Annotated in this window: 50 protein-coding genes, 2 tRNA genes and 1 rRNA gene (1 of these 53 running past the window's edge); 34 read left to right on the top strand and 19 right to left on the bottom strand. The window is 58.9% G+C overall.

What is annotated here, in order from left to right; genetic code table 11:
• The 3 genes in view from carB to F6S08_RS26985 are tightly spaced (at most 28 nt apart) and all read left to right on the top strand, a layout consistent with a single transcriptional unit that may run on beyond the window.
• Window positions 1-1,387 carry the 3' portion of a carbamoyl-phosphate synthase large subunit gene (gene carB / locus F6S08_RS26995; RefSeq protein WP_027605362.1) on the top strand. Its footprint begins 1,835 nt before the window's first position, so only the last 1,387 of its 3,222 coding nucleotides appear in the window; its start codon lies off the left edge, out of view; it ends in the stop codon at window positions 1,385-1,387.
• Window positions 1,384-1,860, top strand: a complete 477-nt coding sequence (gene greA, locus F6S08_RS26990; protein WP_053137809.1) for a transcription elongation factor GreA — start codon at window positions 1,384-1,386, stop codon at window positions 1,858-1,860. Before carB ends, greA begins: the two co-directional genes overlap by 4 nt.
• A gap of 28 nt (window positions 1,861-1,888) precedes the next feature.
• Window positions 1,889-2,293, top strand: a complete 405-nt coding sequence (locus F6S08_RS26985) for a hypothetical protein (protein ID WP_027605364.1) — start codon at window positions 1,889-1,891, stop codon at window positions 2,291-2,293.
• A 9-nt stretch (window positions 2,294-2,302) separates the two neighbouring features.
• On the opposite strand, the gene F6S08_RS26980 is transcribed toward F6S08_RS26985, so the two are convergent.
• Entirely contained in the window at window positions 2,303-2,611 is a 309-nt protein-coding gene (locus F6S08_RS26980) for a YhbY family RNA-binding protein (protein WP_017139256.1), read from the bottom strand.
• A gap of 105 nt (window positions 2,612-2,716) precedes the next feature.
• On the opposite strand from F6S08_RS26980, the gene rlmE reads away from it, so the two are divergent.
• The 16 genes from rlmE (at window position 2,717) to F6S08_RS26900 (ending at window position 18,938) form a co-directional block, all read left to right on the top strand.
• Window positions 2,717-3,367: a 23S rRNA (uridine(2552)-2'-O)-methyltransferase RlmE gene (gene rlmE / locus F6S08_RS26975; RefSeq protein ID WP_015885924.1), complete on the top strand. Its 651-nt coding sequence runs from the start codon at window positions 2,717-2,719 to the stop codon at window positions 3,365-3,367.
• Window positions 3,368-3,567: 200 nt separating this feature from the next.
• Window positions 3,568-5,478, top strand: a complete 1,911-nt coding sequence (gene ftsH / locus F6S08_RS26970; RefSeq protein WP_027605365.1) for an ATP-dependent zinc metalloprotease FtsH — start codon at window positions 3,568-3,570, stop codon at window positions 5,476-5,478.
• 8 nt (window positions 5,479-5,486) lie between these two features.
• Entirely contained in the window at window positions 5,487-6,338 is an 852-nt protein-coding gene (gene folP / locus F6S08_RS26965; RefSeq protein WP_074847627.1) for a dihydropteroate synthase, read from the top strand.
• A gap of 16 nt (window positions 6,339-6,354) precedes the next feature.
• Window positions 6,355-7,692: a phosphoglucosamine mutase gene (gene glmM / locus F6S08_RS26960; RefSeq protein ID WP_065925311.1), complete on the top strand. Its 1,338-nt coding sequence runs from the start codon at window positions 6,355-6,357 to the stop codon at window positions 7,690-7,692.
• Window positions 7,693-7,758: 66 nt separating this feature from the next.
• On the top strand, window positions 7,759-8,514 hold the full coding sequence (tpiA, locus tag F6S08_RS26955; RefSeq protein ID WP_015885920.1) for a triose-phosphate isomerase: 756 nt from the start codon (window positions 7,759-7,761) through the stop codon (window positions 8,512-8,514).
• A gap of 4 nt (window positions 8,515-8,518) precedes the next feature.
• The gene (gene secG / locus F6S08_RS26950) at window positions 8,519-8,902 is read left to right on the top strand and encodes a preprotein translocase subunit SecG (RefSeq protein ID WP_010206600.1); all 384 of its coding nucleotides are present in this window, start codon (window positions 8,519-8,521) and stop codon (window positions 8,900-8,902) included.
• 22 nt (window positions 8,903-8,924) lie between these two features.
• A tRNA-Leu gene (locus F6S08_RS26945) sits at window positions 8,925-9,010 on the top strand.
• Window positions 9,011-9,106: 96 nt separating this feature from the next.
• Window positions 9,107-9,183: transfer RNA gene (locus F6S08_RS26940), tRNA-Met, on the top strand.
• A gap of 140 nt (window positions 9,184-9,323) precedes the next feature.
• On the top strand, window positions 9,324-9,782 hold the full coding sequence (rimP, locus tag F6S08_RS26935) for a ribosome maturation factor RimP (RefSeq protein ID WP_003235029.1): 459 nt from the start codon (window positions 9,324-9,326) through the stop codon (window positions 9,780-9,782).
• Between the two features lie 47 nt (window positions 9,783-9,829).
• Window positions 9,830-11,311 (top strand): transcription termination factor NusA, encoded by a 1,482-nt coding sequence (gene nusA / locus F6S08_RS26930; RefSeq protein ID WP_003212187.1) that lies wholly within the window; start codon window positions 9,830-9,832, stop codon window positions 11,309-11,311.
• Between the two features lie 27 nt (window positions 11,312-11,338).
• Window positions 11,339-13,861, top strand: a complete 2,523-nt coding sequence (gene infB, locus F6S08_RS26925; RefSeq protein WP_065925310.1) for a translation initiation factor IF-2 — start codon at window positions 11,339-11,341, stop codon at window positions 13,859-13,861.
• Window positions 13,862-14,020: 159 nt separating this feature from the next.
• The gene (gene rbfA, locus F6S08_RS26920; RefSeq protein ID WP_029298974.1) at window positions 14,021-14,416 is read left to right on the top strand and encodes a 30S ribosome-binding factor RbfA; all 396 of its coding nucleotides are present in this window, start codon (window positions 14,021-14,023) and stop codon (window positions 14,414-14,416) included.
• A gap of 3 nt (window positions 14,417-14,419) precedes the next feature.
• Window positions 14,420-15,337 (top strand): tRNA pseudouridine(55) synthase TruB, encoded by a 918-nt coding sequence (gene truB, locus F6S08_RS26915; RefSeq protein WP_027605370.1) that lies wholly within the window; start codon window positions 14,420-14,422, stop codon window positions 15,335-15,337.
• 115 nt (window positions 15,338-15,452) lie between these two features.
• Window positions 15,453-15,722, top strand: coding sequence for a 30S ribosomal protein S15 (gene rpsO, locus F6S08_RS26910; protein ID WP_003176135.1), 270 nt, complete (start codon window positions 15,453-15,455; stop codon window positions 15,720-15,722).
• A gap of 195 nt (window positions 15,723-15,917) precedes the next feature.
• Entirely contained in the window at window positions 15,918-18,023 is a 2,106-nt protein-coding gene (gene pnp / locus F6S08_RS26905) for a polyribonucleotide nucleotidyltransferase (protein ID WP_027605371.1), read from the top strand.
• Window positions 18,024-18,317: 294 nt separating this feature from the next.
• A complete protein-coding gene (locus F6S08_RS26900) occupies window positions 18,318-18,938 on the top strand; it encodes a BON domain-containing protein (protein ID WP_027605372.1) in 621 nt (206 codons plus the stop codon).
• Window positions 18,939-19,107: 169 nt separating this feature from the next.
• On the opposite strand, the gene F6S08_RS26895 is transcribed toward F6S08_RS26900, so the two are convergent.
• The 14 genes from F6S08_RS26895 to dksA form a co-directional block, all read right to left on the bottom strand.
• Window positions 19,108-22,041 (bottom strand): DUF748 domain-containing protein, encoded by a 2,934-nt coding sequence (locus tag F6S08_RS26895; RefSeq protein WP_315872563.1) that lies wholly within the window; start codon window positions 22,039-22,041, stop codon window positions 19,108-19,110.
• A gap of 87 nt (window positions 22,042-22,128) precedes the next feature.
• Entirely contained in the window at window positions 22,129-23,145 is a 1,017-nt protein-coding gene (locus F6S08_RS26890; RefSeq protein WP_315872562.1) for a class I SAM-dependent rRNA methyltransferase, read from the bottom strand.
• A gap of 67 nt (window positions 23,146-23,212) precedes the next feature.
• Window positions 23,213-24,082 carry an oxygenase MpaB family protein gene (locus F6S08_RS26885; RefSeq protein WP_065925307.1) on the bottom strand — a complete coding sequence of 290 codons (870 nt, stop codon included), beginning with the start codon at window positions 24,080-24,082 and terminating at the stop codon, window positions 23,213-23,215.
• A 15-nt stretch (window positions 24,083-24,097) separates the two neighbouring features.
• Window positions 24,098-26,035: an acetate--CoA ligase gene (gene acs / locus F6S08_RS26880; protein WP_315872561.1), complete on the bottom strand. Its 1,938-nt coding sequence runs from the start codon at window positions 26,033-26,035 to the stop codon at window positions 24,098-24,100.
• A 105-nt stretch (window positions 26,036-26,140) separates the two neighbouring features.
• On the bottom strand, window positions 26,141-27,805 hold the full coding sequence (gene pgi, locus F6S08_RS26875) for a glucose-6-phosphate isomerase (RefSeq protein ID WP_027605377.1): 1,665 nt from the start codon (window positions 27,803-27,805) through the stop codon (window positions 26,141-26,143).
• A 223-nt stretch (window positions 27,806-28,028) separates the two neighbouring features.
• Window positions 28,029-28,880 carry a pantoate--beta-alanine ligase gene (gene panC, locus F6S08_RS26870; RefSeq protein WP_074847624.1) on the bottom strand — a complete coding sequence of 284 codons (852 nt, stop codon included), beginning with the start codon at window positions 28,878-28,880 and terminating at the stop codon, window positions 28,029-28,031.
• Window positions 28,877-29,677 carry a 3-methyl-2-oxobutanoate hydroxymethyltransferase gene (gene panB, locus F6S08_RS26865; protein ID WP_065925304.1) on the bottom strand — a complete coding sequence of 267 codons (801 nt, stop codon included), beginning with the start codon at window positions 29,675-29,677 and terminating at the stop codon, window positions 28,877-28,879. Before panB ends, panC begins: the two co-directional genes overlap by 4 nt.
• 214 nt (window positions 29,678-29,891) lie before the next feature.
• On the bottom strand, window positions 29,892-30,389 hold the full coding sequence (gene folK / locus F6S08_RS26860; protein WP_137212044.1) for a 2-amino-4-hydroxy-6-hydroxymethyldihydropteridine diphosphokinase: 498 nt from the start codon (window positions 30,387-30,389) through the stop codon (window positions 29,892-29,894).
• A 2-nt stretch (window positions 30,390-30,391) separates the two neighbouring features.
• Entirely contained in the window at window positions 30,392-31,795 is a 1,404-nt protein-coding gene (locus tag F6S08_RS26855) for a polynucleotide adenylyltransferase PcnB (RefSeq protein ID WP_027605381.1), read from the bottom strand.
• Window positions 31,796-32,491: 696 nt separating this feature from the next.
• Window positions 32,492-33,931 carry a sigma-54-dependent transcriptional regulator gene (locus F6S08_RS26850; protein WP_065925302.1) on the bottom strand — a complete coding sequence of 480 codons (1,440 nt, stop codon included), beginning with the start codon at window positions 33,929-33,931 and terminating at the stop codon, window positions 32,492-32,494.
• A gap of 22 nt (window positions 33,932-33,953) precedes the next feature.
• On the bottom strand, window positions 33,954-36,908 hold the full coding sequence (locus F6S08_RS26845; RefSeq protein WP_027605383.1) for a sensor histidine kinase: 2,955 nt from the start codon (window positions 36,906-36,908) through the stop codon (window positions 33,954-33,956).
• Window positions 36,892-37,068, bottom strand: coding sequence for a hypothetical protein (locus F6S08_RS26840; RefSeq protein WP_003176118.1), 177 nt, complete (start codon window positions 37,066-37,068; stop codon window positions 36,892-36,894). Before F6S08_RS26840 ends, F6S08_RS26845 begins: the two co-directional genes overlap by 17 nt.
• Window positions 37,069-37,244: 176 nt before the next feature.
• Window positions 37,245-38,132: a tRNA glutamyl-Q(34) synthetase GluQRS gene (gene gluQRS, locus F6S08_RS26835; protein ID WP_065947694.1), complete on the bottom strand. Its 888-nt coding sequence runs from the start codon at window positions 38,130-38,132 to the stop codon at window positions 37,245-37,247.
• Window positions 38,133-38,215: 83 nt separating this feature from the next.
• Window positions 38,216-38,650 (bottom strand): RNA polymerase-binding protein DksA, encoded by a 435-nt coding sequence (gene dksA / locus F6S08_RS26830; protein WP_005791430.1) that lies wholly within the window; start codon window positions 38,648-38,650, stop codon window positions 38,216-38,218.
• A gap of 320 nt (window positions 38,651-38,970) precedes the next feature.
• Here dksA and F6S08_RS26825 point away from each other — a divergent pair, with 320 nt between their 5' ends.
• Window positions 38,971-40,143 (top strand): pyridoxal phosphate-dependent aminotransferase, encoded by a 1,173-nt coding sequence (locus F6S08_RS26825; protein ID WP_065947695.1) that lies wholly within the window; start codon window positions 38,971-38,973, stop codon window positions 40,141-40,143.
• A complete protein-coding gene (sfsA, locus tag F6S08_RS26820) occupies window positions 40,143-40,853 on the top strand; it encodes a DNA/RNA nuclease SfsA (RefSeq protein ID WP_065925299.1) in 711 nt (236 codons plus the stop codon). Before F6S08_RS26825 ends, sfsA begins: the two co-directional genes overlap by 1 nt.
• On the opposite strand, the gene F6S08_RS26815 is transcribed toward sfsA, so the two are convergent.
• Window positions 40,850-41,167: a Rieske (2Fe-2S) protein gene (locus F6S08_RS26815; RefSeq protein WP_065947696.1), complete on the bottom strand. Its 318-nt coding sequence runs from the start codon at window positions 41,165-41,167 to the stop codon at window positions 40,850-40,852. The two genes, sfsA and F6S08_RS26815, sit on opposite strands and share 4 nt — an antisense overlap.
• Before the next feature lie 157 nt (window positions 41,168-41,324).
• Here F6S08_RS26815 and F6S08_RS26810 point away from each other — a divergent pair, with 157 nt between their 5' ends.
• Genes F6S08_RS26810 through F6S08_RS26800 form a run of 3 tightly spaced genes read left to right on the top strand, consistent with a single transcriptional unit; the run spans window position 41,325 to window position 44,004 of the window.
• Window positions 41,325-42,203 carry a hemin ABC transporter substrate-binding protein gene (locus F6S08_RS26810; protein ID WP_315872560.1) on the top strand — a complete coding sequence of 293 codons (879 nt, stop codon included), beginning with the start codon at window positions 41,325-41,327 and terminating at the stop codon, window positions 42,201-42,203.
• A 50-nt stretch (window positions 42,204-42,253) separates the two neighbouring features.
• Complete coding sequence (locus F6S08_RS26805) at window positions 42,254-43,237, top strand: FecCD family ABC transporter permease (RefSeq protein ID WP_162844277.1); 984 nt, start codon at window positions 42,254-42,256, stop codon at window positions 43,235-43,237.
• A complete protein-coding gene (locus tag F6S08_RS26800) occupies window positions 43,237-44,004 on the top strand; it encodes a heme ABC transporter ATP-binding protein (protein WP_065925295.1) in 768 nt (255 codons plus the stop codon). Before F6S08_RS26805 ends, F6S08_RS26800 begins: the two co-directional genes overlap by 1 nt.
• 244 nt (window positions 44,005-44,248) lie before the next feature.
• Here the strand turns inward: F6S08_RS26800 and F6S08_RS26795 are convergent, their stop codons facing one another.
• The 3 genes from F6S08_RS26795 to F6S08_RS26785 form a co-directional block, all read right to left on the bottom strand.
• Window positions 44,249-44,521 (bottom strand): TfoX/Sxy family protein, encoded by a 273-nt coding sequence (locus F6S08_RS26795; RefSeq protein WP_027605391.1) that lies wholly within the window; start codon window positions 44,519-44,521, stop codon window positions 44,249-44,251.
• Between the two features lie 202 nt (window positions 44,522-44,723).
• Window positions 44,724-45,068, bottom strand: a complete 345-nt coding sequence (locus F6S08_RS26790; protein WP_065925294.1) for a pentapeptide repeat-containing protein — start codon at window positions 45,066-45,068, stop codon at window positions 44,724-44,726.
• Between the two features lie 92 nt (window positions 45,069-45,160).
• Entirely contained in the window at window positions 45,161-46,717 is a 1,557-nt protein-coding gene (locus F6S08_RS26785; RefSeq protein WP_065947699.1) for an AAA family ATPase, read from the bottom strand.
• A gap of 118 nt (window positions 46,718-46,835) precedes the next feature.
• Between F6S08_RS26785 and mrcB the strand changes: the two genes are divergently transcribed.
• The 10 genes from mrcB to F6S08_RS26735 form a co-directional block, all read left to right on the top strand.
• Window positions 46,836-49,160, top strand: coding sequence for a penicillin-binding protein 1B (gene mrcB / locus F6S08_RS26780; protein WP_065938262.1), 2,325 nt, complete (start codon window positions 46,836-46,838; stop codon window positions 49,158-49,160).
• Between the two features lie 16 nt (window positions 49,161-49,176).
• Window positions 49,177-49,911, top strand: a complete 735-nt coding sequence (locus F6S08_RS26775) for a tetratricopeptide repeat protein (RefSeq protein WP_065925291.1) — start codon at window positions 49,177-49,179, stop codon at window positions 49,909-49,911.
• Window positions 49,911-50,240: a YqcC family protein gene (locus F6S08_RS26770; protein ID WP_065947701.1), complete on the top strand. Its 330-nt coding sequence runs from the start codon at window positions 49,911-49,913 to the stop codon at window positions 50,238-50,240. The genes F6S08_RS26775 and F6S08_RS26770 overlap by 1 nt, the downstream gene beginning before the upstream one ends.
• A gap of 431 nt (window positions 50,241-50,671) precedes the next feature.
• Window positions 50,672-52,396: an acetolactate synthase 3 large subunit gene (locus F6S08_RS26765; RefSeq protein ID WP_065925350.1), complete on the top strand. Its 1,725-nt coding sequence runs from the start codon at window positions 50,672-50,674 to the stop codon at window positions 52,394-52,396.
• 2 nt (window positions 52,397-52,398) lie between these two features.
• Window positions 52,399-52,890: an acetolactate synthase small subunit gene (ilvN, locus tag F6S08_RS26760; RefSeq protein ID WP_003176102.1), complete on the top strand. Its 492-nt coding sequence runs from the start codon at window positions 52,399-52,401 to the stop codon at window positions 52,888-52,890.
• A gap of 47 nt (window positions 52,891-52,937) precedes the next feature.
• Complete coding sequence (gene ilvC / locus F6S08_RS26755) at window positions 52,938-53,954, top strand: ketol-acid reductoisomerase (RefSeq protein WP_003176099.1); 1,017 nt, start codon at window positions 52,938-52,940, stop codon at window positions 53,952-53,954.
• 145 nt (window positions 53,955-54,099) lie between these two features.
• The gene (pssA, locus tag F6S08_RS26750) at window positions 54,100-54,957 is read left to right on the top strand and encodes a CDP-diacylglycerol--serine O-phosphatidyltransferase (RefSeq protein WP_027605398.1); all 858 of its coding nucleotides are present in this window, start codon (window positions 54,100-54,102) and stop codon (window positions 54,955-54,957) included.
• A 63-nt stretch (window positions 54,958-55,020) separates the two neighbouring features.
• The gene (msrP, locus tag F6S08_RS26745; protein ID WP_065925289.1) at window positions 55,021-56,034 is read left to right on the top strand and encodes a protein-methionine-sulfoxide reductase catalytic subunit MsrP; all 1,014 of its coding nucleotides are present in this window, start codon (window positions 55,021-55,023) and stop codon (window positions 56,032-56,034) included.
• Complete coding sequence (gene msrQ, locus F6S08_RS26740; protein WP_065925288.1) at window positions 56,034-56,654, top strand: protein-methionine-sulfoxide reductase heme-binding subunit MsrQ; 621 nt, start codon at window positions 56,034-56,036, stop codon at window positions 56,652-56,654. Before msrP ends, msrQ begins: the two co-directional genes overlap by 1 nt.
• A 544-nt stretch (window positions 56,655-57,198) precedes the next feature.
• Window positions 57,199-57,470 (top strand): 16S ribosomal RNA (locus tag F6S08_RS26735); the annotation flags it as partial.

Here is a 57,470-nt window from a genome sequence, read left to right as displayed (position 1 = left end):
AGACCGTCTGTACTTCGAGCCGGTAACGTTGGAAGACGTGTTGGAAATCTGTCGTGTCGAGAAACCAAAAGGTGTGATCGTCCAGTACGGCGGCCAAACCCCGCTGAAACTGGCGCGTGCCCTTGAGGCTGCCGGCGTGCCAATCATCGGCACCAGCCCAGACGCCATCGACCGTGCCGAAGACCGTGAGCGCTTCCAGCAAATGGTTGAGCGCCTGAACCTGCGCCAGCCGCCAAACGCTACCGTGCGCAGCGAAGACGAGGCCATCCGTGCAGCCAGCAAGATCGGCTACCCGCTGGTGGTGCGTCCGTCCTACGTACTGGGCGGCCGAGCCATGGAAATCGTCTACGAAGAAGAAGAGCTCAAGCGTTACCTGCGTGATGCGGTAAAAGTGTCCAACGACAGCCCGGTGCTTCTGGACCACTTCCTCAACTGCGCCATCGAAATGGACGTGGATGCAGTTTGCGACGGTACCGACGTGGTCATCGGCGCGATCATGCAGCACATCGAGCAGGCGGGCGTTCACTCCGGTGACTCCGCGTGCTCGCTGCCGCCGTACTCGTTGCCTGCACATATCCAGGATGAGATGCGCGAGCAGGTCAAGAAAATGGCCTTGGAATTGGGTGTTGTCGGCCTGATGAACGTACAGTTGGCGCTGCAGGGCGAAGACATCTACGTCATTGAAGTCAACCCGCGTGCTTCGCGTACCGTGCCGTTCGTTTCCAAGTGCATCGGCGTGTCCCTGGCCATGATCGCTGCGCGTGTGATGGCTGGTAAGACCCTGAAGGAAATTGGCTTCACCAAGGAAATCATTCCGAACTTCTACAGTGTGAAAGAGGCAGTGTTCCCATTTGCCAAATTCCCTGGTGTGGACCCGATCCTGGGCCCGGAGATGAAGTCCACCGGTGAAGTGATGGGCGTGGGCGACACCTTCGGTGAAGCGTTCGCCAAGGCCCAGATGGGCGCCAGCGAAGTGCTGCCGACCGGCGGTACTGCGTTTATCAGTGTGCGTGATGATGACAAGCCGCTGGTTGCAGGCGTGGCCCGTGATCTGATCAACTTGGGTTTTGAAATCGTGGCAACTGCCGGGACCGCCAAGCTGATCGAAGCGGCCGGCTTGAAAGTGCGCCGCGTGAACAAGGTGACGGAAGGCCGTCCGCATGTGGTCGACATGATCAAGAATGATGAAGTCACGCTGATCATCAATACCACCGAAGGTCGCCAGTCGATCGCGGATTCCTACTCCATTCGCCGTAATGCCTTGCAGCACAAGATCTACTGCACCACCACTATTGCTGCTGGCGAAGCTATCTGCGAAGCGCTCAAGTTCGGTCCGGAAAAGACCGTGCGTCGCTTGCAGGATCTACACGCAGGATTGAAGGCATGATCAAATACCCAATGACCGTCCAGGGCGCCAAGGCCCTGGAAGAGGAGCACGCCCATCTGACCAAGGTCGTACGTCCAAAGCTGAGCCAGGACATCGGTACGGCCCGCGAGCTGGGTGACTTGAAGGAAAACGCCGAATACCACGCTGCTCGTGAGCAGCAGGGTATGGTCGAGGCGCGGATCCGTGACATCGAAGGCCGTATGCAGAATGCGGTGATCATCGACGTCACGACTATTCCGCACACGGGCAAGGTGATTTTCGGCACCACCGTGGAGATCGCCAACGTCGAGACTGACGAGAGCGTGGTCTACCACATCGTGGGAGAGGACGAGGCTGACTTCAAGCTCGGCAAGATCTCCGTCGGCTCACCACTGGCCCGTGCCTTGATCGCCAAGGAAGAGGGGGATGTGGTGTCTGTCAAAACGCCAGGCGGTGTGATCGAGTACGAGATTGTTGAAGTTCGTCACATCTGAAAGGCGGCGCCCGCTTCGTGCGGGCGCCATGCTTTGGCAGCTTGCCCAGATGCTTTGGGTGGGCGGCCTATGGTTGTTACATCTTGGTGTATTGCCGGTGCTGGGCGTGATTGGCCTGGCTCCGTTGCTGATCGATGAAATCGATGGATTACTGAGTGCGCTGCTGGTGGGTTTCGCGGCGGCGTGCGTAGCGCTTCAGGCGTTGGTGCTGGTCAAGGCTGAAGGCTTGGAGAGTCTGTGGCGGGATATTCGCGGCCAACTGCTGTTGATGGCGCTGTATGCGTGTGCAATGTATTGCATTGTGCATGTCTGGCTGCCGGAAGCGTTGCGCTGGCAGCTATTCAGCTATCTTGTGCTAGGGTTCTCCGGCCTGGTGCTGGTTATACAGCCTGCTCCGGGATGGAGTGGCGGGGCGCGCGAAGCACGCCCGTGACCCTTTGTATTACTTGAAGCGGTGTACGTTCGACAGTTGCTTGTTGACGCTGAAGTTCTTGCGATACAGCAGCGCCATCTTGCCGATGACCTGAACCAGGTCCGCCTTGCCAACCTTGCACAGTTCTGCAATGGCGGCCAGGCGTGCTTCGCGGTCAAGGATGTTGACCTTGATCTTGATCAGTTCGTGATCGCCCAGTGCGCGTTCAAGTTCGGCTAACACACCTTCAGTCAAACCGTTGTCTGCCACAATCAGAACTGGTTTCAGATGGTGGCCAATGGATTTGTACTGTTTCTTCTGCTCTTGAGTGAGCGGCATAATCTGACCCCTGCGTCTGATCTTGTAAAAAGCGGCGGCCAGTTTACCCGAGCGAGTCCGGGACCGCCCAGTTAATCACGACCCGTTTTATTTTCGAGGTGGCCCGTGGCCCGTTCCAAAACTAGCCTTAAGTGGCTGCAAGAGCATTTCAACGATCCTTACGTCAAAAAGGCGCAAAAGGATGGCTATCGTTCCCGGGCCAGCTACAAGCTGTTGGAGATCCAGGACAAGGACAAGTTGATTCGTCCAGGCATGAGCGTCATCGATCTTGGCGCGGCCCCCGGTGGCTGGTCCCAGGTGACCAGTCGTCTGATTGGTGGTCAAGGTCGCCTGATTGCTTCCGACATCCTGGAAATGGACAGCATCCCGGACGTGACCTTTGTTCATGGAGACTTTACCCAGGACACAGTGCTCGCCCAGATCCTTGAGGCTGTGGGAAATTCGCAGGTAGACCTTGTGATTTCCGACATGGCCCCCAATATGAGTGGATTACCGGCCGTCGATATGCCACGAGCCATGTTCCTTTGCGAATTGGCGCTGGATTTGGCGGGTCGGGTGTTGCGTCCCGGTGGCGATTTCCTGGTGAAGGTGTTCCAGGGAGAGGGTTTCGACGAGTACCACAAGAACATCCGCAAGTTGTTCGACAAGGTGCAGACGCGTAAACCAGACTCTTCCCGGGACCGGTCCAGGGAGCAATACCTGCTGTGCCGCGGCTTCCGTGGCGTCGAAGGCGCGGCGAGTGAAGAGCGTTTTTGAGGAATTCGAGGAGGGCGATAGGTTTTTTTATATCGCTTTCGTCACGAAGCTTTACGAATATTGTGTAGTCAAAGTTTCACAAAGGGTTACAGACGGCGCCTGCCAGAGTTGTAGGTAATGTAGTAAGTTAGGCCGGTGAATATCATGCGAAGCGCGCGCCAGTAGCGGAGCTTGCTTCAGAGGGTAGTTAATTGAACGATATGGCAAAGAATCTGATCCTGTGGTTGATCATCGCGGCTGTCCTCGTGACGGTGATGAACAACTTCTCCAGCCCTAACGAGCCGCAGACCCTCAACTATTCCGACTTCATCCAGCAAGTTAAGGATGGCAAGGTCGAGCGCGTAGCGGTTGATGGCTACGTGATCACCGGCAAACGCAACGATGGCGATAGCTTCAAGACCATTCGTCCGGCAATTCAGGACAACGGTCTGATCGGCGACCTGGTGGATAACCACGTGGTTGTCGAAGGCAAGCAGCCTGAGCAGCAGAGCATCTGGACTCAACTCCTGGTGGCAAGCTTCCCGATCCTGGTGATCATTGCCGTGTTCATGTTCTTCATGCGCCAGATGCAAGGCGGTGCGGGAGGCAAGGGCGGGCCGATGAGCTTCGGCAAGAGCAAGGCGCGCCTGCTCTCTGAAGATCAGGTGAAGACCACCCTGGCTGACGTAGCGGGTTGCGACGAAGCCAAGGAAGAAGTCGGCGAGTTGGTTGAGTTCTTGCGCGATCCAGGCAAATTCCAGCGCCTGGGTGGCCGTATTCCTCGCGGCGTGCTGATGGTCGGCCCTCCAGGTACCGGTAAAACCTTGCTGGCCAAGGCCATTGCCGGCGAAGCCAAGGTACCGTTCTTCACCATTTCCGGTTCTGACTTTGTTGAAATGTTCGTCGGTGTCGGTGCGAGCCGCGTTCGCGACATGTTCGAACAGGCCAAGAAGCATGCGCCATGCATCATCTTCATCGATGAAATCGACGCCGTTGGTCGCCATCGTGGTGCTGGCATGGGCGGTGGTCATGATGAGCGTGAGCAAACCCTCAACCAGTTGCTGGTCGAGATGGATGGTTTCGAGATGAATGACGGCATCATCGTCATCGCGGCAACCAACCGTCCGGACGTGCTCGATCCTGCGCTGTTGCGTCCAGGCCGCTTTGACCGCCAGGTGGTGGTTGGCCTGCCGGACATCCGTGGGCGCGAACAAATCCTGAAAGTGCACATGCGCAAAGTGCCAATGGGCGACGACGTTGCACCGGCTGTGATTGCCCGTGGTACCCCGGGGTTCTCGGGTGCTGACCTGGCTAACCTGGTGAACGAGGCTTCGCTGTTTGCAGCCCGTACCGGCAAGCGCATCGTTGAAATGAAAGAGTTCGAGCTGGCGAAAGACAAGATCATGATGGGCGCTGAGCGTAAATCCATGGTCATGTCCGAAAAAGAGAAGCAGAACACTGCTTACCACGAAGCCGGCCACGCTATTGTGGGGCGTGTCGTGCCTGAGCATGACCCGGTCTACAAAGTGTCGATCATTCCTCGTGGTCGCGCCTTGGGTGTCACCATGTTCCTGCCGGAAGAGGATCGTTACAGCCTCTCCAAGCGTGCGCTGATCAGCCAGATCTGTTCGCTGTACGGCGGTCGAATTGCTGAAGAAATGACCTTGGGCTTCGACGGCGTGACCACTGGGGCTTCCAACGACATCATGCGCGCCAGCCAGATTGCGCGGAACATGGTGACCAAGTGGGGCTTGTCGGAAAAACTCGGTCCTTTGATGTACGCCGAGGAAGAAGGTGAAGTATTCCTGGGGCGTGGCGGCGGTGGTCAAAACGCCAGTTTCTCTGGTGAGACAGCCAAGCTGATCGATTCTGAGGTGCGCAGTATCATTGACCAGTGCTATGGCACGGCCAAGCAGATCCTTACCGATAATCGCGACAAGCTTGATGCAATGGCTGATGCATTGATGAAGTACGAGACCATCGATGCAGACCAGATCGACGACATTATGGCCGGTCGGGCGCCTCGTGAGCCTCGTGATTGGGAAGGTGGTTCGGGTACTTCGGGCACCCCGCCAGTGGTTCAGAACGAACGTCCTGAAACCCCAATCGGTGGCCCGGCAGCTGACCATTAAGGTTTGAAATGACTTTTGCTTCGTCCTCCCCCCGGTTGCCTTGCGGCAACCGGGTTCTTGATTTGGCCCATACGCATGTCATGGGCATTCTTAATGTAACCCCTGACTCCTTTTCCGATGGTGGCCGCTTCAGCCAGCTTGATGCTGCATTGCGCCACGCAGAAGCTATGGTGGCGGCTGGCGCGACCTTGATTGATGTGGGCGGTGAATCGACTCGGCCTGGTGCTCGCGCAGTTTCTCCTTTGGAGGAGTTGGAGCGCGTGGCGCCGATTGTCGAGCGCATCGCTCGAGAGTTGGATGTGATCATTTCGGTTGATACCTCCACCCCGGCCGTGATGCGTGAGACTGCGCGATTAGGTGCCGGCTTGATCAACGATGTGCGGTCCCTGCGGCGCGACGGTGCCCTGGATGCAGCCGCAGCTACCGGTTTGCCGGTGTGTTTGATGCATATGCTGGGTGAGCCCGGCAATATGCAGGACAGCCCGCACTATGATGACCTGGTTGGTGAAGTGAGTGGTTTTCTCTCCGAGCGCGTTGCCCAGTGCGTCGCGGTAGGTATTGCGCCGGAAAAGATCATCCTTGATCCGGGGTTTGGTTTCGCCAAGACCCTGCAACACAATTTGAGTTTGTTCAAGCACATGGAGTCCTTGCACGCCCTTGGTCGGCCCCTGTTGGTCGGTGTTTCGCGCAAGAGCATGATAGGGCTGGCATTGAGCCGTCCGGTGGGTGAGCGGTTGTACGGCGGTCTTGCACTGGCGGCGCTCGCGGTGACCAAGGGTGCGCGCATCTTGCGTGTGCATGACGTTGCTGAGACCGTGGATGTGGTACGCATGATTGCAGCTGTGGAATCAGCCGAATAAGAATGATGGAGCACTTATGACTAAAAAATACTTTGGCACCGACGGTATCCGTGGTCGGGTCGGCGAGTTTCCGATTACTCCTGATTTCATGCTCAAGCTTGGATGGGCGGCGGGTATGGCGTTCCGCAGCATGGGGGCGTGTCGCATCCTGGTGGGCAAGGACACCCGGATTTCGGGGTACATGTTTGAATCAGCGCTTGAGGCCGGCTTATCCGCCGCAGGCGCCGATGTGATGTTGCTGGGGCCAATGCCGACGCCCGCGATTGCATACCTGACGCGTACCTTTCACGCTGAGGCCGGTATTGTGATCAGTGCTTCGCACAATCCACACGACGACAACGGCATCAAGTTCTTCTCCGGCCAGGGCACCAAGTTGCCGGATGAGATTGAGCTGATGATCGAAGAATTGTTGGATACGCCGATGACCGTGGTCGAGTCCAGCAAGCTGGGCAAGGTGTCACGTATCAATGACGCGTCTGGTCGTTATATCGAGTTCTGCAAGAGCAGTGTGCCAACCAGCACCAATTTTGCCGGCCTGAAGATTGTTGTCGACTGCGCCCATGGTGCGACCTACAAAGTCGCGCCAAGCGTATTCAAGGAGTTGGGCGCAGACGTGACAGTGCTGTCGGCTCAGCCCAACGGATTGAACATCAACGAAAACTGCGGCTCCACCCATATGGAGCAGTTGCAAGCCGCTGTCCTGGCCGAGCATGCCGACCTCGGGATTGCCTTCGACGGTGACGGCGACCGTGTGCTGATGGTCGACCACACGGGTGCCGTGGTCGATGGCGATGATCTGTTGTTCATCATTGCCCGTGACCTGCATGAGCGTAACAAGCTGCAAGGCGGTGTCGTCGGTACGCTGATGAGCAACCTGGGGCTTGAGCTGGCGTTGGCAGACCTGGGTATTCCTTTTGTTCGCGCCAACGTCGGTGACCGGTATGTGATCGCCGAGCTGCTGGAGCGTAACTGGCAGGTAGGTGGTGAGAACTCCGGGCACGTGGTGTGCTTCCAGCACACCACCACCGGTGACGCGATTATTGCGGCGTTGCAGGTGCTATTGGCTTTGCGTCGCCGCGAAGAGAGCCTGGCCCAGGCGCGTCAGGCTTTGCGCAAATGCCCGCAAGTATTGCTGAACGTGCGTTTCGCAGGTGGGGAAAACCCGATCGAGCACCCTGCTGTCAAAGAGGCTTGCGAGCGCGCGACCCTGGCAATGGCTGGTCGTGGACGGGTATTGCTACGCAAGTCCGGCACAGAGCCTTTGGTGCGCGTCATGGTCGAAGGTGACGACGAAATACAGGTTCGCGGTCATGCCGAGGACCTGGCAAAACTGGTAACTGAAGTTTGCGCCTGAATTCGGCTTGCCAGTGATGATGTGGTTGGGTAACATCTGCGCCCACTTTGACCGACGAGGTACAGCATGCGTCGCACTATGGTAGCTGGTAACTGGAAGATGCACGGTACCCGCGCCAGTGTCGCTGAGCTGATCAATGGCCTTCGTCACTTGGCCTTGCCTAGCGGTGTTGATATCGCGGTGTTCCCGCCTTGCTTGCATATCACCCAAGTGGTGGATGGCTTGAAAGGTAAGTCGATTCAGGTCGGCGCGCAGAACTCCGCGGTGGAAGCCATGCAAGGTGCGTTGACCGGTGAGATTGCACCGAGTCAGCTGGTTGATGCGGGTTGTTCCTATGTGCTTGTCGGGCACTCCGAGCGCCGTCAGATGATGGGCGAGCGTGATGGGACACTCAATCGCAAGTTCGCAGCAGCGCAGGCTTGTGGCTTGATTCCGGTGTTGTGTATTGGGGAGACCCTTGAGCAGCGTGAATCGGGCAAGACTCTTGAGGTTGTCTCGCGTCAGCTTGGCAGCATCATCGAGGAGCTGGGTGTTGGTGCGTTCGCAAAGGCGGTAATTGCTTACGAGCCGGTCTGGGCCATTGGCACCGGGCTGACTGCTACACCGCAACAGGCGCAGGATGTGCACGCAGCCATCCGTGCTCAGTTAGCGGCAGAGAATTCTGAAGTCGCACAAGGTGTGCGGCTTCTATACGGCGGCAGCGTGAAGGCGGCCAATGCGGTCGAACTGTTCGGCATGCCGGATATCGATGGGGGGCTCATTGGTGGAGCTTCCCTGAATGCAGATGAGTTCGGTGCGATTTGTCGCGCCGCGGGAAACTGAAAAAATGCTGGAAACAGTCGTAGTCGTTTTTCATCTGTTGGCTGCCCTGGGCGTAGTTGCCCTGGTTTTGTTGCAACAGGGTAAAGGTGCGGATGCTGGTGCGTCTTTCGGTGCAGGTGCTTCAAATACTGTGTTCGGAAGCCAAGGTTCCTCTACCTTTCTTAGTAAGTTTACTGCTATACTTGCCGCCGGTTTCTTCATAACCAGCTTAGGGTTAGGTTACTTTGCTAAAGAGAAAGCTCATGTGCTGACTCAAGTAGGTTTGCCAAACCCAGCAGTGTTGGAGGTGCCAAAAGCAAAACCGGCTTCTGATGATGTCCCGGTGCTTCAAGAGCAAAAGTCGGCTACTCCAGCGACTGACGTACCTCCAGCTCAAGAGCAGAAGTAAGAAGGGTTGTAAGCGCTGTATTGCCGAGGTGGTGGAATTGGTAGACACGCAACCTTGAGGTGGTTGTGCCCATAGGGTGTAGGGGTTCGAGTCCCCTTCTCGGTACCAATTATCAGGAGAGCCCGCTGTTGCGGGCTTTCTTGTAGGTGGAAGGTTACATTGACCCTGTAAGGGATCGGTCGTATACTTCCGCCCCAGCTTTGTCGCGGGGTGGAGCAGTCTGGTAGCTCGTCGGGCTCATAACCCGAAGGTCGTCGGTTCAAATCCGGCCCCCGCAACCAGTTTTAGCGGAGCCCCTTTTAAGGGGCTTTTTGTTAGCTGGACACTTTCAACGCCGCTGTTCGACGGCGTTTCAAGGATGGGCGTTTCGCCCATTTTTTTATTTTGCACAGCATGCACATACATGCACGAGGGGGTTCAGGTGTCGAGCAAGCTAGAAGAGTTGCAGGCCTTGTTGGCCCCGGTGGTCGTGGCCCTAGGCTATGAATGCTGGGGTATTGAGTTTTCGGCTCAAGGTCGCCACTCAATGTTGCGCGTTTATATCGATAAAGAGGGCGGCGTGCTGGTGGACGATTGTGCCATTGTCAGCCGTCAGATCAGCGGTGTTCTGGATGTTGAAGATCCTATCTCCGTTGAATACACCCTCGAAGTTTCCTCGCCAGGCATGGAACGCCCACTGTTCACTATTGATCAGTTTGCAAAATTTGCCGGTGAACAAGTGAAGATCAAGCTGCGATCCCCGTTCGAAGGGCGTCGCAACTTTCAGGGCCTTCTGCGCGGTGTAGAAGAACAGGATGTCGTGGTGCAGGTAGAAGACCATGAGTTCCTGTTGCCGATCGATATGATCGACAAGGCCAACATTATTCCCAGTTTTGACTGAGACGCGGATCCCGCGGATCCAATGGCTTGCGAAAGGCGAGGCGTACGATGAGCAAAGAAGTACTGCTGGTTGTTGAGTCGGTATCCAATGAAAAGGGCGTACCGGCAAACGTGATTTTTGAAGCGCTGGAGCTGGCCCTGGCCACTGCTACCAAAAAGCGTTTTGAAGACGAAGTTGATCTGCGTGTGGAAATCAACCGCCACACCGGTGCCTATGAGACTTTCCGTCGCTGGACGGTCGTCGAAGAAGCCGATCTTGATGATCCGGCCATCGAAACCTGGCCAAGCAAGGTTGCTGAAACGCACCCAGGCGCCCAGGTCGGTGATGTCGTTGAAGAAAAGATCGAGTCCATCGAGTTCGGCCGCATTGCTGCACAGACCGCCAAGCAGGTCATTGTGCAGAAGGTTCGCGAAGCCGAGCGCGCTCAAGTCGTTGATGCCTATCGCGAGCGCCTGGGTGAAATCATCTCCGGCACCGTGAAAAAAGTTACCCGCGACAATGTGATCGTCGACCTGGGCAACAACGCTGAAGCGTTGCTGGCCCGCGAAGACATCATCTCCCGCGAAACCTTCCGTGTTGGCGTGCGTTTGCGTGCGCTGCTCAAGGAAATCCGCACCGAGAACCGTGGCCCTCAGTTGATCCTGTCGCGCACTGCGCCGGAAATGCTGATTGAGCTGTTCCGTATCGAGGTGCCGGAAATTGCCGAAGGCCTGATCGAAGTCATGGCTGCGTCCCGCGACCCGGGTTCGCGTGCCAAGATCGCGGTCCGCTCCAAGGACAAACGCATCGACCCGCAAGGCGCTTGCATTGGTATGCGCGGTTCGCGCGTCCAGGCAGTGTCGGGCGAATTGGGTGGTGAGCGTGTGGACATCGTCCTCTGGGACGACAACCCGGCGCAGTTCGTGATCAACGCCATGTCGCCGGCTGAAGTGGCGGCAATTATCGTTGACGAGGATGCCCATGCAATGGACATCGCCGTTGGCGCAGACAATCTGGCCCAGGCCATTGGTCGTGGTGGTCAGAACGTGCGTCTGGCCAGCCAGTTGACCGGCTGGACCCTGAACGTGATGACCGAATCGGACATCCAGGCTAAGCAGCAAGCTGAAACCGGTGACATCCTGCGCAACTTCATCGACGAGTTGGAAGTCGACGAAGACCTGGCGCAGGTGCTGGTAGATGAAGGCTTCACCAGCCTGGAAGAGATTGCCTACGTACCGTTGGAAGAAATGCTCAACATCGACGGCTTTGACGAAGACACCGTCAACGAGCTTCGCGCTCGGGCCAAGGATCGTTTGTTGACTAAAGCCATCGCTACTGAGGAAAAGCTGGCAGACGCCCATCCGGCCGAAGACCTGCTCTCGCTTGAGGGTATGGACAAGGATTTGGCGATGGAACTGGCGGTGCGCGGCGTAATTACCCGCGAAGACCTGGCCGAGCAGTCTATTGACGATCTGCTCGACATCGACGGCATTGACGATGATCGTGCCGGCAAGTTGATCATGGCCGCCCGAGCCCATTGGTTCGAGTAATTAGGCGCGGCCTGAGGAGAGAAGTGCATGACGCAAGTCACGGTGAAACAACTGGCCGATGAGGTCAAAACACCGGTAGAGCGCCTGTTGCAGCAGATGCGTGAGGCAGGTCTGCCGCACACCGCCGCCGAGGAACATGTGAGCGACAGTGAGAAGCAATCGTTGCTGACTCACTTGAAAAGCAGCCACAAGGCGAAAGTGGAAGAACCGCGCAAGATTACATTGCAGCGCAAAACAACCAGCACCCTGCGGGTGGCTGGTAGCAAGAGCATCAGCGTTGAAGTGCGTAAGAAGAAAGTCTTCGTACAGCGCAGCCCGGAAGAAATCGAAGCCGAGCGCAAACGCGAGATGGACGAACGTCGCGCAGTAGAAAATGCTGCACGCCAGAAGGCTGAAGAAGAAGCCAAGCGTCGCGCCGAAGAAGAAGCGCGTAGCCAGCCTGCTGCTGCGCAATCCGCTACTGACGCAGTCGCTGCACCTAGCGCGCCTGTTGAAACTGTGCGTGAGGCCGCTCCGGTTGCCGCTGCTCCAGCACCTGCTGCTGACGCTCGCAAGCGCGACGAACCTCGTCGTCCGGACAAACCACGTGCCGACGATAACAATCGTCGCAGTGGTGGTGGCGATGGCGAGCGTAAAAACGCTCCGCATCGTGCCTCGGTCAAAGAGAAAGCGCCTGCTCCGCGCGTTGCGCCACGCACTACCGACGAAGAAAGCGATGGCTTCCGTCGTGGTGGTCGCGGCAAGGCCAAGCTGAAGAAACGCAACGCCCACGGTTTCCAGAGCCCAACCGGCCCTGTCGTGCGTGATGTGCAGATCGGCGAGACCATCACGGTTGGCGATCTGGCCAATCAGATGTCGGTCAAGGCTGCTGAAATCATCAAGTTCATGTTCAAACTGGGTACTCCAGCGACCATCAACCAGGTGCTTGATCAGGAAACTGCTCAACTGGTAGCCGAAGAACTGGGCCACAAAGTGACCCTGGTCAGCGACACCGCCCTGGAAGACTCCCTGGCCGAGTCCCTGAAGTTTGAAGGCGAGACCTTCTCCCGTGCACCAGTCGTGACCGTAATGGGCCACGTTGACCACGGTAAGACCTCGCTGCTCGACTACATCCGTCGTGCCAAGGTAGCTGCCGGCGAAGCCGGTGGTATCACCCAGCACATCGGTGCATACCACGTTGAAACCGAGCGCGGTATGGTCACCTTCCTTGACACCCCAGGTCACGCCGCGTTTACCGCAATGCGTGCCCGTGGTGCCAAGGCGACCGACATCGTGATCCTGGTAGTTGCAGCGGACGACGGCGTAATGCCGCAGACCATTGAAGCTGTCCAGCACGCCAAGGCCGCTGGTGTTCCACTGGTTGTTGCCGTGAACAAAATCGACAAGCCGGGCGCCGATCTCGATCGCATCCGTAGCGAACTGTCGGTTCACGGTGTGACTTCCGAGGAGTGGGGCGGTGATACGCCGTTCGTTTCGGTTTCGGCGAAAGTCGGTACTGGCGTAGACGAACTGCTCGAAGCGGTCCTGCTGCAAGCCGAAGTCCTGGAACTCAAAGCAACGCCATCGGCCCCGGGTCGTGGTGTTGTGGTTGAATCGCGTCTCGACAAGGGTCGTGGCCCGGTTGCTACCGTTCTGGTTCAAGACGGTACCCTGCGCCAAGGCGACATGGTGCTGGTCGGTTCGAACTATGGCCGTGTACGTGCCATGCTCGACGAGAACGGCAAGCCAATCAAGGAAGCGGGTCCTTCCATCCCTGTCGAGATCCTCGGCCTGGACGGTACCCCGGACGCTGGCGACGAGATGAGCGTGCTGTCGGACGAGAAGAAAGCCCGTGAAGTGGCTCTGTTCCGTCAAGGTAAGTTCCGCGAAGTCAAGCTGGCCCGTGCTCACGCCGGCAAGCTGGAAAACATCTTCGAGAACATGGGCCAGGCAGAGAAGAAGACGCTTAATATCGTCCTCAAATCTGACGTCCGTGGTTCCCTCGAAGCGTTGAACGGCGCCTTGAACGGCCTGGGTAACGACGAAGTGCAAGTGCGTGTTGTGGGTGGCGGTGTCGGTGGTATTACCGAGTCCGACGCCAACCTGGCACTGGCTTCCAACGCTGTACTGTTCGGCTTCAACGTGCGTGCCGATGCTGGCGCTCGCAAGATCGTCGAGCAGGAAGGCCTGGACATGCGTTACTACAACGTCATCTACGACATCATCGAAGACGTCAAGAAGGCCCTCACCGGCATGCTTGGCAGTGACGTCCGGGAGAACATCCTGGGTGTCGCCGAGGTTCGTGACGTGTTCCGCTCGCCGAAATTCGGTGCGATCGCCGGTTGCATGGTTATCGAAGGTACCGTGTACCGTAACCGTCCAATTCGTGTACTGCGTGAAGACATCGTTATCTTCGAAGGCGAGCTGGAATCCCTGCGCCGCTTCAAGGATGACGCTTCCGAAGTGCGTGCCGGCATGGAATGCGGTATTGGCGTCAAGAGCTACAACGACGTCAAGGCTGGCGACAAGATCGAAGTCTACGAGAAGGTTCAGGTTGCTCGCAGCCTCTAACTCGCGCACTTCAGGAGCCACGCCGCGTGTGGGCATGCAAATGCCCCGCGCAGCGTGCGGACTCTAAACGCAACGCCCGGTCTGGCTTTTGTCAGGCCGGGCGTTTGCCGCTTTCAGACCCCACGGGTTTCACCGTGTGGCAGTAACAGGTAACAAGACATGGCAAAAGAATACAGCCGTACCCAACGTATCGGCGATCAGATGCAGCGTGAGCTGGCCCAACTGATCCGTCGCGAAGTCAAAGACCCGCGTGTTGGCCTGGTCACCATCACCGCTGTAGAAGTGAGCCGTGACGTCGGTCACGCGAAGATCTTCATCACCGTGATGGGCCAGGACAACAGCGAAGAGATCGCGCAAAGCATCAAGGTGCTCAACTCCGCCGCAGGTTTTTTGCGGATGCAGTTGGCCCGTGAGATGAAGCTGCGCAGCGTGCCCCAGTTGCACTTCCACTACGACGAAAGCGTCGTGCGTGGTGCGCACCTGTCGGCCCTGATCGAGCGCGCCGTGGCTGAAGACAATCAGCATCCGTCCACACCTGAAGACGCCAAGGAGTAAGCGGTGGCTCAGGTCAAACGTATCCGTCGTAACGTCAGCGGCATCATCCTGCTCGACAAACCCATTGGCTTTACCTCCAATGCCGCGTTGCAGAAGGTCCGCTGGCTGCTCAATGCCGAGAAGGCCGGGCACACGGGCAGCCTTGATCCCTTGGCTACTGGCGTACTGCCGTTGTGCTTTGGCGAGGCCACCAAGTTCTCGCAATACCTGCTCGATTCCGACAAGGGTTACGAAACCCTGATGCAACTGGGCAAGACCACCACCACGGCAGACGCCGAAGGTGATGTTTTGCAGGTTCGCGACGTGACCGTTGGTCGTGCTGATATCGAAGCTGCTTTACCTGCTTTTCGTGGGCAAATCAGTCAGATACCGCCGATGTACTCGGCTCTCAAGCGTGACGGGCAGCCTCTTTACAAGCTGGCACGTGCGGGCGAAGTAGTGGAGCGCGAACCGCGTTCTGTTACTATTGCGCGCTTGGAATTGCTCGCCTGTGAAGGTGACACCGCACGCTTGGCCGTAGACTGCAGCAAAGGCACTTATATCCGTACCCTGGTGGAAGATATTGGTGAACAGCTCGGTTGCGGCGCGTATGTAGCTGAACTGCGACGCACCCAGGCCGGACCTTTCAGCCTGGCCCAGACGGTCACGCTGGAAGAGTTGGAGGCGGTACACGCCGAAGGTGGCAACGAAGCAGTTGATCGCTTCCTGATGCCATCGGACAGCGGTTTACTGGATTGGCCATTGCTGCACTTTTCGGAACACAGCGCGTTCTACTGGCTTAACGGCCAGCCGGTACGCGCCCCGGATGCCCCGAAGTTCGGCATGGTGCGGGTACAGGATCATAACGGTCGCTTTATCGGTATCGGTGAAGTGAGCGAAGACGGGCGCATCGCGCCACGTCGACTGATTCGGTCAGAATGACCGAACGAGTGTGGCTGTTAACAGGCACGGTCAACACTCATTTTTAGATACAGGGATTTGTCCCTGGCCTGTTGAAACTGCCCTTTGGGTGGTTTCCTGAAAAAAGGATTGCCTCATGGCTCTCGACGTTCAAGAAAAAGCACAAATCGTAGCTGACTACCAGCAAGCTGTTGGTGACACTGGTTCGCCAGAAGTGCAAGTTGCACTGCTGACCCACAACATCAACAAGCTGCAAGGTCACTTCAAGGCCAACGGTAAAGATCACCACTCCCGTCGTGGTCTGATCCGCATGGTAAACCAGCGCCGTAAGCTGCTGGACTACCTGAAAGGCAAGGATCTGGGTCGTTATCAGGCTCTGATCGGTCGCCTGGGTCTGCGTCGCTAATCAGCGATTGCGCTAGAGGTTGGTTGTCTGCCGTGTGTCAGTGGGATTCCCGCTGGCCCATGGTAGGCTCCCAGCCTCAAGTTTTATCTGGATACACGTTTTACCCCTGGACAAGGGTTGGGCCGATTCCCGACATTGCCCAAGAATTTCGCAAGAAGACAAGTTCCCCAAGAGCCACAAAGAAGGTAGGACACCGTGAACCCGGTTATCAAAAAATTCCAGTTCGGTCAGTCGACCGTTACCCTCGAGACAGGCCGTATCGCCCGTCAAGCCTCCGGCGCAGTGCTGGTTACCGTTGATGACGACGTTACCGTATTGGTGACCGTTGTTGGCGCCAAGCACGCCGACCCAAGCAAAGGCTTCTTCCCTCTTTCCGTTCACTACCAGGAAAAGACTTACGCTGCCGGTAAGATCCCTGGCGGTTTCTTCAAGCGCGAAGGCCGTCCTTCCGAGAAAGAAACCCTGACTTCCCGACTGATCGACCGTCCGATCCGTCCGCTGTTCCCAGAAGGCTTCATGAACGAAGTGCAGGTTGTCTGCACCGTCGTTTCCACCAGCAAGAAAACCGATCCTGACGTCGCTGCGATGATCGGTACTTCGGCTGCCCTGGCCATCTCCGGTATTCCTTTCGATGGCCCGATCGGCGCAGCCCGCGTTGCTTTCCACGAAAGCACCGGTTACCTGCTGAACCCGACTTACGAGCAACTGAAAGCATCGAGCCTGGACATGGTCGTTGCCGGTACGTCGGAAGCCGTATTGATGGTTGAATCGGAAGCCAAAGAGCTGACCGAAGACCAGATGCTGGGTGCGGTACTGTTTGCTCACGACGAGTTCCAGGTTGTGATCAACGCTGTTAAAGAACTGGCTGCCGAAGCTGCCAAGCCGACCTGGGCCTGGGCTCCGCAAGCCGAAGCCACCGAACTGCTGGGCGCTATCCGCTCCGAGTTCGGCACTGCGATCTCCGACGCCTACACCATCACCGTCAAGGCCGACCGTTACGCTCGCCTGGGTGAGCTGAAGGACCAGGTTGTTGCCAAGCTGTCCGGCGAAGAAGGCCAGCCTTCTTCCAGCGAAGTCAAAGCAGCCTTCGGTGAAATCGAATACCGCACCGTTCGCGAAAACATCGTTAACGGCAAGCCGCGTATCGATGGCCGCGACACCCGCACCGTTCGTCCGCTGAACATCGAAGTCGGTGTTCTGCCGAAGACTCACGGTTCTGCACTGTTCACCCGTGGTGAAACCCAGGCACTGGTCGTTGCGACCCTGGGTACTGCCCGTGACGCACAGCTGCTGGACACCCTGGAAGGCGAGAAAAAAGACCCGTTCATGCTGCACTACAACTTCCCGCCGTTCTCGGTGGGCGAGTGTGGTCGCATGGGCGGTGCTGGTCGTCGCGAAATCGGTCACGGCCGTCTGGCCCGTCGTTCGGTCCAGGCCATGCTGCCTGCTGCTGACGTGTTCCCGTACACCATCCGTGTGGTGTCGGAAATCACCGAGTCCAACGGCTCCAGCTCCATGGCTTCGGTCTGCGGTGCTTCCCTGGCGCTGATGGACGCGGGTGTGCCGATGAAGGCGCCGGTTGCCGGTATCGCCATGGGCCTGGTTAAGGAAGGCGAGAAGTTCGCCATCCTGACCGACATCCTGGGCGACGAAGACCACTTGGGCGACATGGACTTCAAAGTGGCCGGTACCGCCAAAGGTGTTACCGCGCTGCAGATGGACATCAAGATCAAGGGCATCACCGAAGAGATCATGGAAATCGCCCTGGGCCAAGCCCTGGAAGCGCGCCTGAACATCCTCGGTCAGATGAACCAGATCATTGGTCAGTCCCGTACCGAACTGTCGGAAAATGCTCCGACCATGATCGCGATGAAAATCGACACCGACAAAATCCGTGATGTTATCGGTAAAGGCGGCGCGACCATTCGTGCGATCTGTGAAGAGACCAAGGCTTCGATCGACATCGAAGACGACGGCTCGATCAAGATCTTCGGCGAAACCAAGGAAGCTGCAGAAGCTGCGCGTCAACGCGTCCTGGGCATCACCGCTGAAGCCGAGATCGGCAAGATCTACGTCGGTAAGGTTGAGCGCATCGTCGACTTCGGCGCATTCGTCAACATCCTGCCAGGCAAAGACGGTCTGGTTCACATCTCCATGCTGAGCGACGCTCGCGTTGAGAAAGTCACCGACATTCTGAAAGAAGGCCAGGAAGTGGAAGTGCTGGTACTGGACGTGGACAACCGCGGCCGTATCAAACTGTCCATCAAGGACGTAGCAGCAGCCAAGGCTTCGGGCGTTTAATTACCCCAGGCTCACGCTGAAAAAAAGGACTCTTCGGAGTCCTTTTTTTACGCCTGAAGGAAAATGCCGAAAAATCAGACGCTTAGTAAATCGCAAAAGCCGCAACTTGCACGCAGGCACGATCAGGTTCATGCAAGTTGCACGATTCCGAAATTCGGCTATTTTTATAACTATATGATTTTTAAGGATTTAATCTGCGCTAGAGACTTGGCACACTGCCTGCAATAACCCTGTTAACGCTGCAGCATCAAGGTTCACACACTGCAGACTTTTAATAAAACAGGAGTTACTCGTATGAAGAAGTTCGCTCTCGCTACTGCTACCGCTCTGACCCTGGCCATGGGTGCTAACGTGGCCTTTGCCCAGACTTCCCAAGCTCCAATGACTCTGGCGGCCGGTGAAGCCACCAAGGCAAAAGAAAGCGTTTCGGATACTTGGATCACCACCAAAGTTAAATCCGATCTGCTGACCGAAAAAGGCATTCCTGGTTCGGACATCAAGGTTGAGACCAACAAAGGTGTGGTTTCCCTGTCTTCGACCGTAGCCATTTCGGACGCGCAGAAAGAAACTGCCGTAGCGATCACCAAGAAAATCAAAGGTGTTACCGCAGTTTCGGCTGACGGCCTGTTGGCTGGCGGCGCTACCAAGGCAGACAACATCGACAAAACCAAAGGTGCAGCGGCTGACGCCAAAGGCGCAACCTCCGATACCTGGATCACCACCAAAGTCAAAGCTGACCTGGTCACCGAGAAAGGCATTCCTGGCACCGACATTAAAGTCGAAACCAACAAGGGTGTAGTTTCCCTGTCCTCTTCGGTCGCTGTGACCGAGGCACAGAAAACGACCGCGGTGAACATCACCAAGAAAATCAAAGGCGTTAAAGCTGTATCGGCCGATGGCCTGAAAGCAGAGTAACGCTCAAGCACTCGTCTGAACTAGCGGCGGCGGCGCGTGAGTTAGATATCCACTCAATGCACCTCTAAGTTTCATGCGACCGACCACACGGATGTGGTCATTACAGGCCCCGGCACTTCTGTGTCGGGGCCTGTTCTATTGGGGCGGGAAAGTAATGCGCCAGCGGCGCCTACTCGGCGTCCAAGTGCATCGGCGTTATCACTCGACCGTCTTTCTCTGCCTGGCCCAGTTGCGCGTCAATGAAGTAGACCCGGTCGTCCTCCAGCTGGGCTTTATCCACCAGGTAGTCCTTGATCGTGCTTGCACGGTCCTGGCCCAACTGGCGCAGCAGCACGTCACTGCCACTCCAGAACTTGATCACGCCCTCTTTCAACTTGGCGGTGCGGTCACTGCTGCTCAGGTCCTTCCATTCTGCCGGAGGCTGCTGTTTCAAGCGGGTGCGGTAAATACCTTCGAGCAAGGGGGCTTTTTCGCTCTCAGGGACTTCCAGCAAGGACGCCTGGGCCGGGACTTTCTCGCCACGGCGCTGCAGCATTTTGTAGTAGTTGTATTGGTATTCCCGCTCCAGCCGCTGGGCCGCCAGGAATGGGCCGTCGCTGCTGGCTGCGGCCGTGCCTTCGATTTCCAGGCGTAGGGCAGGGCGTTCTTTCAAGGCTTTGGCCAAGGTGTTGAGAGCGCCTTCGGCGTCTTTGTTCAACTCGCTGGAGCCTGCCGCGAACGACACGCTACCCAAGTCCTCCGCTCCGCCTCCGGTGACCAATCCGCCAATAAACTTGAACGGCGCAGTGGCCGCTCGCACCACCAGATTGCGCAGGGTTTGCCACACAATGGGCATCACGCTGAATTGCGGGTTATTCAGGTCACCGGATACGGGCAGTTCGATGGAGATCTTGCCGTCGCTGTCCTTGAGCAAGGCGATTGCCAGACGAATCGGCAAGTCCACGGCATCGGCGCTGTCGACTTTTTCGCCCAGTTGCAATTGCTCGACCACCACTTTGTTCTCAGCCTTCAACTGGCCCTTGGTGATCACGTAATGCAGGTCAAGGTTGAGGCGGCCCTTGCGGATGCGGAAACCGGCGAACTTGCCCGAGTAAGGCGTCAGGGTGGTCAGCTCGACACGTTTGAAGCTGGTGGCGATGTCCAGCGCCGCCATCGGGTCAAACGGGTTCACGCTGCCTTTGATGGTCACCGGTGCATAACGGTCGACCTTGCCCTTGATGTCAACGCTCGCCGGCTTGGCCTGGCGACTGTCGATGGTGCCGATCTGCCCATTGAGCTGTTGGATCGCAGTGGCGAAATTGGGGGTGAGGCTGAAGTCGGCGAAGTTGGCCGAACCGTCGTTGATCGCAATCTGCCCGATATGGATACCCAGCGGCTTGTCTTTGCTCGCGGCAGGTTTGGCTGACGATTTGGCGCCACTGTCGGCCGGCTGCGGGATCAGCAAGTCGTCGACGTTGGTGGTGCGGTCATCGTTGATCATGAACCGCGCATAGGGCTGCAGCAGGTTGACCTTGTCGATCGACAGGCTGTCGCCGTGTTGGTAGTTCACGCCTTCGAGCACCAGGCGCTGCCACTTGAGGAAGTCGCGGGTCTTGAGGGTGTCGAGGGTATGCAACTGGTCAACCTGCGCTCGGCCGGTGATCTGCAGCGCCAGGGGATCGGTGCTTTTCAGGTTCACGTCGAGGTCGCTGCCAAGCATGCCACTGCGCAGTTCCAGGCGGATAAACGGGCTGATATAGGACTGGGCGACCCGCAGGTCGATGTCCTTGGTATTGACCTTCAACTTGGCGCTGACCGGGTTGAGGTTAACCGTGCCGGTTGCCTGGATCTTGCCCTGCTTGCCCAGGCCGGTGTCGACCTTCAGGGTAAAGGGGCTCTGGTTGAGGCTGTCGAAGTTCTGCACGTCGACGTTCAACGGGCCGAGCTCCAGTGCCACCGCAGGTTTGGCCTGACGGTCGGCCAAGTGCACTTGGTAGTTGCGCAGCTGTACATCCTTGAGCAGCACTTGCCAGGGCTTGCTTGGGGCGACGGGCGCAGGCTTTGGCGAGTCGGCCGTGGCGGGTGCAGTCGCAGGCTCCGGCGCCTTGGCCGGTTTGTTCGGCTGGCCGGCGAACAGTTTTTGCCAGTCCAGTTGCCCATCCGCTTCACGAGCCGCCCAGGTCTCGAGTTTATTGCTGCGAATCTTGCCCACCACCACCTGCTGTTTGGCCAGGTCCACCGTGGTCTCGCTGACGTCCAAACGCTCCAGGCGCACCAACGGCCGGCCATCCGGGGCCTTGATCGCGAACGGCGCGATGCTGGCGGCGGTGTTGGTCAGGTTCAGCTCGGTCTCTTTGGCCAGGCTGAACCTGTATTCGGTACTGAAGTTGAGCACGCCGTCTTCAAGTACCAGGGGTAAGGCGTCACGCACATAAGGCCACCAGGCTTTCATCTTGCCGCCGGTGACTTTGAGCGTACCTTCGGACGTGATCGGCACCAGGCTGAAGTTGCCTTTCCAGTCGATCTGCCCGCCTTCAGGGCCGGCGGCGACCAAGGTCATGTCCGCATTGTCTTCCGGCAGGGTGCTGAGATTCTTCAGTTCGAAGTCGAGGGTGTCGTAGAGGAATTCGATGGGTTCGCTGGGACGCAGGTCTTGGAAATGCAAATAACCGCCAGCCAGCTTGATGCTGTCGACACGCAGCGGGAACGGCTTGGCGTCAGGGTCTGCCGGGGTCGGCTCGCTCGGTGGCAGCTTGAACAACTGCGCCAGATTCAGCTGGCCTGACTTGTCGAACAACAACTCGGTCCTGGGCTTGTCCAGTTGCACATCCGCCAGGTGCAGGGCGCGGGTCCACAGGCTATCGGCCTGCAGATTGGCGTAAAGCCGTTCGAAACCTACCTGTTCCTTACCGGGCTCGCCGATCTTCAAGCCCCATACCGTTACTTCCAGGCTGAACGGGTTAAGTTCGATCCGTTCGATGCGTGCCGGCACTGTGGCGTAATTGGCCAACTGTTGGTTGGCAATGCGAAGGGCGATGCCAGGCAAAATCAGAAAGCCCAGCAAGCTGTACAACGCGAGGGCAGTCAACAAGGCGCCAGCGGCGCGAATCAATCCTTTGGGCATGGGGCGGCGCCATCTATGTCAAACAGGAGTGCCTTGGAGTATGGCACGGGTTTTCGGTTCCGAAGAACCGGGCCTTTAGGATGCTGCTTACAGTTGAAGTATCAGAGTCTTCAGCGGTGGCTGTTGATCTTGTGAGGGAAAGTCCCCGCCGGGCGTCATGATTTTCCAGTCCCGCACCGGACGCCCAGCCTTTTGCGCACAACGCAGCACCTGTTCACGCCAATCCTCCATGCTGACTTTTGCCAGGTTGTTACAGCAGATCAGCACGCCATTGTCGGCTGTAGCGAGCAGTGCCGGCTTGAGCAGGCTCTGGTAGTCACGCAACAGGTCAACGGTACCGAAGGCACTCTTGGCCCAGGCCGGCGGGTCGAGCAACACCAGGTCATATTGACGCTGCTCCAGGCGCGGATAGCTCGGCAGTTTTTGCCCGCGACGCTGGGTGATCGGCAGCCCGGCCAGTTGGCGAATCGCCGGGAAGTAGTCCGATTGTACGAACTCCATGGTAGGAAGCTGTGGATTGAGCTGGCCGTTTTCACGCCCCACCGCCAGGTTGCCCTCGGCGAAGTCCAGGTTGCATACCTCGCGCGCACCCCCGGCAGCGGCGCTCAGGCCCACCCCACAGGTGTAGGCAAACAGGTTCAGTACGCTTTTGCCGGCGCTGTGGCCCTTGACCCAGCCGCGGGTATTGCGCAGGTCGAGGAACAGCAGTGGGTCCTGGCCGGCGTGGCGCCCACGGACACGGTAATTGAGGCCCCATTCGTGGCCGACCAGGTCTTCCAGCGCGGCAGGTTCGGCGCGGTATACCGAATCTTCGCGATCGACCCGCGAGTTGCCGCGGGAGCGGTCGTTGTAGACCAGCAGCAACTCCAGGCCCATGTGCTGGTTGACCAGTTGGTGCAGCTCCAGCAGGTCGGCGGTTTCCAGCGACTGATGGAAGCTTTGCACCAGTAACTGCGGGCCGTAGCGGTCGATGGTCAGGCCGCCGGCGCCTTCCTGGCTGCCATGGAACAGCCGATAGCAATCGGTGCCCTGGGCGTGCAGTTCGCTGATCAGATCCTGGCGATGATCGAGGGCGGCGCGCAGCGCCTGATTCAAGGGAGACATGGAGCGCGCCTTGCTTAGGTAAATGGGGGTAATGAGGGCGCGGAGTTTAGCAGCTATGGCGCGTTGCCTACATCAACCCCATCCGCCGGTGTGCACGCTGCACCGAACCATTGCGCATCGCCCAGCGCAACAACGGCGCGCTGCGCTTGACCCCGGCGCGGATCATCCGGCGTTGCAGCGGGCCCTGGTGCTGATCGAGCAGGGTGCTGGCCCAGTCCGGCAGCAGGTCGATCCCGGCTTGCATCATCAAGGCACCAAAAGGCTTGGCCAACAGGCTGGGGGAGGGCGCGTTCAGCAACAGGCGCAGCACTTCGCGGCTGCGCTCGTCGCACAGCAATTGCGGGCGGATATTCTCAAGGTAATCGGAAATTTCCTGGCGTGAATGCGGCACATCCTGCGCGCCGAGCCGTTCTGCGACGACGGCGATCTCGCTGTAGTAACGGTCCTGATCACGGCCGCAGAGGTGCGGGTTGCGATAGCGCAAGTGGGCAGCAAGAAAGTTGCTCACCTCCGCCACATGCACCCAGGTCAGCAGCGCTGGATCGCTGGCCGCGTAAGGCCTCCCGTCCGGGGCATGACCCACCACCTGCAGGTGAATGGTGCGCACTTTTTCGATCAGCCAGTCGGCGTCTTTGCGCGCGCCGAACGTGGTACCGGAAATAAACTGCGAGGTACGGCGCAGGCGCCCAAGCATGTCCTGGCGAAAATTCGAATGGTCCCACACGCCGGCCAGGGCCAATGGGTGCAAGGCTTGCAGCATCAAGGCGCTGATGCCGCCGATGAGCATGCTGCTGAAGTCACCATGGACTTGCCAACTGACCGAGTCCGGCCCGAACAGGCCCGGATCGCCCTTGGGATTTTCCAGGTCCAGTTGGCCCAGTGACAAGCCGGTGAGGCTCATCAACTGGGTTTCGATACGGCTGCGGATAAATTCCATGGCGACTCGGGTTTCCTAGCGGTTCAGGCGTTTGTCGATCAGGCCGTCGACGACGCTGGGGTCGGCCAGGGTCGAGGTATCACCCAGGCTGTCCAGTTCGTTGCAGGCGATCTTGCGCAAAATCCGGCGCATGATCTTGCCGGATCGGGTTTTCGGCAAGGCCGGTGCCCATTGGATCAGTTCCGGCTTGGCAAAGCTGCCGATTTCCTTGCTGACCAGTTCCAGCAGGTGTTTTTTCAGCGCCTCGCTGGGTTCGACGCCATTCATGGGGGTGACAAAGGCGTAGATGCCCTGGCCCTTGACGTCGTGGGGGTAGCCCACCACGGCAGCCTCGGCCACCTGGTCATGCAGTACCAACGCACTTTCTACCTCGGCGGTGCCGATACGGTGGCCGGACACGTTGATCACATCGTCGATACGCCCGGTGATCCAGTAGTCGCCGTCCTCATCGCGGCGCGCGCCGTCACCGGTGAAATAGTAACCGGGGTAGGGTTTGAAATAGGTGTCGACCATGCGCTGCGGGTCGCCGTAGACGCTGCGAATCTGCCCCGGCCAACTGGCCTTGATCGCCAGTACGCCGCTGCCGGCACCGCTGATGACCTTGCCTTGTTCATCCAGCAGCACGGGCTGCACGCCAAACATCGGCTGGGTGGCGCAACCTGGTTTGATGCGCTGGGCGCTGACCAGCGGGCTGAGCATGATGCCGCCGGTCTCGGTCTGCCACCAGGTATCGACAATAGGGCAACGCTGTTCGCCCACCGCGTTGAAGTACCAGTCCCAGGCTTCCGGGTTGATCGGTTCGCCCACGCTGCCCAGCAGACGCAGGCTGGCGCGGGAGGTCGTCTCCAGCGGGGCGTGACCCTCGCGCATCAACGCGCGCAAGGCGGTGGGAGCGGTGTAGAAGATATTCACCTGGTGTTTATCGATGACCTGCCAGAAGCGCGAACTGTCCGGGTAGCTCGGCACACCTTCGAACATCAGCGAGGTCGCGCCATTAGCCAGCGGCCCGTACACGATGTAACTATGGCCGGTGACCCAACCCACGTCGGCGGTGCACCAGAACACCTCACCGTCGCGGTAATCGAGTACGTACTTGAAGGTCATTGCCGCCTGGAGCAGGTAGCCGCCCGTGGTGTGCAGCACACCCTTGGGCTTGCCGGTGCTGCCGGAGGTGTAGAGGATAAACAGCGGGGCTTCGGCGTCCATCGGTTCGGGAGGGCAATCGTCGCTCGCTGCATCGAGGGCCTGTTGATACTTGAGGTCGCGGCCTTCGCTCCAGCTCACCGGTGCGCCGGTGCGTTGTACCACCAGCACCGTGCTGACGTCGGGGCAGCTGGCCAGGCCCTTGTCGACGTTCTGTTTCAACGCCACCGGCTTACCACCGCGCACGCCTTCATCGGCTGTGATCACGGTGCGGCAGTCGGCGTCCAGAATGCGGTCGCGCAGGGCGTCCGGTGAGAACCCGCCAAATACCACCGAGTGCACCGCGCCAATCCGCGTGCAGGCCAGCATGGCGTAGGCCGCTTCCGGGATCATCGGCATGTAGATACACACCCGGTCGCCCTTTTTCACGCCACGGCTTTTCAGCACATTGGCCAGGCGGCAGACGTTTTGGTGCAGTTGGCGGTAGGTGATTTTGGAAGATTTTGCAGGATCGTCACCTTCCCAGATGAAGGCCGGCTGATCGGCGCGTTGCGCCAGGTGACGGTCGATGCAGTTGTAGCTGACGTTCAACTGGCCACCGGCAAACCATTGGGCGGCACCGGTCTGGATGTCTGACTGCTGGACGGTGTGCCACGGTGTTATCCAGTCGAGAAAGCCCTTGGCCTGCTCGGCCCAGAACGTGTCCGGCTGTTCGATGGATTGGCGATAGAGGCGCTGGTAGTCCTCTTGACTGAGTTGCGCAGCCCGGCGGACGGCATCGGCGGTGGGAAACGTGCTGATATCGAACATGAGCGATCCTTATTCTTGTTTTTGCGACAAGTCATAAAGATGCACCCTGTATGGAGAGGGTTCAAGGCCAACGTCCAAACGGACGTTGGCCTTGCGGTGCCTGCATCAGCCGCGGTGACGGCCGCGGAAGTAGTTGATCAGCCCCTGGGTCGAAGCGTCTTCGGCCAAGGTTTCTTCGGCGCCGGTGAGGCGATTGTATACGCCCTTGCCCAGCTCCTTGCCCAGCTCCACGCCCCATTGGTCGAAGGCGTTGATGCCCCAGATCACGCTTTGCACGAACACTTTATGTTCATACATCGCAACCAGGGCGCCCAGGCGACGCGGGCTGATGCGTTCAACCACGAGCGTGTTGCTCGGACGGTTGCCCGGGATCACCTTGTGCGGTGCCAGCTTCTGCACGTCGTCTTCCGGGATGCCCTTGTCGCGCAGCTCGGCTTCGGCTTCGCTGCGGGTCTTGCCGAGCATCAGTGCCTGGCTTTGGGACAGGCAGTTGGCGTACAGCCACTGATGGTGGTCGGACACCGGGTTGAAGCTGACGATCGGTACGATGAAGTCGGCCGGGATCAGTTGGGTGCCTTGGTGTAGCAACTGGTGATAAGCATGTTGGCCGTTGCAGCCGACGCCACCCCAGATCACCGGGCCGGTGTCGGTGGACACCGGTTTGCCGTCCTGGCGCACGCTCTTGCCGTTGGATTCCATGTCCAGCTGTTGCAAGTGCTTGGTGATGTTACGCAGGTAGTGGTCGTACGGCAGGATCGCATGGCTCTGCGCACCCCAGAAGTTGCCGTACCAAACGCCCAGCAGGCCCAGCAGCACCGGCATGTTCTGTTCGAACGGCGCGTTCTGGAAATGCTGGTCCATGGTGTAGGCACCGGACAGCAGTTCCTTGAAGTTGGACATGCCGATGGCCAGGGCGATTGGCAGGCCGATGGCCGACCACAACGAATAACGGCCGCCCACCCAGTCCCACATCGGGAAGATGTTTTCTTCGCGGATACCGAAGGCCACGGCGGCCGCGTTGTTGCTCGACACGGCGATAAAGTGGCGGTACAGCTCGGCTTCCGAGCCACCCTGGGCCAGGTACCAAGCGCGGGCGGCCTGGGCGTTTTTCAGGGTTTCCAGGGTGTTGAAGGATTTCGACGAGACGATAAACAGCGTGGTCTCGGCGCGCAGCTTCATGGTCAGCTCATGGAATTCGCTGCCATCGATGTTCGCCAGGTAGTGGCAGCGCACGCCTTTGTGGGCGTAGGACAACAGCGCTTCAGAGACCAGCTCCGGGCCGAGGAACGAGCCGCCGATGCCGATGTTCACCACATCGGTGATCGGCTTCTCGGTGTAGCCACGCCACAGGCCGTCGTGGATGCGGCCGACCAGGTCGGTGATCTGGTTCAGCACCTTGTGCACGTCCGGCATGATGTTCACGCCATTGACCGACAGCTTGTCGCCCACCGGGCGACGCAGGGCGGTGTGCAGGGCAGGGCGGCCTTCGGAGGAGTTGACCGGCTCGCCCGCATACAGCGAGTTGATTGCGTCTTTAAGACCCACTTCGTTGGCAAGGCCCACCAGCAGGTCGCGGGTCTCGCCGGTGATCAGGTTTTTCGAGTAATCGAGGAAAAGTCCGCAGCTGCTCAAGGTGAACTGGGAAAAGCGCTGGGGATCGGCATTGAACGCTTCGCGCATGCTGAAATCCTGCATGGCTTGGCGATGTTGGTTGAGCGCTTGCCAGGCGGGCAGAGCGGTAACGTCATGAGGGGTGCGGTAGTACGCCATCGCTGCGGGTTTCCTTTTATTACGGGGACTGCCTTTAGGACACTTCAAAGCCCGGAACATCCAGTCTTATCTCAAGGATTGGGTTCCAGACAGCGCTAACCATAGCGCAGGGCGATTACATTAAACCTAGCGTGTCGATATGTCTTGGCTTTGTCTGCGCTGTGGCCGGTACTTTTTTATACCGGCACAGCGATCAGGGCAATCGGCGGGGTGTTCAGAGGGGTCAGTCGAGGGTCAGATGCAGGTTGTCGATAAGGCGGGTCGTGCCTAGGAAGGCCGCCACCAGAATCACAATATCCCGATCCTCCGCCGTAGCGGCCCGCAGGTGCAGGCCCTGGCGCACTTCGAGGTAATCCAGGCGCAACCCGGCAGCCTCGATCTGCTGCACCTGTTCGGCACGCAGCCTGGCGAAGTCGTGATCACCGCTTTTGATGGCTGCGGCAATCTGGCTGAGGCTGCGGTACAGCACCGGCGCGATCGCACGTTGTTCTTCGCTGAGAAAACCGTTGCGCGAGGACAGCGCCAGGCCATCATCGGCGCGTACGGTGGGCTCGCCGATAATCTGGATCGGCATGTTCAGGTCATGGACCATGGCACGAATCACGGCCAGTTGCTGGTAGTCCTTCTGGCCAAATACAGCCATGTCCGGCTGGACCATGTTGAACAATTTGCTGACCACGGTCGCCACGCCTTCGAAATGCCCGGGACGGCTGGCGCCGCACAAGCCTTCGGACAATTGCGGGACGCTGACGCGGGTCTGGCCGGTCATGCCGCCGGGGTACATCTCCTCGACGGTTGGCGCGAACAGCAGGTTGCAGCCGGCCTGCAGGAGCTTTTCCTGATCGGCGGCCAGGGTGCGAGGGTACTTGTCCAGGTCTTCGCCGGCGCCAAATTGCAGTGGGTTGACGAAAATACTCGCCACGACAAAGTCCGCCTGCTGCACAGCCTTGCTGACCAGGCTGGCATGTCCGCTGTGCAGGTTACCCATGGTGGGCACGAAGCCGATGCGTTTGCCGGCCTTGCGGGCGTGGGCGACGGCGGCTCTGAGTTCGCGTACGGTTTTTACGGTGTTCATGCAGAGAATCCGTGTTCGGCGCCTGGGAAGGTCACGCCTTTGACTTCGGCGACGTAGGCACTCAATGCCGCGTGGATGCTGTCCTGGCCAGTCATGAAGTTCTTCACGAACTTTGGCACGCGGCCGGTAATCGACAGGCCGAGCATGTCGTGCAGCACCAGCACCTGGCCGTCGGTGGCCGAGCCCGCGCCAATACCGATCACCGGCACCTTAACGGCCTGGGTGATTTCTGCCGCGAGTTCGCTGGGCACGCATTCGAGCAGGATCATCGCGACGCCCGCCTGCTCCAGGGCGATGGCATCGGCGCGCATCTGGCGCGCCTGGGCTTCGTTGCGGCCTTGCACCTTGTAGCCGCCGAGGATGTTCACGGACTGTGGTGTCAGGCCCATATGTGCACAGACCGGCACGCCGCGTTCAGCCAGCAGGCGAATCGACTCGGCGAGCCATACGGCGCCCTCTACCTTGATCATGTGTGCACCGGCACGCATCAGTTTGCCGGCGTTCAGGAAGGTCTGCTCGACGGTGGCGTAATCCATGAACGGCAGGTCGGCGATGATGAATGCGCCGTCGTTCCCGCGCTTGACGCTGGCGGTGTGGTAGGCCAGTTCATCGGTGGTGACGGGCAGGGTGCTGTCATTCCCTTGAAGGACCATGCCCAGGGAGTCGCCTACCAACAACACTTCAACCCCGGCCTGGCAACTGGCGTGGGCGAAGGTGGCGTCATAGCAGGTGAGCATGGTGATTTTTTCACCTTTGAGCTTGAGGCTCTGCAAGGTGGTCAGGGTAATGTCTGGCATGAAAAGGGTCCTCGTTCAGGCGCTTGGAAACAGCGAGTAACGCGCGTGAGTCTTCGTTTATACAGGCGCACTGTCTTGAGAGCAGTGCTTATAAGGCCTGGATTGCGCCCTTCATTGCCGGGTTGGCGGCAGCGGGACGCCTATAGTCGTGAGGAGGACACGGGAAGTCAATTGGATGTGTTACCGCATTGTTACGATGGCGGTGTTACCGCTGTTACTGACGCGATTCAGCAACCGGGAGCCGTTCCAGGCCGACAAACGGGCAGGCTTCAAGCAGGGCGCTGAGGCGCTTGCCATCCGGCAATTGCAATGCGGCAGGTGCCAGTTCGGCCAGCGGATACAACACAAATGCACGCAGGTGCATCTGATAGTGGGGCACCTTCAGGCGCGGTTCGTCGATCAGGCGATCGCCAAACAGCAGAATGTCCAGGTCAAGGGTGCGAGGGCCCCAACGCTCCAGGCGCTCGCGGCCGTGGTCGTTTTCGATGGCTTGCAGCGCGTCCAGCAGGTCAAGTGGCGCAAGGCGGCTGTCCAGGGCGGCAACTGCGTTGGTGTAGCGCGGCTGGCCCGGGAGCAGGGAGTCACTTTGGTAAAAGGCGGACACACCCGCGACGCAAGTGTCTGGCAATTGCGCCAGCGCTTGGATAGCGCTGCGCAATTGCTGGTCCGGGGCTGCCAGGTTGCTGCCCATGCCGATGTAGATGCGTTCCACGTTTATTCGCCCGCAGCGCCCGAGGCATCGGCAGCACTGCGTTTGCGCTTGGTGCCGCTGCGACGACGCTTCTTCGGCCCTGCGCCTTCGCCATCACCCTTGCTGCCGAGGTCGCGAATCATGTCGCGGCGTTGGCTGTCATTGGCATCCTGATAGTCGGTCCACCATTCGCCCAGGCCGTCGGTCTGCTCACCGGCGCTTTCACGCAGCAGCAGGAAGTCGTAGCCGGCACGGAAGCGCGGGTTGTCCAGCAGCAGGTCGGCACGCTTGCCGCTGCGGCGGGGCAGGCGTTCCTGCATGTCCCAGATCTCGCGGATCGGCATCGTGAAACGTTTCGGGATAGCAATGCGCTGGCACTGTTCGGCGATCAGCTCGTGAGCGGCTTCCTGCATGGCCGGGATCGGCGGCATGCCACGTTCCTGCAGACGCAGTACGCGCTTGGGCAGGGCCGGCCACAACAGGGCGGCAAACAGGAACGCCGGCGTGACCGGTTTGTTCTGCTTGATGCGCAGGTCGGTATTGATCAAGGCTTCGCTGATCAGCGTGTGGGTATAAGTCGGGTTGTACTCCAGTGCTTCGGCGCTGGCCGGGAACAGTGGGTCGAACAACTGCAAGTCGACCAGCATTTCGAAGGTGTCGGCGGCGTAGCCGGAGAGGAACAGCTTGAGCACTTCTTCGAACAGACGCGCGGACGGGATTTCCCGCAGCATCGGTGCCAGCTCGCGTATCGGTGCGGCGGTGTGTTTCTCGATACCGAAGTTGAGCTTGGCGGCGAAGCGCACGGCCCGCAGCATGCGCACCGGGTCTTCCTGATAGCGCTGCGTCGGGTCGCCGATCAGGCGGATCAGGTTATTGCGGATGTCGTGTACGCCATTGGCGTAATCGAGGATGCGTTCGCTGACCGGGTCGTAATAGAGGGCATTGATGGTGAAGTCGCGGCGCTGTGCGTCTTCTTCCAGGGTGCCATAGACGTTGTCGCGCAGGATGCGCCCGCTCTCGTTGCGGGAGGACTGATTGGTGTCTTCCTCTTCATCGTTTTGCGGGTGGCCGGCACGGAAGGTCGCGACCTCGATGATTTCGCGACCAAAGTGGATGTGCACCAGCTTGAAGCGGCGACCGATGATTCGCGCATTGCGAAACTCGGCACGCACTTGCTCAGGCGTGGCACTGGTGGCGACGTCGAAATCCTTAGGCGTGATATTGAGCAGCATGTCGCGTACGCAACCGCCCACCAGGTAGGCCTGGTAACCGGCGTTCTGCAACCGTTCGACGATATTCACCGCATAACGGCTGAATTGAGCGCGCTGCAACGAATGCTGGCTGCTGTTGAGCACTTCAGGCGTGCTGCGTTTGTGTTGCGTACGACGCAAGGGAGAACGGAATGACTGGAACAACTTCTTCAGCATGGGATGCACTGTTTGAAGGAATGTTCGGCCATAACGAAGAATGACCGCATGATGGGCGGGGATTCTAGCATTTAGTCAGGGGATGGTGTAGGAACAAGCTTCGGCGTTGCGCCATAAGCCTTAAATCGTCAAATCCCGGAAACTACAAGGGGAGCCGAAGCTCCCCCAGAAGTAGTTGCGTGCTCTATTTTTATTATTGATTTCGGGCTTCTTGTTTTTGTTGATCGCCCTCGCCATGAAGCTTCACCTTCATGACCCTCCCAATCGGGAGTCAAGAGCAAACGGATTGCTTTGGTCGCTGTGTTGCTGATCTACGATCCAACCAGTTCAGGCTCTGCCTTAGGGCAGTTTTTGTTGTTCTCGGCCTGGTTGCGGGGCAAGCCCCAAATGCAACGCCTCTCCAAAAGAATCAGTTAGCTGCGCCTCCGCCGTGTTGTTTTTGTTATGCGTGAGTCGATTCGTCTTATTTTTATTGTCTTGTACAAAGCTTGTTATTGTTTTTGTACTAAGCATATAGCAGGGTGCGTGCCAACTTTTGCGACGCCCAGCAAAACCGGGGGGTTGAGGTGTTTTTTGGTTTTTGACGGGCGAAAAAAAGCCGGGGCTTCGTTACCGTAAGCCCCGGCTTTTGTTACGCGAAATATCCGCGGTAACAGTTTTTTCACATCTGAGGGTGTTACCTGTGGAGGCGCACCCTCAGCTTTCGCTGGCCACCCCGGTCTTGCGCCGTGGAATGCCCAGGCGCTGGCGGCGTTCCCACAGGCACTTGCGGCTCACGCCCAGCTTGCGTGCCAGCTCGGTCTCGGTCATGTGGTCCTGATGCTCAAGGACGAAATGCTGGAAGTAGTCTTCCAGTGACAAATCTTCCGTCGGCTCATGGCTGGTATTGCTGGCGCCGCCCTGTGTCGGGGCCAGGCCAATGAAATCGTCATCTTCCAAGTCACTGAGCTCAATATCGATACCCAGCAGCTCGGCGGAAATTTCCGGGCTTTCCGACAGGATCACTGCACGCTCGACCGCATTCTCCAGTTCCCGCACGTTACCCGGCCACGAGTAATGCCGAATCGCCTGCTCGGCGTCCGGCGCGAACGTCAGGTCGGTACGGTTGATGCGTGCACTCTGGCGCAGCAGGAATGCGTTGGCGATCTCATTCACGTCGGCACCGCGCTCACGCAGGGCCGGCAATTTGAGCGCGATCACGTGCAGGCGGTAATACAAGTCTTCACGGAACTGACCGATCTTGGCCAGGCTCTTGAGGTCGCGGTGGGTGGCCGCGATCAGGCGTACGTCAACCTTCTGCGATTGCACCGAGCCTACACGTCGAATCTCACCTTCCTGCAGCACACGCAGCAGTCGCGCCTGGGCCTCCAGCGGCAACTCACCGATTTCATCAAGAAACAGCGTCCCGCCGTCCGCCGCTTCCACCAGGCCCGCACGCCCAGCGCTGGCGCCGGTAAAAGCGCCTTTCTCGTGGCCGAACAGTTCGGACTCGATCAGGGATTCGGGGATCGCCGCACAGTTCACCGAAATCATCGGCGCCTTGGCGCGTTTGGACAGGTTGTGCAGGGCGCGGGCCACCAGTTCTTTACCGGTGCCTGACTCGCCCTGGATCAATACATTGGAGTCGGTGGGCGCGACCTTACGGATCTTGCCGTACAGGTCCTGCATCGGCGGGCAGGAGCCAATGATGCCGATTTCGCCGTTGCTGTTGTCGACTCCCGGTTTGTCGGCGCCGTTGGTGGCCTTGCCGGCGGGGCGCTGTTCGGCAGGCGCGCTGCTGGCAGACTGGCGGTCGCGCAGGATGCGGGCCACGGCCTGGAGCATTTCATCGTGGTCAAACGGCTTGGCAATGTAGTCCACCGCGCCCATTTTCATGGAATCAACCGCCGAGCGCAGGCTGGCATAGCTGGTCATGATCAGCACCGGGGTGCCCTGGCCAAGCTTGATCAGCTCGGTGCCCGGTGCGCCGGGCAGGCGCAGGTCACTGACAATCAGGTCGAACGTGGGGATGCTGAAACGCTCTTGTGCTTCCTGCACCGAGCCGGCTTCGCTGACCTGGTATTGATTACGTTCAAGCAGGCGACGCAAGGCAGAGCGGATAATGGTTTCGTCTTCGACGATCAAAATGTGCGGCATTGATTCAATTCTCTCGACGGTCTCAGTTCACAGCGGACGTCGCTTCGACATGACGCGGCAAGGTCACCCGAATACGGGTGCCGCGTTGGCTTTCGGTGTCAGCCGGGCTGTCGATGGTGATTTGTCCATAATGCTCTTCAACGATGGAATAGACCAGTGCAAGGCCCAGACCGGTACCTTCACCCGGGTCCTTGGTGGTGAAGAAGGGTTCGAACAATCGGTCCATGATGTTCTGTGGAATACCGCTGCCTTCATCTTCGACGATCAGATCGACGGTATGTTCGAAAGCCTCGGTCTTGACGCGTACCGCACCACCGGCCGGGGTTGCGTCACGGGCGTTGGACAGCAGGTTGATCAGCACTTGGGCCAGGCGTTGTGAGTCGCCGTCGACCCAATGGTCGGGGTCGCACAAGTTGAAGAACTGTACTTCGAAATTGCGCCGGTTCAAGGCGAGCAGCCCAATGGCATCCTGGGCCACTTCGGCCAGGCATACGGCCTCATCCAGATTCTGATGGCCGCCGGCATGGGCAAAGCTCATCAGCGACTGCACGATGCGCGAGACGCGTTTGGTCTGTTCGAGGATCTGGCCGCTGATTTCGATGATTTCGCCGTCTTCCTCACGCTCTTCCCGCAGGTTTTGCGCGAGGCAGGCGATACCGGTGATCGGGTTGCCGATTTCGTGGGCCACGCCCGCTGCCAGGCGACCAATGCTGGCCAGGCGCTCGGAGTGCACCAGCTTGTCCTCGAGCATCTGGGTTTCAGTCAGGTCTTCGACCAGCAGAACCAGGCCGCTGTTACCGGGGGCCAACGGTTCATCGATCGCGGCTTTGTGCAGGTTGAGCCAGCGGGTCTGGCCGTCGAGGGCCAGGTGCTGTTTGTGCAAGTGCTCGTCGGGCAGGTTGATAAAGCCCTGGAGCAGTTCTTTCCATGGATCGCCCAGGGTATTCAGGCGCGAGCCCACCACCCGTTGCGCGGCGATGCCGGTGAGTTCTTCCATGGCCTTGTTCCACATCAGGATCTCTTGATCCTTGGCTAGGGAACACACGCCCATCGGCAGTTCCTGCAGGGTCTGGCGATGGTAACGGCGCAAGGCGTCGAGTTCGGCCGCCAGGCCGGTGAGGCGCGAGTGGTAATCCTCCAGCCGGCTCTCGATGAAATGGATGTCTTCGGTGACGTAGTTTTCGCCGCCGGCCTTGTAGGGCAGGAAGGTTTCCACCATGTCCTGGGACACGCTGGGGCCCATCAGGCCGGACAGGTTGGCTTCGATGCGGTCGCGCAGGCGACGCAGCGCATACGGGCGGCGCTCGTCAAAGGGCAGGTACAGATCGCGCAGCGCCTGCTCGACTTCCTTCTGAGCCGCCTTGGCGCCGAGGGGCTTGGCCAGTTGCGTGGCGAATTCCTGGGGCGAGGCCGCGTGCAGTTCGCGGCGTTGCGGGCGACGCACGTTATCCACCGCGCACGCCTCGGCGGCGCTGGTCTCTTCCGGGCTGGCATTGGTGAACAGTGAGATCAGGGTGAACATCAGTACGTTGGCGGCCAGCGAGGCAATCGCCGCCATGTGCCAGCTGGTGTCGTCCAGCACGTAGATCATGTTCAGCAGCGGAATGTAGAAACCCTGCAGGTTGCCGACCAACGGCAGCAGCATGGTGACGATCCATACCAGGATCCCGGCCAGCAGCCCGGCGATAAACCCACGGCGATTGGCGGTCGGCCAGTACAGCACCGATAGCACCCCCGGCAGAAACTGCAAGGTGGCGACAAACGCGACAATGCCCAGGTTGGCCAGGTCTTGCCCGGCGCCGAGCAACAGGTAGAACCCGTAGCCGGCCATGATGATCGCGACGATGAGTGCGCGGCGCGTCCATTTCAGCCAGCGGTAGATATTGCCTTCGGCGGGCGGCTGGTACAGCGGCAGCACCAGGTGATTGAGGGCCATGCCCGAAAGGGCCAGCGTCGTGACGATAATCAGCCCGCTGGCAGCAGACAAACCGCCGACATACGCCAGCAGCGCCAACGCCGGGCTATTGGCGGCGATACCGATACCCAGGGTGAAATACTCGGGGTTGGTGGTAGCCCCCAGTTTCAGGCCGGCCCAGAGGATCAGCGGCACCGCAAGGCTCATCAACAGCAGGAACAGCGGCAAGCCCCAGCTGGCGCTGACCAGCGAGCGCGGGTTGAGGTTCTCGGTGAAGGTCATGTGGTACATGTGCGGCATTACGATCGCCGAGGCGAAGAACACCAGCAACAGCGTGCGCCATGGGCCTTCCTGCAGCGGCGTGTGCAGGGCGGCGAGGGCGGTCTGGTTTTGCAGCAGCCACAGCTCCAGCTGTTGCGGGCCGTCGAACACGCCATAGAGCGCGTAGAGGCCGACGCCGCCGATGGCGATCAGCTTGATCACCGATTCGAACGCAATCGCAAATACCAGCCCTTCGTGTTTCTCGCGGGTGGCGATGTGGCGTGAGCCGAAGAAAATCGTAAACAGGCTGATCAGCGCACAGAACGCCAGGGCGACCCGGTGTTGCACCGGCTCGCGGGTCAGGATGCTGATGGAGTCGGCCACCGCCTGGATCTGCAGGGCCAGCAAGGGCAGCACGCCGATCAGCATGAATACCGTGGTCAATGCCCCGGCCCACGTGCTGCGGAAGCGGAAGGCGAACAGGTCGGCCAGGGACGACAGCTGATAGGTGCGAGTAATTTTCAGGATCGGGTACAGCAGCACCGGTGCCAGTAGGAATGCACCTGACACCCCCAGGTAGCTGGAGAGAAAGCCGTAGCCGTATTGATAGGCCAGGCCGACGGTGCCATAGAACGCCCAGGCGCTGGCGTACACGCCGAGGGACAAGGTGTAGGTCAACGGATGGCGAATGATCGCCCGCGGAATCATTCCGCGCTCACTGATCCAGGCGACGCCAAACAACGCGGCCAGGTAGGCGGCGCTGATCAGCAGCATCTGAGTGAGGCTAAAGCTCATCGGCATCTTTTTGGCTCTGCAGGATGAAGGTCACGACGATCAGGATCAGCCACAGCAGATAGGGGCGATACCAGGCGCCCGTGGCGTCGATCCACCAATCCATGATGGCGGGGGAAAACAGGTAGATCCCGACGACCAGCAGCAGGACCAATCGATAGATGTACATGTTGGCCTTTGATTGAGAGTGCGGTAATGCAACGGTTTTCTGTAGGAGCGAGCTTGCTCGCGAAGGGCGCTAACCTAAACGCGTACATCCTGGATAAACGTGTTGCCTGGGAGTTTTTCGCGAGCAAGCTCGCTCCTACGCGATGGTAACGGATGGCTGGCAGGCTGCAAGCGCCTTCAGCGTAATTGCGCTTCGGCCAGGGTCAGTGTGCGTGGGATCCTGCTGGCATCCCAGTGCACAATGCCCCAATCCAGCAACTCCCGTGGGCTGGCATGAAGCAGTTCGTCGCCAGGCTGCTGGCCAAGGGCGCGCAGGGCTCTCAATAGCAGCGGCGTGGCCTGGTCGGGATTCAGCGGCGGGGAACGATAGGATTTGCCCAGCTTGTTACCGTCCGGCTGGACGATCAACGGTACGTGCAGATAGCGCGGCTGGCGCAGGCCCAGCAACTCCTGCAGGTACAGTTGGCGTGGCGTGGAGTCGAGCAGGTCGGCGCCGCGCACGATATCGGTAACCCCTTGCCAGGCATCGTCGAGCACCACGGCCAGTTGATAGGCGTAGAGGCCATCGCGGCGACGGATGACGAAGTCGCCGACGTCACGGCCCAGGTGTTGTCGGAATTCTCCTTGTGCGCGGTCAGTAAAGTGGTACTCCAACTCGGGAACACGCAGGCGGATGGCGGCGTCCTGCTGGTCGTGACCGGCATTTCGGCACAGGCCTGGGTAAATCCCGTCGTAGGGCTCCAATTGTTTACGTGAACAGGTACAGGCGTAGGCCAGGCCGTGGTTGAACATATCGTTCAGTACCTTGGCGTAGGCGTCATGCCGCTCGCTTTGTCGGACCAGTTCGCCATCCCACTCAAAGCCGTAGCTCTCCAGGGCATGCAGGATTGCCGCCTGGGCGCCGGGCTCTTCGCGGGGAGGGTCGAGGTCTTCCATGCGCATCAGCCAGCGGCCTTGATTGGCGCGGGCATCGAGGTAGGAGGCGAGGGCGGCGACCAGGGAACCGAAGTGCAAATGGCCGCTGGGCGTGGGGGCGAAACGCCCGATATAGGTAGAGGCAGTCATGGGCCGGATACTACTGGAAAATCGGTAAATCCCAGAAACAAAAATGGGGCGTTCGCACGCCCCATTCGTTCAGCTCGGCTGGATCACTTGCCGACCTGTTTTTCCTTGATTTCAGCCAAGGTCTTGCAATCTACGCAGAGGTCCGCAGTAGGACGGGCTTCCAGGCGACGGATACCGATCTCGACACCGCAGGATTCGCACCAGCCGTATTCTTCGTCTTCGATCAGTTGCAACGTCTTGTCGATTTTCTTGATCAGCTTGCGCTCGCGATCACGGGCGCGCAGTTCTAGGGCGAACTCTTCTTCCTGGCTGGCACGGTCTGCCGGGTCCGGGAAGTTGGCCGCTTCATCCTTCATATGGTCAACCGTGCGGTCGACTTCCTGCATCAAGTCCTGCTTCCACTGCTTCAGGATTTTGGAGAAGTGCTCGCGCATGGGCTTGCCCATGTATTCCTCACCCTTCGATTCAACGTAGGGTTGGAAGCCGCTGATGCTCTGTTGCTTTGCTTGGGTGGACATGAATAGACCGCCTCTCACTCTTCTAATCCATTGCGCAGGATTGCAACGTCACCGACACCTGCCGGCCCTGCGGCTGCAAGCGGGCGAACTTACCAGATAGATTCAGGGTGCGCCACTCCCGGTTGTCGACGCCCGTCACGCAGGGGTTGCCAACTGCAGCAGCCCGCTGTGGCTGGGTATACATCGTCTCGAATGTTGATTTTAGTCGTTTTGCAAGCGCTTGCCGGGTTCATCTTGGACGGCCAGGCAGGCAATAGAGCATGTTTTACCGCGAGGGTTCGGTAGAATCCTGATTTTGTCCTCACCGTTAAGGAAGGCTAATGGCTCAGCCCTACAGTGCGCGCAGTCGCGCCATCGAACCTTTTCATGTCATGGCGTTGCTGGCGCGAGCCAATGAGTTGCAAGCGGCAGGCCATGATGTGATCCACTTGGAGATCGGCGAGCCGGATTTCACCACGGCTGAGCCGATCATCAAGGCGGGTCAGGCGGCGTTGGCCAATGGCAAGACCCGCTATACCGCGGCCCGTGGCCTGCCGGAATTGCGTGAAGCCATCAGCGGTTTCTACCAGCAGCGCTACGGATTGAACGTCGATCCCGAGCGCATCCTGATCACCCCAGGGGGCTCCGGCGCACTGTTGCTGGCCAGCAGTCTGTTGGTGGACCCCGGCAAGCATTGGCTGCTGGCAGACCCGGGTTACCCGTGTAACCGGCACTTCCTGCGCCTGGTGGAAGGTGCCGCGCAACTGGTGCCGGTAGGCCCTGACGTGCGTTATCAACTGACCGCTGACCTGGTGGCCAAACACTGGGATCAGGACAGCGTGGGCGCGTTGGTTGCCTCCCCGGCGAATCCCACCGGCACGATCCTCACGCGTGATGAATTAGCCGGGCTTTCCGACGCAATCAGGGCGCGTAACGGCCATCTGGTGGTGGATGAGATCTATCACGGCCTGACCTACGGCACTGACGCCGCCAGCGTGCTGGAGGTCGACGATGAGGCCTTCGTCCTGAATAGTTTTTCGAAGTATTTCGGCATGACCGGTTGGCGCCTGGGCTGGCTGGTGGCGCCGCCGGCTGCGGTCGGCGACCTGGAAAAACTGGCGCAAAATCTTTATATCAGCGCGCCCAGCATGGCCCAACATGCGGCGCTCGCCTGTTTTACCCCGCAGACCCTGAGCATTTTGGAGGAGCGCCGTGCCGAATTTGGCCGGCGTCGCGATTTCCTGCTGCCCGCCTTGCGCGAGTTGGGCTTCGGGATTGCCGTAGAGCCGGAAGGTGCGTTCTATTTGTATGCCGATATCAGTGCGTTCGGCACAGATGCCTTCGCATTTTGTCGTCATTTCCTAGAAACCGAGCATGTCGCCTTTACCCCCGGTCTGGATTTTGGCCGCTATCAAGCGGGCCATCATGTGCGCTTTGCCTACACGCAAAACCTTGATCGACTACAGGAGGCGGTGGAACGAATCCAGCGTGGCCTGCGGAGCTGGCAAGGCTGATGCGTTTTTATCCTCCCCTCGAAGAAGGCCGGCTGATTCGCCGCTATAAGCGCTTTCTCACCGATATCGAAACCGTTACCGGCGAGTTGTTGACTATTCACTGCCCAAATACCGGTTCGATGCTCAATTGCATGGTGGAAGGCGGGCAGGTCTGGTTCAGTCGCTCCAATGACCCCAAGCGCAAGTTGCCCGGCACCTGGGAAATTGCCGAAACGCCCCAGGGCCGCTTGGCGTGCGTTAACACGGCACGCGCCAATCCGTTGGTCGAGGAGGCGTTGCGCGCTGGCGTGATCACTGAACTCAACGGTTTCACCGCGTTGAAGCGGGAAGTGCCTTACGGCCAGGAGAAAAGCCGCATCGACTTTCGTCTCGAATATCCCGACGGCGCGGCGTATGTGGAAGTCAAAAGTGTCACGCTGGGGTTTGATGGCACCAGGGTTGCCGCTTTCCCCGATGCGGTGACCCAGCGTGGCGCCAAGCACCTGCGGGAACTGGCGCATCTGGCGCGTGAAGGTGTGCGGGCGGTGCAGTTGTATTGCGTCAACCTCTCGGGGATTGACGCGGTGCGCCCGGCGCTGGAAATCGATGCTGCCTACGGTGCGGCCTTGCGCGAGGCTAAAGCTGCCGGGGTGGAAGTGTTGGCGTATGGGGTGCGCGTGACGTCCGAGGAGATTTGCGTGGACCGTCGTTTAGACGTGCTGCTCGACTAGAGATCCACCCACAGGCCCTGCGCGTCTTCGCGACCGCGCAGGGCCTTGAGGCTTGTACCTGCGCATGGGCCGGCAATGCACTCGCCGCTTTCGATCAGGAACAGCGCGCCATGGGTAGCGCACTGGATCAGGCTGGCGCTGTCGTCTAGGAACCGGTCGGGTTGCCACTCCAGTGGAATGCCGCGATGTGGGCAGCGGTTGATATAGAAGTAGGCGATGCCGTCCCGGCGTACCGCCAGCAGCGGCGTGCCATCCATCGTAAAACCGAGGCTGCTGTTGGGCGCGAGCATGTCCGAGGGGCAGAGAAACTTCATTTCAATCCTTAAGTGCCTTGACGTTCAAATGCAAACAATTATCAAATGCCGGCTTCGCCCGTTAGCTGACTGGGTGCTCAGTTCGATGTCCGGCAGGGGTTATCTGTCACATCGATGAGTGCTCGAAAGGCCCTGCCCTTTGGAAGGAAACCCTGTTATGCGCCTGAGTGCCAGCGCTATTGCGCTTGTTGTCGGACTGCTGGTCAACCATGGGGCGCAAGCCTCTGAACTGCCACAACGCTGGGTGAGTGCCGGTGGGGCGCTGTCGGAATGGGTCACGGCGTTGGGCGGTGAGCCGAAGTTGGTGGGTGTGGATACCACCAGCCAGCATCCTGAATCGCTCAAGGCGTTGCCAAGTATCGGCTATCAGCGGCAATTGTCGGCCGAAGGCATTCTCAGCCTTCGCCCACAGGTGCTGGTGGGGACTGAAGAGATGGGGCCGCCGCCGGTGCTGGCGCAGATTCGCAGTGCAGGTGTCCAGGTCGAGATGTTTTCGGCGCAGCCGGATTTGCCGACCTTGAGGGGTAATCTTCAGCACTTGGGTAAGTTGCTGGGAGATGAGGCTAACGCCAGTGCATTGTTTACCGGATATGAACGGGCCCTTGATCACCAGAAAAGCTGGGTCGCCAAGGCTCAGGCCGCGCAGAAGGCACCGGGCGTGTTGCTGCTGATCGGTCATGCTGGCGGCAAGCCGTTGATTGCCGGTAAGGACACGGCGGGCGATTGGGTGGTGCAGCAGGCCGGCGGGCATAACCTGGCTACCCACAGCGGTTACAAGCCGTTTTCGGCGGAGTCGTTGGCAGGGTTGAGCCCGGATGTGCTGGTGTTTGCCGACCGCGCTCTTACGGGGGACGCGGCGCGCGCGGCGTTGTTCAAGGAGAATCCGATCCTGGCTTCGACGCCGGCGGCCAAGCGTGGCCGCGTGTTCGAGCTGGACCCGACCTTGCTGGTGGGTGGGCTTGGACCGCGCCTGCCGCAAAGTCTGGTGAAACTCTCGGCCGGTTTTTACCCATCACAGGCTAAACCTGCCCCATGACCACGCTGGTTAAGCCGAAAACGCTGTTCATCGGCCTGGCGCTGTTATGCCTGTTGGCGACCTGGCTCTCGTTGGCGTTGGGCCCGGTAAGCTTACCGTTGCTGGATACGCTCAAGGCGGCATTGCGCTTGATGGGCGTGCCGATAGAGGCGCACGGCCTGGAGCAGGCTGAGTTGATCCTGGGGCAGATTCGTTTGCCGCGTACGTTGCTCGGTTTGGCGGTTGGCGGCGTATTGGCATTGTCCGGCGTGGCCATGCAAGGGTTGTTTCGTAACCCGCTGGCCGATCCGGGGTTGGTCGGGGTTTCCAGCGGGGCGGCACTGGGGGCGGCAATCGCCATTGTCGGCGGTGCATTTTTTGGTGGGTTACCGGAGGCATTCGGGCCTTATGTGCTGTCGCTGTGCGCGTTTCTAGGCGGGCTGGGCGTGACCGCGCTGGTTTATCGACTGGGGCGTCGTAACGGTCAGACCAATGTGGCGACGATGCTGCTTGCCGGCATTGCCCTCACTGCACTGGCAAGCTCGGCGGTGGGCCTGTTCACCTACCTGGCGGACGACGCCACCCTGCGTACCCTGACGTTCTGGAACCTTGGCAGCCTCAACGGCGCGAGCTATTCGCGGTTATGGCCCTTATTGCTGGTCAGTGCCGGTGTGGCGCTCTGGTTGCCGCGCCGGGCCAAGGCATTGAATGCGCTGTTGCTCGGTGAATCCGAAGCCAATCACCTGGGAATTGATGTTGAAGGGCTCAAGCGCGAGTTGGTGTTCTGTACCGCATTAGGTGTAGGTGCTGCGGTGGCTGCGGCGGGCATGATTGGTTTTGTCGGGCTGGTGGTGCCGCATCTGGTCAGGTTGCTGGCCGGGCCTGATCACCGCGTGCTGCTGCCGGCGTCGATATTGGCGGGCGCGAGTTTGTTGCTGTTTGCCGACTTGGTTGCGCGACTGGCCTTGGCACCGGCTGAATTGCCGATTGGTATCGTGACTGCGTTTATTGGCGCGCCGTTTTTTCTTTACCTGTTGTTACGGGGGCGTGCCTGATGCTGCGTGTTGAAGACCTGCAGATCCGGCGTGGCCACAAGGTCGTGCTGGCGGACGTCACTCTGGAGTTGCTGCCGGGTGAAGTGATCGGTGTGCTGGGTCCCAATGGCGCGGGTAAGAGTACGTTGCTGGGGGCGTTGTGCGGTGAGTTGCATCCGGATCAGGGCGAGGTGTGGTTGGGGCAGCAGGCGTTGAAAGACTGGAGCGGACCGCAGCGCGCGCAGCGGCTGGCGGTGTTGCCACAAACCTCGACCCTGGACTTCGCGTTCCGTGTCGAAGAGGTGGTCGGCATGGGCCGTTTGCCCCACCAGGCGGGGCGTGTGCGCGATGATGAAATTATCCACGCAGCCTTGCTGGCGGCAGACGTCGCACACTTGAAAGGTCGCAGTTACTTGGCGCTGTCTGGCGGCGAGCGTCAACGTGTGCACTTCGCGCGGGTGCTGGCGCAACTATGGCCAGGTGAGTCGGGGCAGACATTGCTGCTGGATGAGCCGACATCGATGCTGGACCCCCTGCATCAGCACACGACCCTGCAAGCGATCCGCCGCTTTGCCGATCGTGGTGCAGCGGTGCTGGTGATCCTCCATGACCTGAACCTGGCTGCGCGCTACTGTGATCGCATTTTGCTGCTGGAGCAGGGCCGTCCCCACGCCTTGGATACACCGGCGCAGGTGCTGCGGCCCGAGCCGCTTAAGGCCGTGTTTGGTTTGGAAGTATTGGTTCAGCCGCACCCGGAGCGTGGGCATCCGTTAATCATTGCTCGCTGAGGCGTGCTTTTTCACAGGCAAAAAAAGACCCGGCAAAAGCCGGGTCAAATAACCGTGATTAGCCTGATGAGGAGATAATCTGAGAGTCCGAACCAATGGTCTTTCAGTTATCGGCTGATCTCGCGACCAGTTGTGATAATCATAACGATTCTCATTTGAGAGTCAACAGTTGTTTTTGAAGGATCTGCGGTTTTCCTCAAACGTCCGTTCGAAGTGCGCGTAAACATTGGGCCTTGCCGACGACCTAGCTCTTCTGACGCGCTGAAATGGCATCCAGCTGGCGGTTCAACGCCTCCTTACGCTCGACCGGAATGTCATTCCAGTGCACGTCCATCAGGGCCCCTTCGATCGCATAGAGCAACACTTTTGATGCGCGAAACCCGCGAGTCCTGACGGCTCGATACGCATCGACCGCTCCCAGGCGACGCAAGTCGGATGCACTGTGGATGCCCACCGCATGCAGCCACTGCGCTGAAGTCTTGCCAAGGTTTTTCAGGTGTTGCAGCTCATCGTTCATCAAGCCTCCTTGCGACGGCCGAATGGTGCGGTGGGTATCGTGACCAGGCAGGCCTGAACAGCAGTGTAGCGCTCAGTAGGAAAAGCGTAGTTCTTTGGTCCGAAACGGCCAAAAAGCTTATAAGAATGGCGCGGGGATTTTGACGCTGGGCAGGCGTGAAGCACCCGCTACGCGTTGCGCGTAGTCGGGCTTGGATCGAATGTTACTTGGTGCGGTAGCGCAGGCGAGTGCCGAAATTGACCGACATGAGGATCTCATCGGCAGTCAATTCAGGCGGGAAGTAGGTGCCCGAAATCTGCGCATGGGCCAGGCTGGCGCCTTCCATTGAGCAGTCGCGCAAATCCAGGCCGCGCAAGTCGGCGGAGCGGAAATACGCGTCGGTGAAGTCCACGCCGGTGGCGTTCAGGTCGCGCAAGTCCAGCCCACGGAAGTCGCCGCCGCGCATGTCGATAATGCCGCCTGCCGGGCGTGCCTGATTGAAGCCACGAATATCGTCTTTATGCAGGAGTGCGTAGAGCGGTGTATCTAGAAGCTTGGGCTGACTCATGAAAACGACTCCTGTTGGATTTATGACGCCATTATAGTGCCACTATTTCTTGGGCGTGCGTCCAAGTAGACGACACGCCCAAGAAATTTTTCTTACAGGCCTGGCAGGCGCTGGCGAATTTGTGCGACCAACGCATCGAGGGTTCCACTTTGGTTGGTCTCGACGCGTTTACTCAGCAACAGTTCTTCGGCGGTCAGTGGGTCACGGTTGGCCTGTTGTTCTTCGATAACGCTCAGGGTCGCGTCGGATGGATCGTTTTTGTCGGCCTGACGTTGCGCCAACCAACTGGTGATAACCGCCTGTGGCGCGTTGCAGTCCAGGATCAGGAACGGCGCCCCCGTGGCTTCGGCCACCTTGGCTGCGGCGTCGCGTTGTTCGCGTTTGAGGAAGGTGGCATCCACTACTACCGGGAAGCCGGCGCGCAGCACGGTATCCGCGATGTCATTCAAGCGAGCGTAGGTCCTGGCGCTGGCGTCGGATGCATAGATGCCGGCCTGGGGCGTGTTTTCCACCTGCTGCTCGCCGAACATGCGCTTGCGCTCCACGTCCGAGCGCAGGCGTACAGCGCCCAATGCTTCCACCAGGCGCATGGCCACGTGGCTTTTGCCCACTGCCGAGACGCCATGGGTAATTGCCAGGAAGCGCGATGGAATGGTGCTGTAGCTTTCTGCCAGGTTGGCGTAGTTGCGGTATTGGCGCAGGGTCGTGGCGCGCTGCACCGGGCTTGCCTCGCTCGGCATGCTGAACAGCGCCACCTTGGCACGTACCAGGGCGCGGTAGGCTTTGTAGAAGTTCAGCACTTCAAGGCCCTGATAGTCACCGGTCAGTTCCAGGTACTGGCTGATAAAGCGCCGCGCCAGGGACTTGAGGCCGCGGTCTTCCAGGTCCATGGCCAGGAAAGCGGTGTCGGCGTACACATCGGTGAAGCGAAACGGCTCGTTGAACTCGATGCAGTCGAAGATCACCACGTTGCCGTCAATCAAGGTGGCGTTGCCGAGGTGGATGTCACCGTGGCACTCGCGGGTGAAACCGTCGAGCTTGCGCTGTGCCAGCAGCGGTTTCAGGCGCTCGAAGCTGCTTTCGGCCCAGGCTTGCAGGGCTTCCAGTTGAATCAGGTCGGCCTTGTCGCTGAGGAATGGGCGGATCTGGTCGAAGTTCTGCCGTACCGGCGCCATCACTTCATCGGGGGTGCCGGCCGCGTGGTCCTGCGGCACTTTTGGTGCGGCGAGGTGAAAGCGTGCGATCTGCCTGGCCATTTCATCGATGTGCGTGGCGGTCAATTCGCCATTGGCTTGCAGGGTGCTGAGCAGTTGGCTTTGCGGGAACTGACGCATCTTCAGGGCATATTCGATCACCGGGCCGTCGCCACCCAATTGTGGGGCTTCGGCAGTGCCGGTAATCGGCAACACTTCCAGATACAGATCCGTTGTCAGGCGTTGGTTGAGGCGCAGCTCTTCGTTGCAGAAGTGCCCGCGTTTCTCCAGGTCGGTGAAGTCCAGGAACCCGAAGTTCATCGGTTTTTTCAATTTATAAGCGTAGGGGCCGGTCAAGATGACCCATGAAATATGCGTTTCGATGACTTGGAACGCTTCAACCGGATGAGGGTACAAAGCCGGGTTTTGCAGGGCTGCGATCAGTGACTGGCTCACGGGCGATCCTTCAGAGTCGGGGGGAAATCATGGCGCGCATTATGGCTGCTACGGGCGGTCGTGCAAACCGCTGTCCGGCTCATGTTGATCATCAATAAAGTGCGTATAATCCGCCGCCATGACTCGAACCCGATCTCCCCGTTCCCGTAAAAAACCTCCTTCCCGCGGCCTGCGCCCGTGGCTTGGCTGGGCGCTCAAGCTCGGCCTGGTAGGCCTTGTGGTGCTCGCTGGCTTTGCGGTCTACCTCGACGCTGTGGTCCAGGAGAAGTTCTCCGGCAAGCGCTGGACTATCCCGGCCAAGGTGTACGCACGCCCGCTGGAACTGTTCACCGGCCAGAAGCTGAGCAAGGATGACTTCCTCACCGAACTCGACGCCCTGGGCTATCGACGCGAACCCGTGAGCAATGGTCCGGGGGCGGCTGCGGTCAGCGGCAACACCGTCGACCTCAATACCCGCGGCTTTCAGTTCTATGAAGGCCTGGAGAAAGCCCAGCCTGTGCGCGTGCGCTTCTCCGGCGACTACGTGGCCGAACTGTCCTCCCTTAACGGTTCGAAGTTGCCGGTGGTACGCCTGGAACCGCTGATGATCGGCGGGATTTACCCGAAGAACCTTGAAGATCGCATCCTGATCAAGCTTGATCAGGTGCCGCCGTATCTACTGGAAACGTTGGTGGCTGTAGAGGACCGCGACTTTTATAGTCACTGGGGCGTTTCGCCGAAGTCGATTGCCCGTGCTGTCTGGGTGAATACATCCGGAGGCAGGATGACCCAGGGCGGCAGTACGCTGACCCAGCAGTTGGTGAAGAACTTCTACCTGACCAACGAGCGCAGCCTGACCCGTAAGCTCACCGAAGCCATGATGGCGATGCTGCTCGAGCTGCACTACAGCAAGCAGGAGATCCTTGAGGCGTACCTCAACGAGGTATTCGTCGGCCAGGATGGTCAGCGCGCGGTGCACGGCTTCGGTTTGGCCAGCCAGTTCTTTTTCGGTCAGCCGCTGTCGGAGTTGAAGCTGCATCAAGTGGCCTTGTTGGTGGGCATGGTCAAGGGGCCTTCCTACTACAACCCGCGTCGCAATCCGGAGCGTGCGCTTGAGCGCCGTAACCTGGTGCTCGATGTGCTTGAACAGCAAGGCGTTGCCACGGCGGAACAAGTGGCCGCGGCGAAGAAAATGCCACTGGGTGTGACAACCCGCGGGAAGTTGGCGGACAGTTCATTCCCAGGCTTTATCGATCTGGTAAAGCGCCAGTTGCGTGAAGACTACCGCGACGAAGACTTGACCGAAGAAGGCCTGCGGATCTTCACCAGTTTCGACCCGATCCTGCAGATGAAGGCAGAAGCGTCGGTCAACGACACCTTCAAGCGCCTGACGGGCCGTAAGGGCGCCGACGAAGTAGAAGCCGCCATGGTGGTGACCAACCCGGAAACCGGTGAAGTCCAGGCCATGATCGGCAGCCGCCAGGCCAGCTTTGCCGGTTTCAACCGCGCACTGGATGCCGTGCGGCCGATCGGCTCGCTGGTCAAGCCGGCGGTCTATCTGACGGCGCTGGAAAAACCGAGCAAATACACCCTCACCAGCTGGCTGTCGGATGATCCACTGTCGGTCAAAGGAGGGGACGGCCAGGTCTGGACGCCGCAGAACTTTGATCGCCGCTCCCACGGCACGGTGTTCCTGTACCAGGGCTTGGCCCATTCCTATAACATTTCCACGTCCCGGCTCGGCTTGGAGGTTGGCGTGCCGAATGTCCTCAAGACACTCGCGCGCCTGGGCATCACCCGCGAATTCCCGGCTTTCCCGTCGATTCTGCTGGGTGCCGGTGCCATGACGCCGATTGAAGTGGCGACCATGTACCAGACCCTCGCCAACGGTGGCTTCAACACCCCGATGCGCGGGATCCGCAGTGTACTGACGGCGGAGGGGGAGCCGCTCAAGCGCTATCCTTTCCAGATTCAGCAGCGTTTCGATGCGGGCTCCATCTATCTGATCCAGAACGCCATGCAGCGTGTGATGCGTGAAGGTACCGGCAGCTCGGTCTATAAAGTCTTGCCTTCCAACCTGACACTGGCGGGCAAGACCGGTACCAGTAACGACTCCCGTGACAGCTGGTTCGCCGGTTTCGGCCAGGATGTGCTCGCCGTGGTGTGGCTGGGCCGTGACGACAATGGCAAGACACCATTCACCGGCGCCACTGGCGCATTGCAGGTCTGGACCAGTTTCATGCGCAAGGCCGACCCGCTGCCGCTGAACATGCCGCAGCCGGATAACATCGTGCAGGCCTGGATTGATCCGCATACCGGCCAGGGCTCCGATGCCAACTGTCCGGGCGCGGTGCAGATGCCGTATATTCGCGGCAGCGAACCACCAGCCGGTGCTGCGTGCGGTGGCGGAGCCCCTGCAGATGCGGAATCGGTGATGGATTGGGTCAAGGGCTGGATGAATTAAGCAAAGAGGGTTTCAAGTGAACAAGTGGTGGATTCCAGCTATTACAGCTCTGGCTTTGCTCGGCGGTTGCTCCAGCGTGCAGCGCGGCTCTATTCCTGTGGTGGATTCGAGTACAGCTGTCTCCAATAATGACCGGATATCGGCCAATGGCGGTTTCCGCCAAACCGTGACCAACCGTCCGGCCCAGGCCAGGCCTCAGGCCGTGCCGCAGGATTCGGGTGTGGTCGTGATGGTGCCGGGCGGCGGTGCAGCTACCTCGGCGCCAATCAGTGCCGAGCCTTGGACGCCTGGGCCAAGCACCTCCGGGCCGATCGATTCCGCGCCGATGCAGACCGCGCCGATCAACCAGGGTACCTACACCATGCCGTCGACGCCGAGCGGCATTCCATCGTCCTCCAGCGCTGGCGGCTTGTCAGCCGACGAGCAATTGGACGGCCCGGTGCTGGCGTTGCTGACCACCGCGCAGCAACAGCAGGCGGGTGGTGACTTGAATGGTGCGTCATCCAGCCTTGAGCGTGCGCAACGTGTTGCTCCGCGCGAGCCGCAAGTGCTGTATCGCCTTGCCCAGGTACGCATGGCCCAGGGTGATGCGCCCCAGGCCGAACAATTTGCTCGTCGTGGTCTCACGCTGGCCAACGGTCGTCCCGACCTGCAAGCCAGCCTGTGGGCGTTGATCGGCGATGCGCGTGCGGCACAAGGTGACGCCGCCGGCGCTGCCCAGGCTCGGCAAAAAGCCAAGGTCAGCCTCTGATGGATGCTCGGTTTCCAGCGATTGCCGAACAGTTATTGCTGATCGAGCGCGAATTGCGCGTGCAGGGCTGGTGGGACGAAGTGTCCCCCAGCACCGAGGCGCTCAGCAGCGTCGAGCCGTTTGCGGTCGACACACTGGACTTCCACCAGTGGTTGCAATGGATCTTCCTGGTGCGCATGAAACAGATTCTCGAAGAGGACCTGCCGTTGCCCAATGCGTCAGGCATTCTCGAAATGGCCGAGATGGTCTATGCCGATCGGCCTCAGGAGAGTCTTGGTTTACGTAACGCGCTGAAAAAGTTCGATCAACTGATCGTCGACGCTCGTTAATTGCCTGGCTGCCGGTTTTTCCGGCAGTCTTGCGCACATTTCTACCGCTTGACGACATTCAGGCGAGTTTTATCCCTCCTCAAAGCCCTTTCTTCTACGTTCTCATGCGCTTAGTTGGAAAAAAGCGCAATTATTGCTTGACTTGAGAGGCCTGAAACAGAAGAATCCAAAGTCCGCTGTATCGGGACTGCCAGAAGCAGGCCCGCTCAGCAGATCATGAGGCGCACATCCGCGCCGACCTGTTACACCCGCAACGCGTTACCTCGCGCTGGGTGGGAAAAGCCCGCAACACTTGGGACGATCCCAATACTTGCTCAGTCAGTGCTGACGTAGTCGGCGACCACCGTCGCTCATGCTCTGTTGAGAAGTAAACCTATTAAGACCCGTCGGTTTTAAACGGACGGTATTCTGGCGTTTTAGAGGTGAACAACGTGGAGCTTTTATCTGGCGGTGAGATGCTCGTCCGCTTTTTGCGTGACGAAGGCGTCGACTATATCTACGGGTACCCAGGTGGTGCTCTGCTGCATGTTTACGACGCACTGTTCAAGGAACCGGCTGTTACCCACATCCTGGTTCGCCACGAACAGGCCGCGACCCATATGGCTGACGGTTATGCCCGTGCCACCGGTAAAGCCGGTGTGGTACTGGTAACGTCCGGTCCAGGCGCAACCAATGCCATTACTGGCATCGCGACTGCTTATATGGACTCCATCCCGATGGTGATCATTTCCGGCCAGGTGCCAAGCACCATGGTGGGGACCGATGCGTTCCAGGAAACCGACATGATCGGTATCTCCCGGCCGATCGTGAAACACAGCTTCATGATCAAGCATGCGTCGGAAATCCCGGACGTCATGAAAAAGGCCTTCTACCTCGCGCAGTCCGGTCGCCCGGGGCCTGTCGTGGTCGATATCCCGAAAGACATGACCAACCCGGCTGAAAAATTCGAATACGTTTTCCCGAAGAAAGCCAAGCTGCGTTCCTACAGCCCGGCCGTTCGTGGGCACTCGGGCCAAATCCGCAAGGCGGCAGAAATGCTCCTGGCGGCCAAGCGTCCCGTGTTGTACTCGGGTGGTGGCGTGATCCTGGGCGGCGGTTCTGCACCGCTGACCGAACTGGCCAAGCTGCTCAACCTGCCGGTCACCAACACCCTGATGGGCCTCGGCGCATTCCCGGGTACGGACCGTCAGTTCGTGGGCATGCTGGGCATGCACGGCAGCTACACCGCCAACCTGACCATGCACCATGCCGACGTGATCCTGGCAGTGGGCGCACGTTTCGATGACCGCGTGATCAATGGCGCGAGCAAGTTCTGCCCGAATGCCAAGATCATCCACATCGACATCGACCCGGCGTCCATCTCCAAGACCATCAAGGCCGACGTGCCGATCGTAGGTCCTGTTGAAAGTGTATTGACCGAAATGGTTGCTGCGCTCAAGGACATCGGTGAGACGCCGAACAAGGAATCCGTTGCCAGTTGGTGGAAGCAGATCGACGAATGGCGCGGTGACCGCGGCCTGTTTCCTTACGACAAGGGTGACGGCAGCATCATCAAGCCACAAACCGTGATCGAGACCCTCTGCGAAGTGACCAAGGGCGACGCCTTTGTGACCTCCGATGTGGGCCAGCACCAGATGTTCGCCGCGCAGTATTACAAGTTCGACAAGCCTAACCGCTGGATCAACTCCGGTGGCCTGGGCACGATGGGCTTTGGTTTCCCAGCAGCTATGGGTGTGAAACTGAGTTTCCCGGACTCTGACGTCGCGTGCGTCACCGGTGAAGGCAGCATTCAGATGAACATCCAGGAACTGTCGACGTGCCTGCAGTACGGTCTTCCGGTGAAAATCGTGTGCTTGAACAACGGTGTGCTGGGTATGGTTCGTCAGTGGCAGGACATGAGCTACGGTAGCCGTCACTCCCATTCCTACATGGAATCGCTTCCGGATTTCATCAAGTTGGTTGAAGCCTATGGCCACGTCGGCATTCGCATCACTGATCTGAAAGATCTGAAGCCGAAGATGGAAGAGGCGTTCGCCATGAAGGACCGCCTGGTGTTCCTCGATATTCAAGTGGATACCAGCGAGCACGTCTACCCGATGCAGATCAAAGACGGCTCCATGCGCGATATGTGGCTGAACAAGACGGAGCGTACTTAATCATGCGGCACATTATCTCCCTGCTTCTGGAGAACGAACCCGGCGCTCTGTCTCGTGTTGTCGGCCTGTTTTCGCAACGCAACTACAACATCGAAAGCCTGACCGTGGCACCGACCGAAGACCCGACCCTGTCGCGCCTGACGTTGACCACCGTGGGCCACGATGAGGTGATCGAGCAGATCACCAAGAACCTCAACAAGCTGATCGAAGTGGTCAAGTTGGTCGACCTGTCGGAAAGCGCCCACATCGAGCGCGAGCTGATGCTGGTTAAGGTTAAGGCCACGGGTGCTCAACGTGCCGAGATCAAGCGCACTACCGATATTTATCGCGGGCAGATCGTCGATGTGAGCGCCAGTGTTTATACCGTTCAACTGACCGGTACGAGCGACAAGCTGGACAGCTTCATCCAGTCGATCGGGACGGCCTCGATTCTGGAAACGGTACGCAGTGGTGTCACCGGGATTGCCCGTGGCGACAAAGTACTCAGCATCTAACCCAAATTAGCGAATGGCCTTACGGCCTGGATATATAGAGGAACCTCATGAAAGTTTATTACGATAAAGATTGTGACCTGTCGATCATCCAGGGCAAGAAAGTCGCCATCATCGGCTACGGCTCCCAGGGTCACGCGCAAGCTTGCAACCTGAAAGACTCCGGCGTTGACGTGACTGTTGGCCTGCGTAAAGGCTCGGCCACCGTTGCCAAAGCCGAAGCTCACGGCCTGAAAGTGACTGACGTTGCTTCCGCCGTTGCTGCAGCCGACCTGGTCATGATCCTGACCCCGGACGAGTTCCAGTCCGCGCTGTACAAGAACGAAATCGAGCCGAACATCAAAAAGGGCGCCACCCTGGCCTTCTCCCACGGCTTCGCGATCCACTACAACCAGGTTGTACCGCGCGCTGACCTCGACGTGATCATGATTGCGCCGAAAGCACCGGGCCACACCGTACGCTCCGAGTTCGTCAAAGGCGGTGGTATCCCTGACCTGATCGCGATCTACCAGGATGCTTCGGGCAATGCCAAGAACGTTGCGCTGTCTTACGCTGCCGGCGTAGGTGGCGGTCGTACCGGCATCATCGAAACCACCTTCAAGGACGAGACCGAAACCGACCTGTTCGGCGAGCAGGCCGTTCTGTGCGGCGGTACCGTTGAGCTGGTTAAAGCCGGTTTCGAAACCCTGGTTGAAGCTGGCTACGCGCCGGAAATGGCCTACTTCGAATGCCTGCACGAACTGAAGCTGATCGTTGACCTCATGTACGAAGGCGGTATCGCCAACATGAACTACTCGATCTCCAACAACGCCGAATACGGCGAGTACGTGACTGGCCCGGAAGTGATCAACGCCGAGTCCCGCCAAGCTATGCGCAACGCCCTGAAACGTATTCAGGACGGCGAGTACGCCAAAATGTTCATCAGCGAAGGTGCTACCGGCTACCCTTCGATGACCGCCAAGCGTCGTAACAACGCTGCTCACGGTATCGAAGTCATCGGCGAGCAACTGCGCTCCATGATGCCGTGGATCGGTGCCAACAAGATCGTCGACAAAGCCAAAAACTAAGTCGTACGTATCAACAGAAAACGCGGCTTAGGCCGCGTTTTTTCGTTTGAGGGGCGGGTTCTGGTATAAAGCTGCATCGTTTGCGGGCGAACACTCGCCGCAAGTATTGGTCGAATTTTTTTCACACCGTTGCAAGGTAAAGTCCATGAGCGAACGTCCCGAAGAGCCAAGCCAGGCTTCTGACGCCGAAAGCCTGCTACCGATCGATGAACATGTCGAAGAAGGGCATGACGCTGAAGGCCGTAAGGTCCGGCATCGTGGCATCTATTTGCTGCCCAATCTGTTCACTACGGCAAACCTGTTTGCCGGGTTCTATTCCATCATCAACTCAATGAGTGCCCAAAGTGCCCTGGCGGCGGGTGATGCGGCGAGCGCCAGCAAGTATTTCGGCTTTGCTGCCATCGCAATCTTTGTGGCCATGGTGCTGGACGGCCTTGATGGTCGCGTGGCGCGCATGACCAACACCCAAAGCGCCTTCGGTGCCGAGTATGACTCGCTATCGGACATGGTTGCCTTTGGTGTTGCGCCTGCACTGCTGGCCTTCGCCTGGGCGCTGGGGGACATGGGCAAGGTTGGTTGGATGGTCGCCTTCATCTATGTCGCGGGTGCGGCGTTGCGTCTGGCGCGCTTCAATACCCAGGTGGGTACTGCTGACAAGCGTTACTTCATTGGTCTGGCCAGTCCGGCGGCAGCGGGCGTGGTCGCGGGTATCGTCTGGGCGTTCAGTGACTACGGCATCCAGGGTTCAAAAATGTCGTTCCTGGTGGCGTTGATGGTCGCTGCGGCCGGTATGCTGATGGTCAGCAACATCAAGTACAACAGCTTCAAGGAGCTTGATCTCAAAGGGCGTGTGCCTTTCGTGGCGATCCTGGCAGTGGTATTGGTGTTCGCGGTGGTCTTCAGTGATCCTCCTCGGATCCTGCTATTGGCCTTCCTGGTCTACGCCGCTTCGGGGCCGATTCAGTACTTGCTGCATATGCGTCGGGACAAAACGTTGCCTTAATGTAATTTCCCCCATACTCCGCAGTCTATTGGTGCATCAGTTCTCCAATGCTGCGGAGTTGCCATGTTAATCAAATTGCCCAAAGCGTCCGATTGCCAAGAATCGGATGTCACGCCTGAATCCTTCTACCTTTCTCGCCGTAGCTTGCTCGGTGGTGCGCTTGCCAGCATTGCTGCCAGCAGCCTGCCGCGTTGGGCCAGTGCTGACGAGGCCGCGCGTTATCCCGATGTTGAGCCTGGCAAGGCGCCCAATTGGTTTGCCGAAAAATTGCCGGCAACGAAATGGCAGGCGGTGACGGTCAAGGATGAGCCCATCACCCCGTTCAAGGACGCAACCCACTACAACAACTTCTACGAGTTTGGTACAGACAAGGGCGATCCTGCGAAAAATGCGGGCTCGCTCAAGACCGAGCCCTGGAGTGTGGTGATCGATGGTGAGGTCGCAAAGCCGGGGCGTTACGCCCTTGAAGACTTCATGAAGCCCTATCAATTAGAAGAGCGGATCTACCGTTTACGCTGTGTCGAGGCGTGGTCGATGGTCATCCCGTGGATGGGTTTTCCGATCTCTGCCTTACTCAAGCAGGTTGAGCCGACCTCCAAGGCCAAATACATCCGCTTTGAAACCCTCCAGGATGCCAAGAGCATGCCTGGGCAGCGTTCGAGTTTTGGCTTGATCGACTGGCCTTATGTAGAAGGGCTGCGTCTGGATGAAGCGATGAACCCTTTGGCGATTCTGGCCGTTGGCATGTATGGGCGCGAGTTGCCCAATCAGAACGGTGCACCGTTACGTCTGGTCGTACCTTGGAAGTACGGTTTCAAGAGCGTGAAATCCATCGTGCGTATCAGTCTTGTAAGCGAGCAGCCCAAAACCACTTGGCAGAGTATCGCGGCGGATGAATATGGCTTCTATGCGAATGTGAACCCTACGGTGGATCATCCCCGCTGGACCCAGGCGCGGGAGCGTCGTCTGCCAAGTGGGCTGTTCAGTCCCAATGTGCGTGAGACGCAGATGTTCAATGGCTACTCGGATGAGGTCGCCTCTTTATATACAGGCCTCGATCTGCGGAAGAACTACTGATGCGTTACCCCATCTGGCGCATTGGCGTTTTTATAGCTGCGGCAGTGTGGCCGTTATTATGGCTGTATGAGGCATGGAGTTTTGCCTTGGGGCCGGATCCGGGCAAGGTGCTGGTTGATCGGCTTGGCCTGGGTACCCTGATCCTCTTGCTGATTACCCTTGGAATGACGCCGCTGCAGAAACTGAGCGGTTGGGCGGGGTGGATCGCGGTGCGCCGGCAGCTTGGATTGTGGTGCTTTGCTTATGTAGTGGCGCATTTAGCGGCTTACTGTGTGTTTGTCCTGGGGCTGGATTGGTCGCAATTGGGTGTGGAGCTGCGTAAGCGGCCCTACATTATTGTGGGGGCGCTGGGGTTCTTGTCTTTGTTTGTGTTGGCGGTGACTTCTAATCGCTATAGCCAACGCCGACTGGGTAGTCGCTGGAAGAAGCTGCATCGGCTGGTGTATGTGATTCTTGGGCTTGGTCTGTTGCACATGCTGTGGATCGTGCGAGCTGATCTGAAGGAATGGGCTATCTATGCTTCTATAGGTGCGTTGCTTCTGGTACTGCGTGTACCGCCAGTGGCGCGCCGAATCCCCCGACTTATTACTAAAAAAGCACCCACTGCAACAAAAGCGTAATTAACGCTTGACCGCAGATTGTAGACGTCTATAATTCGCCCCACTTCCGGCGCAGTCGAAACGCAAAACTCCTTGGTAAACAAAGAGTTATGCAGAATAAGGCAGCGGATTGCTTCAGTTCATCGAAGCCCAGAAGGAGTTGATAGAGTCATGTTGTTTGACGCTATTAACGATTCGATCTTCTCGGTCGAAAGCGGAGAAAAAGAGGTGTTGACAGCAGCGTGTAACGCTGTAGAATTCGCCTCCCGCTAACGAGAGATCGGAAGCGCAAGTGGTTGAAGTTGTTGAAGAAATCTTCGAAAGCTTCTGAAAATAATCACTTGACAGCAAATGAGGCTGCTGTAGAATGCGCGCCTCGGTTGAGACGAAAGCTCTTAACCAACCGCTCTTTAACAACTGAATCAAGCAATTCGTGTGGGTGCTTGTGGAGTCAGGCTGATAGTCAACAAGATTATCAGCATCACAAGTTACTCCGCGAGAAATCAAAGAATAACCAACGATTGCTGAGCCAAGTTTAGGGTTTCTTAAAAACCCAAAGATGTTTGAACTGAAGAGTTTGATCATGGCTCAGATTGAACGCTGGCGGCAGGCCTAACACATGCAAGTCGAGCGGTAGAGAGAAGCTTGCTTCTCTTGAGAGCGGCGGACGGGTGAGTAATGCCTAGGAATCTGCCTGGTAGTGGGGGATAACGTTCGGAAACGGACGCTAATACCGCATACGTCCTACGGGAGAAAGCAGGGGACCTTCGGGCCTTGCGCTATCAGATGAGCCTAGGTCGGATTAGCTAGTTGGTGGGGTAATGGCTCACCAAGGCG

The sequence above is a fragment of the Pseudomonas sp. JV449 genome (assembly GCF_032424295.1).
GTDB classification, from domain to species: Bacteria; Pseudomonadota; Gammaproteobacteria; order Pseudomonadales; family Pseudomonadaceae; genus Aquipseudomonas; species Aquipseudomonas marginalis.
This window is presented reverse-complemented; position numbering and strand designations above follow the sequence as displayed.

Excerpts from the sequence above, each read along its gene's own strand:
- greA (WP_053137809.1), top strand. The coding sequence starts at position 1,384 with ATGATCAAATACCCAATGACCGTCCAGGGCGCCAAGGCCCTGGAAGAG.
- F6S08_RS26985 (WP_027605364.1), top strand. The coding sequence starts at position 1,889 with ATGCTTTGGCAGCTTGCCCAGATGCTTTGGGTGGGCGGCCTATGGTTG.
- F6S08_RS26980 (WP_017139256.1), bottom strand. The coding sequence starts at position 2,611 with ATGCCGCTCACTCAAGAGCAGAAGAAACAGTACAAATCCATTGGCCAC.
- ftsH (WP_027605365.1), top strand. The coding sequence starts at position 3,568 with ATGGCAAAGAATCTGATCCTGTGGTTGATCATCGCGGCTGTCCTCGTG.
- folP (WP_074847627.1), top strand. The coding sequence starts at position 5,487 with ATGACTTTTGCTTCGTCCTCCCCCCGGTTGCCTTGCGGCAACCGGGTT.
- glmM (WP_065925311.1), top strand. The coding sequence starts at position 6,355 with ATGACTAAAAAATACTTTGGCACCGACGGTATCCGTGGTCGGGTCGGC.
- tpiA (WP_015885920.1), top strand. The coding sequence starts at position 7,759 with ATGCGTCGCACTATGGTAGCTGGTAACTGGAAGATGCACGGTACCCGC.
- secG (WP_010206600.1), top strand. The coding sequence starts at position 8,519 with ATGCTGGAAACAGTCGTAGTCGTTTTTCATCTGTTGGCTGCCCTGGGC.
- nusA (WP_003212187.1), top strand. The coding sequence starts at position 9,830 with ATGAGCAAAGAAGTACTGCTGGTTGTTGAGTCGGTATCCAATGAAAAG.
- infB (WP_065925310.1), top strand. The coding sequence starts at position 11,339 with ATGACGCAAGTCACGGTGAAACAACTGGCCGATGAGGTCAAAACACCG.
- rbfA (WP_029298974.1), top strand. The coding sequence starts at position 14,021 with ATGGCAAAAGAATACAGCCGTACCCAACGTATCGGCGATCAGATGCAG.
- rpsO (WP_003176135.1), top strand. The coding sequence starts at position 15,453 with ATGGCTCTCGACGTTCAAGAAAAAGCACAAATCGTAGCTGACTACCAG.
- F6S08_RS26900 (WP_027605372.1), top strand. The coding sequence starts at position 18,318 with ATGAAGAAGTTCGCTCTCGCTACTGCTACCGCTCTGACCCTGGCCATG.
- F6S08_RS26895 (WP_315872563.1), bottom strand. The coding sequence starts at position 22,041 with ATGCCCAAAGGATTGATTCGCGCCGCTGGCGCCTTGTTGACTGCCCTC.
- F6S08_RS26890 (WP_315872562.1), bottom strand. The coding sequence starts at position 23,145 with ATGTCTCCCTTGAATCAGGCGCTGCGCGCCGCCCTCGATCATCGCCAG.
- F6S08_RS26885 (WP_065925307.1), bottom strand. The coding sequence starts at position 24,082 with ATGGAATTTATCCGCAGCCGTATCGAAACCCAGTTGATGAGCCTCACC.
- acs (WP_315872561.1), bottom strand. The coding sequence starts at position 26,035 with ATGTTCGATATCAGCACGTTTCCCACCGCCGATGCCGTCCGCCGGGCT.
- pgi (WP_027605377.1), bottom strand. The coding sequence starts at position 27,805 with ATGGCGTACTACCGCACCCCTCATGACGTTACCGCTCTGCCCGCCTGG.
- panC (WP_074847624.1), bottom strand. The coding sequence starts at position 28,880 with ATGAACACCGTAAAAACCGTACGCGAACTCAGAGCCGCCGTCGCCCAC.
- panB (WP_065925304.1), bottom strand. The coding sequence starts at position 29,677 with ATGCCAGACATTACCCTGACCACCTTGCAGAGCCTCAAGCTCAAAGGT.
- F6S08_RS26855 (WP_027605381.1), bottom strand. The coding sequence starts at position 31,795 with ATGCTGAAGAAGTTGTTCCAGTCATTCCGTTCTCCCTTGCGTCGTACG.
- F6S08_RS26850 (WP_065925302.1), bottom strand. The coding sequence starts at position 33,931 with ATGCCGCACATTTTGATCGTCGAAGACGAAACCATTATCCGCTCTGCC.
- F6S08_RS26845 (WP_027605383.1), bottom strand. The coding sequence starts at position 36,908 with ATGCCGATGAGCTTTAGCCTCACTCAGATGCTGCTGATCAGCGCCGCC.
- F6S08_RS26840 (WP_003176118.1), bottom strand. The coding sequence starts at position 37,068 with ATGTACATCTATCGATTGGTCCTGCTGCTGGTCGTCGGGATCTACCTG.
- gluQRS (WP_065947694.1), bottom strand. The coding sequence starts at position 38,132 with ATGACTGCCTCTACCTATATCGGGCGTTTCGCCCCCACGCCCAGCGGC.
- dksA (WP_005791430.1), bottom strand. The coding sequence starts at position 38,650 with ATGTCCACCCAAGCAAAGCAACAGAGCATCAGCGGCTTCCAACCCTAC.
- F6S08_RS26825 (WP_065947695.1), top strand. The coding sequence starts at position 38,971 with ATGGCTCAGCCCTACAGTGCGCGCAGTCGCGCCATCGAACCTTTTCAT.
- sfsA (WP_065925299.1), top strand. The coding sequence starts at position 40,143 with ATGCGTTTTTATCCTCCCCTCGAAGAAGGCCGGCTGATTCGCCGCTAT.
- F6S08_RS26815 (WP_065947696.1), bottom strand. The coding sequence starts at position 41,167 with ATGAAGTTTCTCTGCCCCTCGGACATGCTCGCGCCCAACAGCAGCCTC.
- F6S08_RS26810 (WP_315872560.1), top strand. The coding sequence starts at position 41,325 with ATGCGCCTGAGTGCCAGCGCTATTGCGCTTGTTGTCGGACTGCTGGTC.
- F6S08_RS26800 (WP_065925295.1), top strand. The coding sequence starts at position 43,237 with ATGCTGCGTGTTGAAGACCTGCAGATCCGGCGTGGCCACAAGGTCGTG.
- F6S08_RS26795 (WP_027605391.1), bottom strand. The coding sequence starts at position 44,521 with ATGAACGATGAGCTGCAACACCTGAAAAACCTTGGCAAGACTTCAGCG.
- F6S08_RS26790 (WP_065925294.1), bottom strand. The coding sequence starts at position 45,068 with ATGAGTCAGCCCAAGCTTCTAGATACACCGCTCTACGCACTCCTGCAT.
- mrcB (WP_065938262.1), top strand. The coding sequence starts at position 46,836 with ATGACTCGAACCCGATCTCCCCGTTCCCGTAAAAAACCTCCTTCCCGC.
- F6S08_RS26770 (WP_065947701.1), top strand. The coding sequence starts at position 49,911 with ATGGATGCTCGGTTTCCAGCGATTGCCGAACAGTTATTGCTGATCGAG.
- ilvN (WP_003176102.1), top strand. The coding sequence starts at position 52,399 with ATGCGGCACATTATCTCCCTGCTTCTGGAGAACGAACCCGGCGCTCTG.
- ilvC (WP_003176099.1), top strand. The coding sequence starts at position 52,938 with ATGAAAGTTTATTACGATAAAGATTGTGACCTGTCGATCATCCAGGGC.
- pssA (WP_027605398.1), top strand. The coding sequence starts at position 54,100 with ATGAGCGAACGTCCCGAAGAGCCAAGCCAGGCTTCTGACGCCGAAAGC.
- msrP (WP_065925289.1), top strand. The coding sequence starts at position 55,021 with ATGTTAATCAAATTGCCCAAAGCGTCCGATTGCCAAGAATCGGATGTC.
- msrQ (WP_065925288.1), top strand. The coding sequence starts at position 56,034 with ATGCGTTACCCCATCTGGCGCATTGGCGTTTTTATAGCTGCGGCAGTG.